This is a genomic window from Paenibacillus sp. FSL R7-277 (genome assembly GCF_000517965.1).
GTDB lineage: Bacteria > Bacillota > Bacilli > Paenibacillales > Paenibacillaceae > Paenibacillus_AQ > Paenibacillus_AQ silagei.
The window spans coordinates 57672-104437 of the sequence record NZ_ASPX01000119.1; the positions used below are offsets into that span (position 1 = coordinate 57672).

General features: G+C 55.4%; 42 protein-coding genes and 2 riboswitches (1 of these 44 only partly in view). Of the genes, 20 read left to right on the plus strand and 22 right to left on the minus strand.

The genetic code is table 11. The features are described 5' to 3' along the window. Together C173_RS31095 and C173_RS31100 are read right to left on the minus strand one after the other, a co-directional pair. On the minus strand, positions 1 to 1031 hold the 5' portion of the coding sequence (locus C173_RS31095; RefSeq protein WP_036732898.1) for a methyl-accepting chemotaxis protein. 964 nt of this gene lie to the left of the window's left edge; the window shows 1031 of its 1995 coding nt (coding positions 1-1031); the start codon lies at positions 1029 to 1031; the stop codon falls past the left edge of the window. 217 nt (positions 1032 to 1248) lie between these two features. Then, positions 1249 to 3576: a heavy metal translocating P-type ATPase gene (locus tag C173_RS31100; protein WP_155991694.1), complete on the minus strand. Its 2328-nt coding sequence runs from the start codon at positions 3574 to 3576 to the stop codon at positions 1249 to 1251. 270 nt (positions 3577 to 3846) lie between these two features. Here C173_RS31100 and C173_RS31105 point away from each other — a divergent pair, with 270 nt between their 5' ends. Continuing rightward, positions 3847 to 4827: a cation diffusion facilitator family transporter gene (locus C173_RS31105; protein WP_036732782.1), complete on the plus strand. Its 981-nt coding sequence runs from the start codon at positions 3847 to 3849 to the stop codon at positions 4825 to 4827. A gap of 371 nt (positions 4828 to 5198) precedes the next feature. Here C173_RS31105 and C173_RS31110 read toward each other — a convergent pair whose 3' ends face one another. The 8 genes from C173_RS31110 to C173_RS31145 all read right to left on the minus strand — a co-directional run bounded on the left by C173_RS31110 (position 5199) and on the right by C173_RS31145 (position 12130). Beyond that, positions 5199 to 5564: an ArsR/SmtB family transcription factor gene (locus C173_RS31110; protein ID WP_036732785.1), complete on the minus strand. Its 366-nt coding sequence runs from the start codon at positions 5562 to 5564 to the stop codon at positions 5199 to 5201. Positions 5565 to 5837: 273 nt separating this feature from the next. After that, positions 5838 to 6575: an ABC transporter permease gene (locus C173_RS31115; protein WP_036732788.1), complete on the minus strand. Its 738-nt coding sequence runs from the start codon at positions 6573 to 6575 to the stop codon at positions 5838 to 5840. Between the two features lie 2 nt (positions 6576 to 6577). Then, on the minus strand, positions 6578 to 7294 hold the full coding sequence (locus tag C173_RS31120) for an ABC transporter permease (protein ID WP_036732793.1): 717 nt from the start codon (positions 7292 to 7294) through the stop codon (positions 6578 to 6580). Further along, positions 7291 to 8202, minus strand: coding sequence for an ABC transporter ATP-binding protein (locus C173_RS31125; protein WP_036732796.1), 912 nt, complete (start codon positions 8200 to 8202; stop codon positions 7291 to 7293). Before C173_RS31125 ends, C173_RS31120 begins: the two co-directional genes overlap by 4 nt. 58 nt (positions 8203 to 8260) lie before the next feature. Further along, positions 8261 to 9700, minus strand: coding sequence for a sensor histidine kinase (locus C173_RS31130; RefSeq protein ID WP_036732798.1), 1440 nt, complete (start codon positions 9698 to 9700; stop codon positions 8261 to 8263). After that, positions 9697 to 10371: a response regulator transcription factor gene (locus C173_RS31135; protein ID WP_036732799.1), complete on the minus strand. Its 675-nt coding sequence runs from the start codon at positions 10369 to 10371 to the stop codon at positions 9697 to 9699. The genes C173_RS31130 and C173_RS31135 overlap by 4 nt, the downstream gene beginning before the upstream one ends. Before the next feature lie 100 nt (positions 10372 to 10471). Beyond that, a complete protein-coding gene (locus C173_RS31140; protein ID WP_036732801.1) occupies positions 10472 to 11503 on the minus strand; it encodes an EAL domain-containing protein in 1032 nt (343 codons plus the stop codon). Positions 11504 to 11710: 207 nt separating this feature from the next. Further along, complete coding sequence (locus C173_RS31145; protein WP_036732803.1) at positions 11711 to 12130, minus strand: pyridoxamine 5'-phosphate oxidase family protein; 420 nt, start codon at positions 12128 to 12130, stop codon at positions 11711 to 11713. Positions 12131 to 12289: 159 nt separating this feature from the next. Between C173_RS31145 and C173_RS31150 the strand changes: the two genes are divergently transcribed. The 6 genes from C173_RS31150 (at position 12290) to C173_RS31175 (ending at position 18382) form a co-directional block, all read left to right on the plus strand. Then, positions 12290 to 13468: an MFS transporter gene (locus C173_RS31150; protein ID WP_036732812.1), complete on the plus strand. Its 1179-nt coding sequence runs from the start codon at positions 12290 to 12292 to the stop codon at positions 13466 to 13468. A gap of 48 nt (positions 13469 to 13516) precedes the next feature. Further along, positions 13517 to 14968, plus strand: a complete 1452-nt coding sequence (locus C173_RS31155; protein ID WP_036732814.1) for a hypothetical protein — start codon at positions 13517 to 13519, stop codon at positions 14966 to 14968. Between the two features lie 72 nt (positions 14969 to 15040). Next, a riboswitch (TPP riboswitch) is annotated at positions 15041 to 15151 on the plus strand. A 149-nt stretch (positions 15152 to 15300) separates the two neighbouring features. After that, the gene (locus tag C173_RS31160; RefSeq protein WP_036732815.1) at positions 15301 to 16374 is read left to right on the plus strand and encodes an ABC transporter substrate-binding protein; all 1074 of its coding nucleotides are present in this window, start codon (positions 15301 to 15303) and stop codon (positions 16372 to 16374) included. A 52-nt stretch (positions 16375 to 16426) separates the two neighbouring features. Next, positions 16427 to 16720 carry a thiamine-binding protein gene (locus C173_RS31165; protein WP_036732817.1) on the plus strand — a complete coding sequence of 98 codons (294 nt, stop codon included), beginning with the start codon at positions 16427 to 16429 and terminating at the stop codon, positions 16718 to 16720. Then, positions 16717 to 17478, plus strand: a complete 762-nt coding sequence (locus C173_RS31170) for an ABC transporter permease (RefSeq protein WP_036732819.1) — start codon at positions 16717 to 16719, stop codon at positions 17476 to 17478. Before C173_RS31165 ends, C173_RS31170 begins: the two co-directional genes overlap by 4 nt. 79 nt (positions 17479 to 17557) lie before the next feature. After that, positions 17558 to 18382, plus strand: a complete 825-nt coding sequence (locus C173_RS31175; RefSeq protein WP_235192090.1) for an ABC transporter ATP-binding protein — start codon at positions 17558 to 17560, stop codon at positions 18380 to 18382. Between the two features lie 310 nt (positions 18383 to 18692). Here C173_RS31175 and C173_RS31180 read toward each other — a convergent pair whose 3' ends face one another. The 4 genes from C173_RS31180 to C173_RS31195 are packed head-to-tail and all read right to left on the minus strand — an operon-like array spanning position 18693 to position 22101. Beyond that, positions 18693 to 19295, minus strand: a complete 603-nt coding sequence (locus C173_RS31180; protein WP_036732821.1) for a response regulator transcription factor — start codon at positions 19293 to 19295, stop codon at positions 18693 to 18695. Next, the gene (locus C173_RS31185; protein WP_036732824.1) at positions 19292 to 20449 is read right to left on the minus strand and encodes a sensor histidine kinase; all 1158 of its coding nucleotides are present in this window, start codon (positions 20447 to 20449) and stop codon (positions 19292 to 19294) included. Before C173_RS31185 ends, C173_RS31180 begins: the two co-directional genes overlap by 4 nt. Before the next feature lie 3 nt (positions 20450 to 20452). Continuing rightward, positions 20453 to 21190 carry an ABC transporter permease gene (locus C173_RS31190; protein ID WP_036732903.1) on the minus strand — a complete coding sequence of 246 codons (738 nt, stop codon included), beginning with the start codon at positions 21188 to 21190 and terminating at the stop codon, positions 20453 to 20455. Next, positions 21190 to 22101, minus strand: a complete 912-nt coding sequence (locus tag C173_RS31195) for an ABC transporter ATP-binding protein (RefSeq protein ID WP_036732826.1) — start codon at positions 22099 to 22101, stop codon at positions 21190 to 21192. The genes C173_RS31190 and C173_RS31195 overlap by 1 nt, the downstream gene beginning before the upstream one ends. On the opposite strand from C173_RS31195, the gene C173_RS35260 reads away from it, so the two are divergent. After that, entirely contained in the window at positions 22088 to 22273 is a 186-nt protein-coding gene (locus C173_RS35260) for a hypothetical protein (RefSeq protein WP_235192089.1), read from the plus strand. The two genes, C173_RS31195 and C173_RS35260, sit on opposite strands and share 14 nt — an antisense overlap. Before the next feature lie 100 nt (positions 22274 to 22373). Here C173_RS35260 and C173_RS31200 read toward each other — a convergent pair whose 3' ends face one another. The 4 genes from C173_RS31200 to C173_RS31215 form a co-directional block, all read right to left on the minus strand. After that, positions 22374 to 22961: a TetR/AcrR family transcriptional regulator gene (locus tag C173_RS31200; protein ID WP_036732836.1), complete on the minus strand. Its 588-nt coding sequence runs from the start codon at positions 22959 to 22961 to the stop codon at positions 22374 to 22376. Between the two features lie 109 nt (positions 22962 to 23070). After that, complete coding sequence (locus C173_RS31205) at positions 23071 to 24333, minus strand: alpha/beta hydrolase family protein (protein WP_036732837.1); 1263 nt, start codon at positions 24331 to 24333, stop codon at positions 23071 to 23073. A 966-nt stretch (positions 24334 to 25299) separates the two neighbouring features. After that, on the minus strand, positions 25300 to 26052 hold the full coding sequence (gene nfsA / locus C173_RS31210) for an oxygen-insensitive NADPH nitroreductase (protein WP_036732839.1): 753 nt from the start codon (positions 26050 to 26052) through the stop codon (positions 25300 to 25302). Between the two features lie 186 nt (positions 26053 to 26238). Beyond that, a complete protein-coding gene (locus tag C173_RS31215; protein WP_036732841.1) occupies positions 26239 to 27582 on the minus strand; it encodes an aminotransferase-like domain-containing protein in 1344 nt (447 codons plus the stop codon). A 208-nt stretch (positions 27583 to 27790) separates the two neighbouring features. On the opposite strand from C173_RS31215, the gene C173_RS31220 reads away from it, so the two are divergent. Beyond that, a complete protein-coding gene (locus C173_RS31220; RefSeq protein ID WP_036732842.1) occupies positions 27791 to 28729 on the plus strand; it encodes a DMT family transporter in 939 nt (312 codons plus the stop codon). A gap of 240 nt (positions 28730 to 28969) precedes the next feature. On the opposite strand, the gene C173_RS31225 is transcribed toward C173_RS31220, so the two are convergent. The 3 genes from C173_RS31225 to C173_RS31240 all read right to left on the minus strand — a co-directional run bounded on the left by C173_RS31225 (position 28970) and on the right by C173_RS31240 (position 32450). Beyond that, positions 28970 to 31423 (minus strand): heavy metal translocating P-type ATPase, encoded by a 2454-nt coding sequence (locus C173_RS31225; protein ID WP_036732905.1) that lies wholly within the window; start codon positions 31421 to 31423, stop codon positions 28970 to 28972. 118 nt (positions 31424 to 31541) lie between these two features. Beyond that, the gene (locus C173_RS31230; protein ID WP_036732845.1) at positions 31542 to 31742 is read right to left on the minus strand and encodes a copper ion binding protein; all 201 of its coding nucleotides are present in this window, start codon (positions 31740 to 31742) and stop codon (positions 31542 to 31544) included. Between the two features lie 360 nt (positions 31743 to 32102). After that, a complete protein-coding gene (locus C173_RS31240; RefSeq protein WP_036732850.1) occupies positions 32103 to 32450 on the minus strand; it encodes a metal-sensitive transcriptional regulator in 348 nt (115 codons plus the stop codon). 268 nt (positions 32451 to 32718) lie between these two features. Between C173_RS31240 and C173_RS31245 the strand changes: the two genes are divergently transcribed. From C173_RS31245 to C173_RS31290, 9 genes are all read left to right on the plus strand, one after another. After that, positions 32719 to 34239: an MDR family MFS transporter gene (locus C173_RS31245; RefSeq protein ID WP_036732853.1), complete on the plus strand. Its 1521-nt coding sequence runs from the start codon at positions 32719 to 32721 to the stop codon at positions 34237 to 34239. Continuing rightward, a complete protein-coding gene (locus tag C173_RS31250) occupies positions 34217 to 34807 on the plus strand; it encodes a PadR family transcriptional regulator (RefSeq protein ID WP_327196509.1) in 591 nt (196 codons plus the stop codon). The genes C173_RS31245 and C173_RS31250 overlap by 23 nt, the downstream gene beginning before the upstream one ends. A gap of 263 nt (positions 34808 to 35070) precedes the next feature. Further along, the gene (locus C173_RS31255) at positions 35071 to 35283 is read left to right on the plus strand and encodes a hypothetical protein (protein WP_036732855.1); all 213 of its coding nucleotides are present in this window, start codon (positions 35071 to 35073) and stop codon (positions 35281 to 35283) included. A gap of 65 nt (positions 35284 to 35348) precedes the next feature. Further along, on the plus strand, positions 35349 to 36326 hold the full coding sequence (locus tag C173_RS31260; RefSeq protein WP_036732859.1) for an aldo/keto reductase: 978 nt from the start codon (positions 35349 to 35351) through the stop codon (positions 36324 to 36326). An 824-nt stretch (positions 36327 to 37150) separates the two neighbouring features. After that, positions 37151 to 38461 carry a hypothetical protein gene (locus C173_RS31270; protein WP_036732864.1) on the plus strand — a complete coding sequence of 437 codons (1311 nt, stop codon included), beginning with the start codon at positions 37151 to 37153 and terminating at the stop codon, positions 38459 to 38461. Position 38462: 1 nt separating this feature from the next. Continuing rightward, positions 38463 to 39065, plus strand: coding sequence for a signal peptidase I SipW (gene sipW / locus C173_RS31275; protein ID WP_036732868.1), 603 nt, complete (start codon positions 38463 to 38465; stop codon positions 39063 to 39065). Positions 39066 to 39164: 99 nt separating this feature from the next. Beyond that, positions 39165 to 39761, plus strand: coding sequence for a TasA family protein (locus C173_RS31280; RefSeq protein WP_036732870.1), 597 nt, complete (start codon positions 39165 to 39167; stop codon positions 39759 to 39761). A gap of 37 nt (positions 39762 to 39798) precedes the next feature. Then, complete coding sequence (locus C173_RS31285) at positions 39799 to 40389, plus strand: TasA family protein (protein ID WP_036732873.1); 591 nt, start codon at positions 39799 to 39801, stop codon at positions 40387 to 40389. Positions 40390 to 40709: 320 nt separating this feature from the next. Continuing rightward, positions 40710 to 41042, plus strand: coding sequence for a helix-turn-helix domain-containing protein (locus C173_RS31290; RefSeq protein ID WP_036732876.1), 333 nt, complete (start codon positions 40710 to 40712; stop codon positions 41040 to 41042). A 145-nt stretch (positions 41043 to 41187) separates the two neighbouring features. Here the strand turns inward: C173_RS31290 and C173_RS34065 are convergent, their stop codons facing one another. Further along, a complete protein-coding gene (locus C173_RS34065; RefSeq protein ID WP_143803895.1) occupies positions 41188 to 41331 on the minus strand; it encodes an anti-repressor SinI family protein in 144 nt (47 codons plus the stop codon). A gap of 34 nt (positions 41332 to 41365) precedes the next feature. Continuing rightward, positions 41366 to 41469: riboswitch (cyclic di-GMP riboswitch) on the minus strand. A 494-nt stretch (positions 41470 to 41963) separates the two neighbouring features. On the opposite strand from C173_RS34065, the gene C173_RS31295 reads away from it, so the two are divergent. Continuing rightward, on the plus strand, positions 41964 to 44831 hold the full coding sequence (locus C173_RS31295; RefSeq protein ID WP_036732879.1) for a 2-oxoglutarate dehydrogenase E1 component: 2868 nt from the start codon (positions 41964 to 41966) through the stop codon (positions 44829 to 44831). Positions 44832 to 44890: 59 nt separating this feature from the next. Beyond that, positions 44891 to 46207, plus strand: coding sequence for a 2-oxoglutarate dehydrogenase complex dihydrolipoyllysine-residue succinyltransferase (gene odhB, locus C173_RS31300; protein ID WP_036732882.1), 1317 nt, complete (start codon positions 44891 to 44893; stop codon positions 46205 to 46207). Positions 46208 to 46766: the final 559 nt, after the last annotated feature.

Consider the following 46766-nt stretch of genomic DNA (forward strand, 5'->3'; position numbering starts at 1 on the left):
ATCTGGCCGATCTCATCACCCGAGCGCACGGTCACCCGTTCGCTGAGATAGCCGTCCGCTACTTTCTTCATCACCCCGGAGATCGCCACAATCGGCTTCACAATCAGACGGGTCAGATACAAGGCCAAGGCAACGACCGCCAGAATGATGATTGCAATGAACAATGTGGATATCCGCTGGGCTGAGGTGACTTTGGCGGTAATCTCACTTTTGGGAACCGTAATCAGCAGCTTCCAGTCTGTGCCCGGGACGGTACGGAAATAGGTAATCACCTGCTTGCCGTCCTCTCCCTTATAAACTTCCGAGCCTGCTTCCTTGCCGAGAATATGCTCTACGGCCTGCTTCATCTCTGTGGTCTTCGCGTAATCCGCGATATTCTTGCCGATCCGCTCGGTCTCGGAGTAGGCGTAATAATCACCCTTGCCAGAGATCACATATCCGTAGCCGGTATCGCCCACGTGGATGTTTTTGCCCATCTCCATCAGAATGTCTGGTGTCACCGAGAAGGCGATACCGCCGCCAAACTGCTTGTCCTTGTCCACGACCGGAACGAATACCGGGATAATATATTTACTGAGCTGTTCCAGATAAGACATCTCCGCTACCGCCGGAGCAAGACTCTCCTTGGCCTGCAGGAAATATGCCGATTGGCCTACATCCGCCGTAAGCTTAAGGGAATTAGCCAGAATGCCCTGCTTGTTAATGACGCTGTAGCCTTCGGACTGAGTATCGCTCTCTTCGAGTACCTTGACCACAGGAAAAATAGTATCCGGTCTTGAGGTATCGAATTCAGGATGCTGCGCAATCAGCTCCTGGACCGCAGATGTCCGCGTATTCAGCCACTCTACGATGCGTGTAGTGTTCATCTCCAGAATATTCTGGGCGAGCTCCTCGCTATCGTCTCTGGTGACACCCCCAAAGTACTGCATGAAAAAAATCGTGACGCCGAGCAGAGGTACAATAGCAATTGCCAAAATAACAAGCGAATACTTGCTTTGCAGCGATAATGATTTTCCGTTCTTTGCATTCATTTTCAATTTTGACCGTACACTTCCCTCATTCACCGCAAAATCCCCCTAGAAACCCATTCTGGTCTTCCATATGCTGTAAATATATATATTGATATATCGGCATAAATAGACAAAAAGCATAATACATACAATAAAAATAAGCCTTAAGACCCAAAAATTAGGATCATTAAGGCTTATACTTTTCATAATTATTTCATTATCGATTCATCTTACACGATTATACCGATTTCGGAGGCTGTAAGGCGCGCATGCTGTTCAGTACAGCGAGTACAGTAACTCCGACATCTGAGAATACGGCCTCCCACATAGTGGCAATTCCGAACGCTCCCAGCAGCAGGAAGACCGCTTTGACTCCCAGCGCAAAAGCAATGTTCTGCCAGACAATGGTCCGCGTCCGTTTGGCGATCCCGATGGCGGAAGCGATTTTGGAAGGCTCATCCGTCATGATTACAATATCCGCAGCCTCAATGGCTGCATCCGAGCCCAGTCCGCCCATGGCAATCCCGACATCCGCTCTGGCCAGCACCGGAGTATCATTAATCCCGTCCCCGACAAAAATGATCTTCTCCTTCGGTCCCTTTTCCCGCTCCAGCTGTTCAATCGCTGCGACCTTATCTCCCGGCAGCAGCTCAGCATGAATCTCCTGAATGCCCAGCTGTCTGCCGACAGACTCGGCTACCGGAGCGGCGTCACCCGTCAGCATAACCGTCTTGCGGATTCCCAATGCATTCAGAGCCTGAATCGCCTTAAGAGAATCATCCTTCACTTCATCTGCAATGACGAGATAGCCTGCGTAGCGCTTATCTACAGCAATATGAACGATCGTCCCGTACTCCTGCGGAGTTACGCTGGCAATCCCTTCACGCTCCATCAGCCGCGCATTCCCGGCCAGCACTGCCTTCCCCTCCACGGTAACTGAGATGCCGTGGCCGGAAATTTCGTTATAGCCGGTAATGGCTTCACCCGGAATAGCTTCGCCATAGGCTGCACGGATGGATTCCGCAATCGGATGGCCGGAGTGGCTCTCCGCATAAGCCGCTACCCGCAGCAGCTCCTGCTCTGTGAAGCCTTCCGCCGGAACATTGCCGGTTACCGTGAACTGGCCTTTGGTCAAGGTTCCTGTCTTATCGAACACAACGATCTTCACATCATTCAAGGCTTCCAGATAGTTGCTGCCCTTCACCAGAATCCCGTTCTTCGATGCGGCACCGATCCCGCCGAAGAACCCGAGGGGAATCGACACGACAAGCGCACAAGGGCAAGAGATAACGAGGAAGACCAGTGCACGGTAGATCCAGTCGGAGAAGGTGGCTCCGCTCAGAATCAGCGGCGGAACCACGGCCAGCAGCAGCGCTGTTATGACTACGACCGGCGTATAGGCACGGGCAAATTTGGTAATGAAATTCTCTGTCTTTGCTTTGTTATTCGTAGCATTCTGGACCAGCTCCAGAATCTGCGAGACTGCCGATTCACCGAAGTCCTTGGTCACTTCAATGGTAATCACACCATTGCGGTTAATAAATCCGCTGAGTACCTGGCTGCCCGGCTGAGTAGAACGGGGAACGGATTCTCCGGTCAGTGCCGAGGTATCCATCATCGCGCTGCCCTCCAGAATAATCCCGTCCAGCGGAACCTTCTCACCGGGCTTAACTACGATGCTGTCTCCTACTCTAACCTCTTCGGGGGACACCTTCCGCAGATTACTGCCTTCCTTCAGATAGGCGAACTCCGGCCGGATATCCATCAGCGCTGTGATCGAACGGCGTGAACGGTTCACTGCCATTCCCTGGAATAGCTCACCTACCTGATAGAAGAGCATAACCGCAACGCCTTCGGGATATTCGCCGATGGCGAAGGCGCCGATGGTCGCAAGGGCCATCAGGAAGTTCTCATCGAACACCTGGCCCCTTATAATATTCCGGGCAGCGGCGAGGACGACTTCTCCGCCGACAATCAGATAAGCTGCCAGGAAGATCAGCAGCTCGGTGATCCCGCTGACCGGCAGGAACATCCCGGCCGCAGCCAGAATGGCACCGCCGCCCAGCCGCATCAGGATGCGGCGCGTATCGCCCTCCCCATGCTCATGGCTGTGTCCGTGGCCATGTGAATCGGCATCACTGTGGCTGTGCTCAGCGGCATGTGAATGCTGATGCCCGTCTTCATGGGAATGCCCCTCTCCGTGGGCATGCTCATGACCGTGCGCTTCACTGTGGGTATGAACATGGCCCTGTCCTTGAACCGCTGCGCCGCGCACCTGAGCTACACCTTCGGCAGACAAAGGCTTCTTAGCAGCCCGCGAAGCTTGAACCGCCCGCGGCTTCACATGCGGCTCCAGCTTGGTTACCGTATGCTCAGCCTGCTTCGCGATCTCATCTGCAGCAGCAGCTGTTGTCTCCAGTGTCATGGTCTTCGTCGCGAAGTTGACGGAGCAGGAGGACACGCCTTCAATCTTCTTGACCTTATTCTCGATTTTCATAGCGCAGTTCGCGCAGTCCAGCCCATCCAGGACCCACTTGCGCTTCACATTGTCTTCTACCGTACTCAAATGACTCATCTCCCTTGATCGTCCCTATATATGAGTATTTGTTCATATGTTAACTTACACCTATTATATTCCCCTAAATCATGCAGTGTCAATGCATTCAGCACACAGATTGTGGCTAATTATGTACTGTGAAGAATCTGGATGCCGATGGAGTTATTTTGGACAAACTATTCTTCATCTACATAAAAAAGCTTGTAATTTGTCTGAGCTGGCCATAATATTAACATATGAGCAATCATTCATATGTTAACTGAAAAGAGGTCCTATCTAATGAACAATTTTAAAACCGATTCACACACTCACTCACATGCTGGAACACACACTCATTCGCACGCTGGCGGGCATTCGCATTCCCATTCACATGCACATTCACATTCCCACGCACCGGATAATAAGAAAGGCCTGCTGATCGCCTTAATTATCACCGGCGGTATTATGTTCCTTGAATTCTTCGGTGGCCTGTTCACCGGGAGCCTGGCTCTCTTGTCCGACTCGGGGCATATGCTCAGCGATACCGCCTCCCTTGCCCTTAGCCTTGTGGCCATGATTATCGCGGTGAAACCGGCATCCTCCAAGAACTCCTACGGCTTCCACCGGTTTGAGATTATGGCGGCTTTGTTCAACGGGGTGACCCTGTTTGTAATCTCCGGATTCATTATGTATGAAGCTTTCCAGCGCTTCTCCGCCCCTCCGGTGGTAGCCAGCGGAACGATGATGCTGATTGCCAGTGTCGGACTGCTGGCCAATCTCGTCAGCGCCTGGTCACTGATGCGCAAAAGCGGGGCTAAAGACAATATCAATATCCGCAGCGCTTACCTGCATGTAATCAGCGATGCTCTCGGCTCCGTCGGCGCGCTGGCGGCTGGACTGATTATGAACCTGTTCTCCTGGTATGTGGCAGACCCTATCATCAGTGTGCTGGTCGCCCTGCTCATCCTGCGCAGCGCCTGGGGCGTCATCAAGCAGGCCTTCCATATCCTTATGGAAGGAACTCCGCTTAGCGTGAATGCCGAAGAGGTCGAAAAGGCGCTACTTCAAATTGAAGGGGTTCAGGATGTGCATGACCTGCATATCTGGACCATCACCTCCGGCCTGGATGCTCTCAGCGGTCATCTGCTGATCAAAGACGGGGTGAATACGGAGCAGGTGCTGCAGCAGGCACTTAAATTAGTGGAAGAGAATTTCGGCATCCAGCACTCCACACTGCAAATTGAGAATTCTGCTGTGAAGCACGGTCACCTTCCGGTCTGAGGAAGAGGTGGTAAGCGGGTAAGGGAGAATGAGGGAGTCCGAGGAAAATCTAACGATTCTGTATGCCTGCCGAATGTATGCTGTTTTCCACATACATTCGGCCACTTGCCCTCACAACGACCGATTGTATGCTGTTTTCCACATATATTCGAACCACTTGTCCTCACAACGACCAATTGTATGCTGTTTTCCACATATATTCGAACCACTTGCCCTTACAACGACCGATTGTATGCTGTTTTCCACATATATTTCGAACACATACCCTCGCGCTGGAACATGTATTCGGTTTATCACACATCATAATTTATAAAAGGGCTGCCCCAAGCCATTACCTGGCGTTGGGACAGCCCTTTTGCTGTCAGGACAATCTATTCATGCCGGATATGCTCATGGGTCTGCAGGAAAATCTGCTCCACATGTGCATCATTCAGCGAATAATATACGGTCTTACCTTCCTTGCGGCGCTTCACAATCCGCAGATTGCGCAGATAGCGGAGCTGATGGGAGACTGCCGATTGTCCCATATCCAGTATAGAGGACAAGTCATGCACACACAGCTCCTGCTGGGATAATGCGTAGATCAGCCGAACTCTTGTCGGATCACCCAGTGCCTTGAACATTTCTGCCATCTTATCTGTGATCTCACGGTCCGGCAGAATCAAGGCCATCGATTCCGGTTCCAGTTCGGAACCATTACAGGTGTTGTCGCATTCTTCAAGTGCCGCTGGTTCCATGCTCCCGCCCTCCTCCATATGCTCATCCGGTTTCACCGGCGCTTAATAGTATCTTCTACGATTAATTATAGAAAAAATGGCGTCCAATGTCCATTGAGAAGAAAATACGGGAGGGAATTCACTTAAACATGCGGCGATGTATAGCCTATCCATCAGCGAGATCAGCTAGTATGATCAGTTTCATTCGGGTACGCTTCGAACATTCAGTGTTAGTTGTAGTCATGTGATTAGTTTTAACATTTCCCGCCAGCCGCATTCCGATACCTGCTAACCTTATACCGCCTTACGCCAAAAGGCTATCAAGCCAGCACCCAGGAACAGAAGCAGGCTACCCGCCACGACAATCATCAGGCTCTCCAGCGGCAGGTTGAAGGCGCCGAACCGTTCTTCGCCGAAAGGGGACATGGCCAGCACCGGCTGCACCCATGGATAATAAGGACCGTAGGTGGAGGAATTGGCTATCAGTATATTGGGAATGGTGAAGCAGACATTCAGCGCAAGCGGGGCGCCGAAGCTGCTCCAGCCTTGAGATATCGCCAGTTGCAGTGCAGCCAGCGGCAGGCAGGCAAACCAGCCCCCGAACAGGCTGCTCAGCAGCAGCCCCCAAGGAACTCCCCCTTCTGCACCCCGATACCATCCCACTCCCAGAACCCCTGCAAGAAACAGCAGCTGAACCGCACCCAGCAGCGCTACAATTAATGCATATTTGGCAAAATATACGGAGGTTCGTGTAACCGGAAGCGCCAGGAGCTGCTTCCAGCCGCCGTCACTATGCTCATTGCGGCAGATTAAAGAGGCGAAGAGTCCAGAGAGTACCGGAAGAAACAGCAGCGCATGTACCGCTGACATTGTGCTCAGCAGAACCTGCCAGGTTATCACCCTATCCTCTTGCATGTCCGAAAGCGCGCCTATCGGCAGGGAGATCAGCGGACTGAGCAGTATTAACAGCCAGGTGCGGAATCCGGCTATCTTCATGCACTCCGCAGACATTATTCGCAGAAAAATCCGCATATTCAGTCCACATCCTTTCGCGCGAAATGTATGGCTCCAGGCAGGATTACCAGGAGTCCAAGCAACAGGCCAGCTCCGCTGAACAGCCAAGGACGCGGATCACTCCAGGCTAAGACCGGCCAGGAGAGCGGGAACCATTCCGTGAAGTACACACCGAACGGGCTGACCAGCGACAAGGTCAATCCCACCGATACCGGAAGGGTCTGGTTCCGGCTGGATAGAGAGAGCCACAGCTGGAGTGCAATGACAGGCATGGCCGCAGCATAAGCGGCGAAGCCTATCCGCAGGATGTCTGCAAGCGGTATCGGCTGAGCGCCGAATCCGAGCAGCAGCCCGAGGACGACAGTTCCTGCCGACAGCAGCAGGCAGGACACGATAAGCAACAGCAGGCAGAGCAGCAGCTTCGCCATGAACACAGCCGTACGGGAGACAGGCAGCGCCAGAAGCTGCTTCCAGGCGCTGGTCTGATGCTCGACATTCGCAATCAGAGAGCAGATCAGTGTGCCTCCAAGATACAGGGCAATCGGTACGAAGGGTACGACCTCACTGAGCAGGCCACCCCACAGGTCCTCCCGGTACTGCCCGCGAAGATAGTCATAACGGAGGCCGAAATTCAGCCCCTGCATGGCGATAAGACCCAGCGGGCCGAGGAAGGCGAGGAACCAAATGCCTTTGCCGCGGATCTTAAGCCAGTCCGCCGACAGCGCACGCCACATCATAGCTCCCCTCCCCCAACCACCTGCAGGAAGAATTCCTCCAGAGATTGCCTGTGCTCCTCCACCCTGTAGATTGCGTGACCCTCCTCGACCAGCTCTTTGACCAGCAGCGATACTCTCGCATCACTCATCCGGGGCAGGACCAGCCGGCCCTCCTGCAGCTCGCCGCCGCAGCCGCGCCGCACCGCCGTCATCAGCGCAGTCTCCGGCTCGGATAACGCCAGACGCAGATGGCCGGCCGCCTGCTGCTGGAGATGTGCAATGGTATCCTGATAGACCATCTGCCCCTCGCGGATAATGCCGACCGTACCGGCCATTTGCTCAATCTCGCTCAGCAGATGGCTGGATACCAGAACCGTAATGCCCTGCTCTCCAGGCAGCCGCTTAATCAGGGAGCGGATCTCCTGTATGCCTGACGGGTCCAGTCCGTTGGTCGGCTCATCGAGAATCAGCAGCTCAGGGCTGCCCAGCAGGGCTGCCGCAATCCCCAGCCGCTGCTTCATGCCCAGCGAGAAGCCCTTGACTGGCCGCGTCTCCTCCCCGGTAAGCGATACGATCTCCAGCACCTCGGCAATTCGCACCTTGGGCACACCCAGAATGCGGCGGATCGCCTCCAGGTTGTCCCATGCACTCAGATGCCCGTAGTAGGACGGCGATTCCACCAGCGAGCCTACCTTGCGCAGAATCTGCATCCGGTTCGCACGCAGCTCCTTGCCGAAGATTTCAATGCTGCCGGAGGTCGGCTTGATTAGGCCGAGCAGCATGCGGATGGTTGTTGTCTTGCCGGCACCGTTCGGTCCGAGGAAGCCGTAGATTTCCCCTTTTGTAATATTGAGATTCAGGTTCTTCACAGCCGCACGGCCGCGGTATTCCTTAAGCAGATTTCTTGTCTCTATCACTGTATCCTTCATTCTATTCACCTCGGTAACAGCATAACGCCCCAAGGTTAAAAGCACGGAAGCAGCAAGTTTAAATTTTGTTTAAATTGTTCGGGGCGTCCCGCTTCCAGATCACAACCTCGGTCCCCTTCGCCGTGCTCTCCATGCTCCATTCCAGGTCCATCCGTTTCAGCAGCAGATCGACAATCGACAGGCCCAGGCCGGCTCCTGCGGAGTCCGTGCTCTGCGCAAGGCCGCCGCCGTGATCGGAGATGATAATCACCCGGTTGCCCTCACGGATCTCCGTAAGTATTCCAACATATAATCCGCTGCGCGCATGACGCAGAATGTTCTGGAACAGATTATCCAGCACTCTGCGGAACCAGCTGTCATCGATCTCCCAGTACAGCGGCGCTCCCTCCAGATCAATATCGATCTGGTATCCCTCCTTCTCCCACACCGGATACCAGGCGGCGGCGCTCTCCCGCACCAGTCTCAGCACATCCCGGCGTTCCGGGTGCAGCGCAATGCGTCCGCTGTTCAGCAGATTGTAGGACAGCAGGTTCTCAATTAGGATGCCAAGGCTCTCAATCCGCTGATCCATCAGCTCAAGGGAGGACTGGCCATGCGGTGACAACGGCTCCTTGCCCAGTACATGGAGGTGGCTGCGAATGACGGTCAGCGGAGTCCGCAGATCATGCGACAGATCGGCCACCAGCCGCTTGCGCAGCGCCTCTTCTTCCGCCTCTCGGGCACGGCCTGCCTTAAGCTCCGTCACCATGGTATTGAATGCTTCCTCCAGACGCCCGATCTCATCCGGCTTCCCCGGCGGAACAATCTGCGGCAAGCCCTCCTGCCCGGTGAACACCATAGCGGTCTGCAGCCGCAGCAGTCTTCTGCGGATCATGATGAAGAAGAACCAGGAGCTGGTGATGAACAGCAGGAAGAACACCAGCATGGCAATCGTATACCATTTATCCAGTCCTGCCGCGTATTTGGTCTCCGTAATATCCTCAGGAATCTGCATGACCATGAAGCCCTCTGCGGCCTCTGCCCGGTCTCCTATAAAAGCGACAATCGCCAGCGGCTTCAGCGCCGCACTGTCCTTCATGAAGGATACCGCTTCAGCGGCGCTCCACTGGGCGGGAACAGCCGGAGCCTCTCCCGTCAAGAGCAGCGGCGGTCCTGAAGGCTCTGTCACCAGCTGTGTTGTGCCCGCAGGATCGACCCAGAATATTCTCGACAGCGGATAGGCTTCGCCTAAGGCCGACAGCCGCTTGGTAATATCCGCCGGGGGTTCACCAAGAAGCTTGCGCGCTTCCTCATGCCACAGAATCTCCAGCTTATCTATACTTGAATACTGTTCATACTCCTTGGGTGGACTTGTATGAGTAGCCCCCGCGAAGATGCTGTATACGGCAATCGTCAGCGGAATAACAACCGGCACGAACAGCAGGGCAGCTACAATAATCAGCAGATAACGAAAAAGCAGCGAACGGTGCAGCAGCTGGAAACGCCCTGCCCCCTTCACCCTCTCACCCGGTAGCCGATCCCCCGGACCGTCTCAATAATCTCCGGCGCGGCCGGATCAAGCTCCAGCTTCTCGCGCAGATAACGGATATGTACCATCAGCGTCTTGTCGCCTTCGATATAGCTCTCCCCCCAGACCGCCTCATAGATCTGCTCCTTGGTCAGAATCTGGCCCAGATGCCGCAGCAGATAAGAGAAGATCTGAAACTGCTTACCGGTAAGCATAATCTCCCGTCCGGTCGCAGCTTCCGTGACCACACTGCTCCCCGGTATGACAACCAGATGCTTAAGGGTCAACTGAGCGGGCGCGGCAGCGCCGCTTCTTCTCAGCAGAACCTCGATTCTCGCCGCCAGCTCATCGGGATGAAACGGCTTGGTCAGATAATCATCCGCGAAGTCCAGCCCCTGAAGCTTATCGTCAATGGAGGTGCGCGCCGAGAGCATCAGAACCGGCAGCTCCGGATAAGCCCGCTTCAGCCGCTGGCCGACGGTGAAGCCGTCCAGCCCCGGCAGCATCACATCCAGAATCGCAAGCTGGCAGCCCTCTGCAGCTTCAAGCGCCCCGTCTCCGCTCTCCAGCCAGCGCACAGCATATTCCCGTTCCCGCAGATCTGCAGCTACGACACTGCCGATCTCCCGGTCGTCTTCTACGTACAATAGGGTTACACTCACGTTGTTAACCGTCCTTTCTTCCTTCCAAGTGACATCACAAATCCCCGGATACCGGCAGTCTTGAGGTCTGCCGGTATCCGGGGAGAATGATCCTTGCTGTTCAGGCCGTAATTCCGAACCGTCCCGGCGGCTTATCCTCCGGCAGCCCGAACAGATAGCCTTGTCCCAAGTCCATACCGAGATCACGGCAGATCAGGAATTCCTCACGGCGTTCAATGCCTTCGGCCAGCAGGCTTGCACCGAATTCTCCGGCCCTGGAGATAATCTCCCTAAGCATCCGCTGCTTCCCCTCATCCCGGTCACAGAAGCTGATCAGACTACGGTCAACCTTGACATAATCCGGCTGAAGGAGGGACATCAGCTCTAGCGTGGAGTAGCCCGCGCCGACATCATCCAGCGCAACCCGCATCCCCTGCTGGCGGTATTCGGCGAAGATGGCGCGCAGATGGGCAATATCGCTGATCTGCTCCGTCTCCACTACTTCAAATACATAGTCCTCCGGGTTCTGGTCCAGCCTCCGGATCGCCTCGAAGGTATGCGTAAGACAATACTTGGGATTATAAATAGAAGAGGGCAGGAAGTTAATGAACCGCTTAATGCCCTTAGGCAGCAGCTTACTGCTGGTCTCTATTGCCGAGATCCGGGCGGCCCGGTCAAGGAAGGAGTGAAACCCTGTCCGCCGGGCAATCTCAAACAACTCATAGGGCTGAAAATAACTGCCCTGGGGCAGCGGGCGCAACAGAAATTCAAAGCCGACAATCTCCTCGCTGAAATTCACAATCGGCTGCATGTGGCTGCAGAAATCATGGCTCATAATGATGGACACCAGATTCTCGTTAGCGAAGCGGACCTTCAGCTGATCGAAGGTCAGCCACCGTTCCGGAGCCACAGGGGCATCTTTGCTCTTAACGCACACGGATAAGGAGTCCGCAATGTCCTTAGTCACCAGCATTTCTATAAGCTTCAACAGCTCTTCCTTACGATGATATGGAATGATACAGGTCTTGCTTGTCTCAAATACTTCATAACCGGCATTCCGGATGGCAGCAGCCAGCGGATCAGAGCAGGGGCGGAGCTTCAGCTCCCCTTGATCCTCTATCGGGTCGATGTCAGCACAATCAACACAGTTCATGGCAATCCCCTCCGCCTCATGATGTCGATAACCTGAGGTCATTATATCATGATTCCTCCGGCACAATCCGAAAAGCAGCAGAAGAAAGGGCCCCCTATGAACCATGAAGGTTCCTAAGAGGCCCGGATTGCCGGACTATATAGTACTTAGGCTTAGGCGGAACTTATCCGTTACGGCCATTGCCATCCTTTTACCGGAGACAACCGCTTAAGGCTGCCATACCCCGTGCTCACCGTTCTTTCCCATATATTCAATCCGCGAAGGGGACAGCTCAAGAATGACATAATCGGGATCATCCGGTCCCTTGAACCATTTCTCCAGGGACTCATTCCATACCTTAGAGCGCAAGCTATCATCCTTCGTCACAGCAACTGTAGCTTCAATCTCCAGTACATCCTTGCCGCCGCCCTGTTCATAGCCAAGCAAGAGACTAGCATTCGGATTATCCTGAAGCTCTTCTACCTTATGAGTCTTGCGGTTAGTTGCCAGATAGATGGACAGTCCGTCATGAAATATTGCCATGTAACGCACCTTAGGCTTGTTACCGGCCTCAATCGTGCCGAAGGAACCGAACCTGTTATCGTCCAGCACCTGTATGATTGTTTTCTCCAGCTCTTTGTTATCCATTGACGTCACAGCTCCCTTCAAATTCATGTGAATATAAGTTTATATATTCACGTCCACGGTTTGGATTTATGATTAACCTGTGCCTAATATAGTGTACCCTTCCCGTTCATTCTGAATCCCGCCATCTGTTCATAAATTGATTCATAAGGAGTCTTATTCTTGAAAAAACTAATCTGGATCGGCTGTCTCTCCTATTTCGTAATCGGCCTCGCCCATGTCGTCCTGGGCTCCATTCTTCCGGTGCTGCTCCAGCATTATGACCGCAGCTACAGTGCAGGGGGCGAGCTGATCTTCAGCCAGTTCGCGGGCTTCCTGGCCGGCGTACTGGTCTCGCCGCTGCTGAACCGGCGGTTCGGCAAGCGCGGCGGCATTCTGATTGCCACCGGCCTGCTGCTCTGTGCCGAGATTGCCTACGCCTTCCTCCCGCCCTGGGGCTGGATGTACGTAATTGCCGTAGCCGCAGGGTTCGGCTTCGGGATGATCGAAGCCGTCATCGGCACGATTATTATTGCCGCAGTCACCGAAGGAACGGCGGTTGCCATGAGCCGGCTTGAGGTGCTGTTCGGTGTCGGGGCGCTGCTCATGCCGCTGGCGGCCAGTCCGCTGATTGCCGCAGGGCAGTGGAGGCTGGCCTTCCTGATCGTTGCCGCCTTCTCCCTCCTCTCGCTGCTCTTCTGGGCGAAGAGCAGATTCGGCCCGCTGGACAGCACGCTGAATGAGCGGTCTGCCCGCCCTGACCGCGCTGCGGCAGCGGGTACCACCAGAAAATTGTCCCTGCCTTACAAGGGCAAGCAATGGGTTGTCCTTGGCTTGTTCATTCTGTTCTTCTTTCTCTATGTAGGCACTGAGATGAGCCTGGTGAATTTCATGCCGGCGATCTTCATCGCGAAGCTGGGCATGAGCGAGGCCGCGGCTGCGCTCACGGTGACCTTCTTCTGGCTTGCCATGTCGGCAGGTAGACTGTTCGCCGGTGTCATCGCCGAGAAGATTTCCTACCGCATCTATGTGCTCGTCAGCTGCTTTGCCGCTTTGCTGCTGCTTATTATTTTCCCGTTCGCCAGTCACCGGCTTGCCGCCTTTGCCATCATCCTGCTGCTTGGCCTGTTCATGTCCGGCATCTTCTCCATCGCGCTGGTCTTCTCCAGCAAGCTGCTGCCCGGCGCGGAAGAATCCACGCCGAGCATTATGATCGCCTCCGGCGGAATCGGCGGCGCGGTGCTGCCGCTGCTGACCGGCTGGTCCATGGATCATCTGCAGATCGCCCAGACCTCGGGACTTTTGGCCGCTTTTGCCGCGCTGTTATTCGTGCTGAGCGTAACCGCCTGGAGAATCGGGTAATTGTATACAACAAGGTCCATATTCTGTGAATAAGGATGGAACCCACACATGGCTGAACTGCATTCTGAGCCCACTCTGCATACCGCCTTGCTGCAATTCATTTTCCCCTTCTCCATCAAGGCCGAGGTCGATGAAGAGCTGATTGAGAGTTTACAGAAGGATGGATTTACGCGTTTTTTTCTTGAGAACAAGGAACTGGAGCATGCCTATTACGGAGAGAACCACTGTGTATCCCATGAGAAAATGGAGCGCAGCTATCTTCCGTTTGCCGCCCATGTCTTGTTTCCGCATGAGAAGGACAGGGATTCCTTCCGCCGCTTTTCCCGGGTGAGTGATCTGCTGTGCGGGCTGCAAATGCCCTTTCAGACGGTTCCCTTCCGCGTGCTGTCGACCGATGTGTTCCTCTGCCCGTTCGAGCTGGGCTTCCTGACGGTAAGAGTGGCTATTGAGGAAGAGAATCTCCCCTTCAGCATGGTGCTCGAATTCGCCGACCGGTTCCGCAACCTGGAGGATGTAAGCGTTCAGGATGAGCATACCTTCATCCATTGTCATAAGAAGTCTTTTGCCCGGGTGGAGGACTTCGTGTTCAGGCATCTGGCAGCCGGGCTGGAGCCGTATCTCGATCCTGCGGAGACGAATGGCAATTATTTCGAGACCCTGCCCTTCTTCGTCGATGAACGAATGCTGGTGCAGGCCTTCTACGGCGTTAATCTCCCTGAGGACGAGGAAGAGATCAGTGTCGAAATGCTCTACCGTGCCTCTCAGGTGGATGGTCTGACCATCGACGGCAGCCCGTACATGAGTGCAAGTGATCCGGATTATATCAAGCAGTACACCCGGGAGCATTGCTATAGCCGCTGGGGGCCGGACACCTACTATATGACCAATGAGCAGACCTTCTGCTGCGTGAGCCGGGCGAAGCCGGAGATTGCCGCAGGCCTGATCAGCCAGATGTACGGCGAATATTATTACGGAATGCTGCTGAGTATTTTTCATAAAATCGTGCTGCTGAAGCTCGCCAACCTCCACTCCCGGCTGCGCATCAACCACGATAACGACGAGATCGAGAATCTGATCTTCCTGATCAACAAATTCTCGGCCAAATTCTACTTCCTGGAGCTGATTTCGCAGTCGCAGGGGCGGGAGATTTTTTTTCAGCTGCGTAAGGTGTATGGCAATGATGCCCTGTTTGATGAGGTGAAAATGACCCTCAATGACCTGTTCCAGTATCAGGACAAATTCCAGGCCAAACGGCGGGATACGCTCCTGATGGTGCTCACCGTATTTACGGTCATCAGCGGAATATACGGGATGAATCAGGTCATCGAGGATCTGAAGGGCCAGATTGACTGGAGCAAAATGCTGGAGTACTCCGTGTTCGAGTATCTGGCTCTGTTCCTGACCTTCTCGGGGATCACCGTCAGTGTCGGCTTAACGCTGAGAGAGATCTGGAACGGCATCCGCAGCCGCCGCAAGAAGCGGCATTATACGAGGGATTAAGACACAGAGGGTGGACAATGTCGAAGCTGCCGTCTATAATACACCGTAAGAACATAGCAATACCCGTGAACTTTATAGAACCAGGGGTGCTGGAATTGGCCGGCTGAGATTGTATCCCACAAGATACTGACCCTTATACCTGATCTGGATAATGCCAGCGTAGGAATCTTCATTCGGCACAGTGCCTTAAGCGGTACTGAAGCTGAATTCCCCTCACGCAAGTAACTGGCGTCCCGATCTTCGGGACGCTTTTTTGATTCTAAGGATGTACAGGAATAGGGTTTCTGTAAGCTCTGAAGACCAGGGGTTGCTGGAAGGAGAGAGAAAGAGAAATGGGAGTCAAAAAAACAGTAATGCTGCTGCTCAGTTCCATGCTGGTTCTCACGGTCGCGGGATGTGGCGGCGGGAACAACAGCGGCAATGCGGGGGCCAGTGCACCTGCTGCCGGGAACAGTACGGCTGCACCTGATGCAACCGCAGCTGCACCCACGGATGCACCTAAGGCGCTGACCCCGGTCAAGATTGCCCTGGACTGGACGCCGAACACGAATCATACCGGCCTGTATGCAGCCAAGGAGCTGGGCTATTACGCGGAGGAAGGTCTTGACGTACAGATTGTACAGCCAGGCGCTGCCGGGTCGGATACAATGGTCACTTCCGGCGAAGCCCAGTTCGGCATCAGCGCCCAGGAGGCGCTGACCCTGGCCCGCCTGCAGGATGTGCCGCTGGTGTCGATTGCTGCAATCATTCAGCATAATACCTCGGGCTTTGCGGCTCCGAAGGACCGCAATATTAAGACGCCGAAGGATTTTGAAGGCAAAACGTACGGAGGCTGGGGCTCCCCTGCAGAGCAGGCTGCCATGAAAGCCATTATGGACCCCGAAGGCGGGGATGTCTCCAAGGTGAAGCTGGTGAATATCGGCGAAGCGGACTTTTTCACAGCCGTGAAGCGGGATATTGACTTCGCCTGGATCTTCTATGCCTGGACCGGGGTGGAAGCCGAGCTGCGCGGGGAGCCGCTGGATATGCTCTATCTTAAGGATTATGCGCCGCAGCTGGATTACTACACACCGGTGCTGACCACCAGCGAGAAGGAGATCGCCGAGCACCCTGAAGTGGTGAAGGCCTTCCTTAAGGCTACGTCCAAGGGGTATCAGTACGCTATCGATAACCCGGAAGAAGCCGCGACGGTCTTGTCCGATGCTGTACCTGATCTGGACCCCAAGCTGGTGCTGGCCAGCCAGAAATGGCTTAGCCCGAAATACAAGGACGACGCCCCGCGCTGGGGTGAGCAGAAGCTTGAGATCTGGAAGAATTACGCCGACTGGATGTACGGCCTGAAGCTGCTGGATAAGCCGCTGGATGCGGAGAGTACGTTTACGAATGAATTTTTGCCGGAATCATAATGAACCCGCATGGCGGGAATCTTATACTTAACTTGGAGAGGAAGGATTCATCATGGCTAATACACTGCTCAGCATTCAGGTAATTCCGAAGACACCGAACAACGAGGATTCCATCCCTTACGTGGACAAGGCTATAGAGGTGATTCAAAAGTCAGGCGTGAAGCATCAGGTGAATCCGCTGGAGACCACGATGGAAGGCGAGCTGTCCGAGCTGCTGGATATTGTGCGTGATATGCATGAGGCGCTGATCGCTTCCGGCAGTCCTAGTGTCATCTCACAGATCAAGATCGCCCATAATCCGGGCGGCATCAGCATGGAGAAGCTGACGGAGAAATACCGGCCGTGAGAAGCACCTGGAAGCTAGTGTGGCCGCCCTTTGTGGCGGTCCTCTTTTTTGTCGGGATATGGCAGCTATCGGTCATGCTGTTCGACATCCCGGCTTACCAGCTGCCCAGCCCCGCGGATATCGCGCGTGAGACGAAGAATAACGCCTCCGGGATCTGGGAGCACACCGCCGCCACGCTGCGGTTGACCCTGATCGGCTTCCCGGTCGGCACTGGCATCGGCCTGCTCACCGCCTTGCTGCTGCATCTGCTGCCCTGGATCAAGCGAGCGCTCTATCCGCTGCTGATCCTCAGCCAGAATGTGCCCTCCATTGCGCTTGCCCCGCTGCTGATTATCTGGTTCGGTTTCGGCCTGCTGCCCAAAATCATCCTGATCACCCTCGTCTGCTTCTTCCCTGTGGCTGTTGCGACTATGGGCGGGCTGACGCAAAGCGACCGGGTAATGCTGAATTATATGAAGATGGCCGGTGCAGGCAAGTGGCAGATCTTCACCAAGCTGGAGCTTCCCGGCTCGCTGCCCTCCCTGTTCTCCGGGCTCAAAATCTCCGCCACTTATGCGGTGATGGGCGCAGTGGTGGCCGAGTGGATCGGCGCCGACAAAGGGATCGGCTACTATATGCTGCTGCAGAAGTCCTCTTACCGTGCGGACCGGATGTTCGTGGCCATCGCTATTATCGTGCTGCTGAGTCTCGTATTATTCGCGCTCATTGCCCTCCTGGAGAGATGGCTGGTGCGCTGGAAGCCGCGCAAGGAAGCTTAATGCCACGGGAGGATATCCCAACACGGAAGTACTTATAATCAACTGAAGGAGGTTACGCGAAGTGTCTGAGCTTACGAGGATTGAACTGGAGAAGGCGGACGGAGACGGACGCCTGGGTACACGGAGTGTGCCGCCTGCGCTCGAAGTCAGCGGCATCAGCAAGTCGTTCAAGCACCGCCGCCGGGAGACACAGGTGCTGAATCAGGTGTCCCTGACCGTGGAGCCGCAGGAATTCGTCTCCATTGTCGGCCCGTCCGGCTGCGGCAAAAGCACGCTGTTCCACATTATCGGCGGCCTTACGCTGCCGGATACCGGAACCGTCCGCATGAACGGCATCCCTGTGACCGGGCAGCGCGGCAAGATCAGCTATATGCCGCAGCAGCCCGCGCTGTTCCCGTGGCGCAGCACGCTGGACAACGTCCTGCTTGGCGGCGAGCTGCAAGGCGCCCCGCAGCGGGAGGCGCGTGAGGCTGCGCGCCACTGGCTGGCGAAGATCGGCCTCGGCGGCTTCGAGCGGGCCTACCCGCACATGCTGTCCGGCGGCATGCAGCAGCGGGCCGCCTTCCTGCGGGCCATGCTCGCGCCGCAGGAGCTGATGCTGCTCGACGAGCCGTTCAGCGCGCTCGATGCGCTGACCCGCGAGCAGATGCAGCGCTGGCTGCTGGAGCTGTGGGAGGAGAACCGCCGTTCCGTGCTGTTCATCACCCATAACATTGAAGAGGCGCTGCTGCTCTCCACCCGCATCTATGTTTTCTCCGGACGTCCCGGCTCCGTCCTCCACACCGTGGAGGTCCCGTTCCCGCGCCCGCGCCGCGAAGAAATCGCCGATTCGCCGGAGTTCCTCCGGATGCGGCGCCAGCTCTCAGAGTGGATGCGCGAGGAGCAGGCGAAGAGCCAGAGCTAAGTAACCACTCCGGCGGTATAACCTCCCCGTGTAGGGAGGTTATTTGCTATGTGCCCGCCAGCCTAATGTGGTCGGTTTTTCGATTATATTTGGACCACGAGCTGCCTCCAGTCCCATTATGGTCGGTTTTTCGATTATATTCGGACCACGAGCTGCACCCAGTCCCATTATGGTCGGTTTTTCGATTACATTTGGCCTACGCGCTACCCACGGTCCCATTGTGATCAGTTTTTCGCTTACATTTGGCCTTCGCGCTACCCACGGTCCCATTGTGATCGGTTTTTCGCTTACATTCCGCACACGCCCCGCCCTACATCCAGCCCTTGTCCTCCGCCAGCCGCACGGCTTCGATCCGGGTCTTGACCGCAAGCTTGCTGAGTATCTCCGAGATGTAGTTGCGGACCGTGCCATAGGAGAGGTGGAGCGCCGCGGCGATCTCTCCGGCGCTGCGGCCTGCGGCAGCCAGCTTCAGAATCTCCCGCTCCCGGTCCGAGAGCGGGTTCTCTTCGCGCAGGCTGCCGAACACCAGCTCGGGGGAGACCTCGCGGCCCCCGCCCATCACGCGGCGGATGGCATCCGCCAGCTTATCCACCGGCTCATCCTTCAGCAGATACCCCTGAATCCCGGCCTTCACCCCGCGCTCGAAATAACCGGGACGGGCGAAGGTGGTCAGGATAATGATTTTGGTGCGGCAGCCCCGCGACTTCAGCAGCTCGGCCACCTCCAGACCGCTCATCAGCGGCATCTCAATATCCATCAGACACACATCCGGCTGGACACGCTCGATCAGAGCCAACGCCTCCGCCCCGTCTCCCGCTTCGCCCGCTACCTCAATATCCTCCTCCAGATCGAGCAGCGATGCCATCGCGCCGCGCAGCAGCCGCTGATCTTCGGCAATTATGATGCTGATCATGCCGTTTCCCCATCCTTTCCATCCTTAACTACTCTTGGTGTGACCACCGTCAGCCGGGTTCCCCCTCCGGGTCTCTGGGCAAGCGTCAGTGAACCGTCAATCAGGGCCAGCCGCTCGCCCATTCCCTTCATGCCATTGCCGTCCCGGCGATCCGTGCTCTCCGAGCCGCAGGCATCTACCCCTATGCCGTTATCCTCCAGCGTAATCTGTACCTCGCCGGGTGTCATTACGATGCTGATCCGGCACTGGTCCGCACGGCTGTGCTTGACGATGTTGGTCACGCCCTCCTTGATGCAGAGGCTGAGAATACTCTGCGTCAGAGCGGATACGCCTAGCAGTGCTGCATCCCCTTCAACTTCAAGCGCGATCTCCGCACTGCGCAGCATCTCCGCTGCCTCAACCAGCTCTTCGGCAACTGAGACTGCACGCATCTCTGAGACCAGCTCCCGCACCTGGCGCAACGCGGCCCGCGAGGTCCGCTGGATCTCACGGGCTTCCGCCTGCGCCCGCTCGGGGTTCTTCACCACCATTTTCTCAATAAGCTGGCTCTTCAAGGTAATCAGTGACAGCGTGTGTCCCATCGTGTCATGCAGATCGCGGGCGATGCGCATCCGTTCCTCGCGCTTGATCATCTCTCTAATCACCTCATTGGCCTGATCCAGCTCCTTCTCCAGCATCCTCCGCCGGTTCATGGAGCGGATACCGAAGGGACTAATCAGCATCATCAGCGCAAAGGGCACCATGAACAGCAATCCCCCCGTGCTATACATTTGATCCAGGGACAGCAGAGCCAACGCGATCAGCATAGCTGTGAATATGGCCAAGGCCCGTCTGAACCGGCGCAAGTCGGTATACCAGCCGATAAAGTTGCTGGTGAAGAAGCCCATATACATGTTGTAGGGGCTATAGACTACGGTTAGCACGACAATAATCAGCATCTGCAGCCCCAGCCAGGCCGTATACGTTCTCTCTTCCGCCCAGTAGAGCTGGCGGTAAATCACCAGGAACAGCAGGAGCAGCGCCACTCCCCACACCAGCTTATAGCCGCTGTAGCCATCGAGATTCAGCACCGGGAACACCAGATAGAACAGCCAGATATAGGGGAAGAAGCCGAATCTTTTCGGAAATATCCGGAACTGCTTACGTGCCACCATGGATTACACCGCTTCCTGTTTTCGCCTTATATAGACCGATAATAACATAAATACAGCCAGGTAACCGAGCAGCAGCAGTACGGCCTTCCACGACGGGGAATCTCCCGCTACAATCGCCCAGGCTCCATCTCCATAATTGTAGGACGGCAGCCAGTGTCCGATCTTCTGCATCAGCTTAGGCATAATCTCCAGAGGCATCCACATGCCCCCGGCCACCGCCAGCCCCATATAGAGCACATTGCTCACCCCGCTGGCCGTATCCACCCGCTTCATGGACCCGATAATCGTACCCAGCGCCAGAAAAGGCAGAGAGCCCGCAAGCAGCCACAGTCCGCTAAGCAGCCACTGCGCTGCTGTCAGCGATACCCCGTTAATCAGGTACCCGGCTGCGAAAATACACAGAACCGAGAACAGATGCATGATGCTCTGACCGAACATTTTGCCGGAAAAATATACCGAAGACGGCAGCGGAGTAATGCGGATAAACCTATTCCAGCCCTGCGTCTGCTCCTGCACCAGCCGGACGCCGAGGGTCATAATCGCCGAGCCCATCACGCTGAAGGCCGCCATCGACATCAGATAATGCGCCTGCCACTGCTTCGTATCGTCCGTCCCCGTATTCACCACCCGGGTGAAGATGAAGTAGAACATAATCGGCATGAGCAGCGACCAGAATACATAATAGGGATTGCGGATAATCCGCAGCAGCTCTGCCTTGCACTGGGCTATCATAGGGTTCATCATACTGCCGCCTCCGCTTGATTCAGGGTCAATTGCTCGAACGCTTCATCCAGCTTCCCCTGGTCGATCCGTACATCCTGCACGGCCAGCCCGTTCACGAAAATAGCCCGCAGCGCCTCATCCGTATTCCCTGTCGACACATGCAGCCGTCCATCCTTCTCGTAGCAGCCTTCCACGGCTGGCAGCTCCAGCAATTGACTGCGCAGCAGCGCCGGGTCGCCGGACGCCAGGAAGGACAGCGACTTCTTGACCAGTCTCGCCTTAATCTCATCCGGGCTTCCGTCCGCCGCCAGCACTCCCCGGTTGAACAGCAGAATCCGGTCCGCGATATCCTCCGCCTCCTGCAGATAATGGGTGCTGAACAGAATCGTCTTGCCCTGATCGGCCAGTCCCCGCACCCTCTCCCAGAAAAGCCGCCGCGCTGTCGTATCCAACCCCACCGTCGGCTCGTCAAAAAACAGCAGATCCGGGTTGCCCGCCAGCGCCAGCGCGAAGCTGAGACTGCGCTTTTGCCCGCCGGAGAGCTTCTCCGCATAGCGGTTCAGATCCGCCTCCCCCAGCCCCGTCGCCTGAAGCAGCACCTCCATCTCCATGGGCTGCAGATAATAGCTGCGGATCAGGGCCAGAAGCTCCCGGACCTTGAGCCGGTCCATGACACTGACCTCCTGGAGCATGGCTCCGGTCCGCTGCTTCACCCTGACGTCTGCCGGCTTAAGACCGAACACCTTCACGCTGCCCTCCGAGGGCTCGAGCAAGCCCAGAAGCATCGCCAGTGTAGTGGTTTTGCCGGCTCCATTAGGGCCAAGCACCGCTGTGATCGAGCCGCGGCTAATCGTAAAGCTCACCTGCTTTACCGCCTGCTTCTCCTGGAAGCTGCGGCTGACATTATTCATTTCAATGACATGTTCCATCGTGTATCCCTCCGTGTCCTTCTGCCCTCTTGGCTATATTGCTATAGTACCGGAGACCGGAGAGGAGCATCAGTATGGACTGTCACCGATTCAAAGTGACAACTGTCACCCGGGCAACAAGTGGAAACGGTACCGTTCTTTTAAAGGACGGTACCGTTTCAGCGAGAAATAGAAGGATAATTTATCATGTGAAACATATAAATTCTTATATTTAAATAAAGCGCTCCTGTCCACGATTCCGTTATCGTAGCAGGAGCGCCTCCGTGTGCATATTACTCAAACCTCAATTGCCCAATCGCCTGTTCCAGCATGCCGTTCAGCGTCTCCCCTCCGGGAGGGGCGCTTACCCAATGGAAAACCGCTGTGCGTATCGCTGCCATAAGCAGCGCGGCCAATAAATCCGGGTACAGGTCGAGCTTCACATCCTTGTGTGTACGTTCCGATATCACCTTGGCGAGCTCCCGCTCAATCTCGATCTCCACCTTCCGTGTCGCGCCGAACAATGCAGGATCATCGCGGAGGAGGACGATGCGTGCATACCACTGCCGGTCTGTAGTCTCAGCGAATCCGTCAAGCACAGCGGCGCGGATGGAGTCCTGAAGCGGTTCACCTGAAGGACGGCTGGCAAGGGTAGCCGCTATCCGCTCGGAACGCTGATAGGCATTGCCGACAATAGCAGCCTCTTTGGACGTAAAATAGTTATTGAACGTCCGCATGGAGACATTCGCAGCTGCGGCAATATCCTCCACCCGAACCTGACTGGCCCCTTTCTCCATGGCAAGTCTGCAGGCTACATCACTTAGCGTCCGCCTGGTCTCTTCCTTCTTGCGTTCTCTCAAGCCCGGTTTCTCAGTCGTCATGTCCGTCTATGTCTCCATTCCTGTATGTAGTCAATTCTATATGTATTCAAAGGCCTGCGGTGCTGAAAATTTCAGCACTACAGACCCTGGCATCATTCTGCGGAATGGTTTACTGCGCCACTGGAAGCTGAATGTTATAATCCAGCACCTCGTCCAGCCAGTCAAACATCACCTGATAGCTGAGCGGCAGATTGTTCAGTTGGCAATGCAGGTCGGCACCATCCACTTCCGTCCCCTTGAATATCGCGTTCTTCTCATTCGGAGCCTTCTCGTAAGTGTCTATCGCTTGCCGCTGCATCTCAGGATGCTCTGCTTCCGAATACATGGAGAGCAGGGGACATTTGACGTCCTTCGGGTCCACTTCGATAGCTTCCCTGGCTACATGATACCACTCGGCAATACTGTCGAAGCCGTGCGACCAAGCCGATCCGGCGAATAGAACCTGGCCGGTATAGGGCATCTTCTTGCTCTGCTCCGCCGCTTCTTCCGCGGTGCCCCGCAGGAATGAAGGCATCCCGCGTTCAATGAAGGACGCCATAGAGTACACCGGCGAGTTTGGCACTGCCGCAGCGAAGCGGTCGTCACAGCTGGCATGCACCATCGTCTTGGCCCCGCCATAGCTCATGCCGCTGACCACCAGCCGCTCAGGGTCCACATCCGGACGGGCCAGCACGAAATCCGTGGTGGCTCTGTAGACATTATGCAGCTCCTCGCGCGGGAAGTTCCGTGCTGTCGCCTCAGGCTCATAGAATCTGACACATACATCATAAGGAAGGTCTACGATCAGCGCGTTGTATCCCCGGTCAATAGCCGCTTGCCCTCCGAGAAAATAGGTATCTTCCTTGTGCGTCTCCCCGCCGTTATGGAAAATAATCGTTGGCTTAGGTGCATTCCCGTGCTCCGCCTTCAGGAAGCAGCCCGGGAACTTATACCCCTTGTATTCCACCTCGACCCACTCATGGGGGATCTGCTCAGACTTCGCATCAAGCGCCTTGCGGAAGCATTCCACACTTTTGCCGTGGTACCGAACGAAATCCGGTTCGCCGGGAAAAGCTCCATAGAAGGCTGCCCTGTAATACGAATGGGCACGAATGAATGCCTCACCGGCGCTGATCAGATGCCCTTTCTTCAGGCAGCGCTCTGCTGTTGCCTCGATTTTAACGGCTTCCTTCTCGAATTCAGTCTTCCAGCTGGTCAAAGAGCCGGGATCGATGTTCCTTGCAAGCTTGAATACTTCCCCCTGCGACACACCGCCGCAATGCACGAACGACAGCAGCCACTGGAATGTGAACTCAATGTCATCCCGCTCAAAGAATACCTTGTGTGTCAACCGTGCAGCCACCTTTGTCTCTTGCCCATCTACCTGTACCATACCATTCTCCTCCTTCTCCAATCTATCCTTTCAAGATCATCCACAGCAGACACAGCCGCGAAGCGGAAGAGGGAATCAGGCTACGGCGCGATTCCGGGCCCGGGTGTTGGCGTCCAGCGAAATCCAACCTCTAACCAGATTTTAGCACTTTCCATATTTTTGCGCAACACGCAATATTTCTTTTAATGCAATTTTGCAATACGTGCAAAATAATCAAATGGGGGAATAGTATTCCGCTCGCTTCGGCTCCCTCACCTCCACTCGAACCCACTGCATTCGGTTTTCCGCACACATTCGCCCCGCTCACCCCCGCAGTTGCACATTGTATGTTGTTTTCGGCATACATTCACCCCGCTCACCCTTGCAGTTGCACATTGTATGTTGTTTTCCACATACATTCGCCCCGCTAACCCTTGAAGTTGCACATTGTATGTTGTTTTCCATATACATTCGCCCCGATCACACGCAGTAGCACATCTTGGCGACGTTCTGCCTATCTCTGGCCAATTTTGATGGTTTTCACTCTCACCAACCGCTTGTATGGAGCAACATTGTTGCAGTTTTTGCAGGATTTCTCCAGACATGTTACTGGCTGCGGTGCAATGTTGCATCATTTGCAGGAATTTTGGTGTTTTGAGCAGGTTAGCTCTGACATTGTTGCATTTGGCGCAGGATTTCTGCATAGGCCGCTTATATTGGGCAGCATTGTTGCATTTCTTGCAGGAAATTTCAATATTTGTTACTGGCTGCGGCGTATTGAGCCTGCGTACCTTCGCGCCAGACCACTATGTTCGGTTTAATACGAAAATAAAAGTCGGGATGCGACTGATGCACCCGACTTATTTTCATTCCTGGGGGTGACAAGGCCTCTGTCTTGTCATGCCTGTTTTTCGCATACATTCGCCCCGCGCCCCTCCAATCCAAAAAAAGCCTCCCCCGCGACCACGGGGAAGGCTCACCAAATCTCTACCTCTGCATGAATCCCTTGCTAAGCAGGAATTCCTTCATGTGCAGCCGGGCAGGCTGAGCCAGCCGGCCGGCCATCATCTCCGACCAGGAGGCTGCGCTCTGACCGCCGGTACGCTCGCGCATATAGTCGCTGGAGATGGTGTCGTACACGCGGGCCTGTTCCACTGCGGCTTCGGCATTGTAGCCGTTATGATGCAGCACCGCTGCCTGCGGCAGGCGCGGGCGGATGCCGTTCACGGCGGCCGGATACCCGAGGCACATGCCGAAGACCGGATAGACCAGCTCTGGCAGGCCGAGCAGCTCAGATACAGCGGCGATCTCATTGCGGATGCCGCCGATGTAGACAATGCCAAGGCCGAACGATTCTGCGGCAACGGCAGCATTCTGCGCGGCTAGCGCCACATCGACAGTCGCTACAATCAGATTCTCGGCCGTGTCCTCATAGGACGGCTTCCCCTCCAAATGCGGAGCAGACGCTTCCCGCAGCCGGTACAGATCCGCACACCAGACCAGAAAGACCGGGCACTGCTCGATGTACGCCTGATTGCCGGATAAGGCAGATAACTGGGATTTCAGTGCTGGCTCCGTTACAGCAATTACTGTGTACGCCTGGACATTGCTGGAGGTCGAAGCCATCTGCCCCGCTCCAATCACTGCTGCCAGCAGTTCGTCACTGACCGGCTTGTCCTGGTACTGGCGGACAGAGGTATGACGGTTCAACAGCTCAATGGTTTCATTCGTGGGTTTCATTATCGTTCCGCCTTTCTTCACTCCTATATAAGCCTATTATGATCCCATTTCGCGGCTCAGACAACAAGGGGGGGGCTTACTTCCAGCCTATTCCAGCCTATTCCAGCCTCTTCCAGCCTCTTCCAGCCTCTTCCAGCCTCTTCCTCCCTCTTCCGCCTCTTCCTCCCTCTTTCGCCTCTACGGCCTCTACCACCCGCTCCCCCGCTTCACCTCCTGGACAATCGCCCGGATTCCCTCATCAATCTGCGTAAGCCCCGCCCGGGAAATACTGATGCGCAGGAATTTGTCCCGGGTCTGGTAACCCGGCAGATAGAAGCCGTTCCCCGGCACCACGTGGATCTTCCGCCCGGCCAGGCGCTTGACCAGACGCTCCAGGTTGACGGTGAGCGGCAGCTTGAACTGGATATAGATGCCGGAGCTGTCCGCAGAGGCTTCGATGAAGCCGTCTGTATTATGCCGCCCAAGCGCTTCGTATACCGCGCGGATTTTTTTGGCGTACATAGCTTTGATCTTGTGCCTGTGATGCCCGTACATCCCGTTCTTGATGTATACCTCAAGCGCAGCCTGCGACAGCAGCGAGGTATCGGTGTAGCCTTTATAGGAGCGGAAGGTCTCCAGCAGCGGCTGCGGCACCACCACCGCACCGAGCCGGAGGCCCGGGAAGATGATTTTGGAGAAGCTTTTGAGATAAATGACATGGGAAGTCTGGTCATACGCATAGATCGGGTCATAACGCCGTCCGATCCCCAGATCCGCCATATAATCATCCTCGGCGATATAGACATTGTACCTTGCTGCCAGTCCGGCAATGGCCTTGCGTTCCTCGGTGCTGTACGTTGTCCCAAGCGGATTGTGATATCTGGGCATAGTGTAAAAGAATTTGAATCTGCCACTTGCGAACCGCTCCTCCAGCTCCTGCAGGTTAATGCCCGCCGCCGAACGCCCAATTCCGCTCACCGGCAGCCCCTCAGCCTCCAAATACCGCAGATAGATATCATACCCAGGCTGTTCCACCAGAATCTCCGTCCTGCCGCTGGGAAAAGGCATTCTGGCCAGTATCTCCAGCGCCTGCTGTATCCCGGAGGTAATCAGGATCGACTCCGCCTTGGCGAACACCTGATATTCTGCAAGATGCGACACCAGGGTGCGGCGCAGTGTCTCCAGCCCCAGCGCATCGCCATAGGTGAACAGATGGTATTTGTACTGGTCAATCGCTTTATTGAGGCAATGCTGGAAGTCCAGGTACGGAAACACGTTCAGATCCGGCGAAGCCGAAGCAAAATCAACCGTCCCTTCGCTCCCCGACGCTGCCGAATCGTCACTCTTGTCCACCATGTAATAGCCGCTCTGCGGAATAGAGTAGATCGTATGCGTCCGCTCCAGCTCCCCGTAAGCCTTCAGAATGGTACTGACGCTGCAGCCGTAGATTTCTGAAGCACTGCGCACAGACGGTAGCTTATCCCCGGGGCGGTACTGCCCTTCCTTCATCTGCCGCTCAAGCTCTGTAATCACCTGATGATACTTGTTCATCGCCCGCCTCCGTTCGCCATCATTACCATGCTATGCCTTGTATTCTATCCTATTATTCTTCCCTTATTATATAGGGATCGCTGCAAACTGTACCGGTACAGTTAAGGAAACCTTGTATTGTTGGTGTACGCCTTTTCCTTTAATTTTAAAGTAATAGATCGAATGTTTACAGCATCCAATCTTCACTAACCTACAAGGAGATGTACCCATGCACAAACAAGGACTCAAGCTGGCCTACAGCTTCGCCGTACTCAATGCGGTCATTATCGGCTTTTCCTTCCTGTTCACCAAAGTGGCTCTCGTTCATGCCGGACCGCTCGACACGCTGACCTTCCGGTTCGCTGCCTCTTTTGCCGTGATGTCGGTTCCGGTCGCCCTCGGCTGGGTCAAGGTTTCCTACCGGGGCAAGCCGATTGGCCGGGCCCTGCTGCTCGCCGCGATGTATCCGCTCGGCTTCTTCACCCTGCAGGTCTTCGGACTTCAGCGTGCCACCTCAGCCGAGGGAGGCATCCTCTATTCGTTCACTCCAGTGGTGACGATGATCATCGCCGGGGTTGTCCTGAAGGAGAAGACCACCCTGCTGCAAAAGCTGTGCATCTTCCTCTCGGTATTCGGCGTGGTATTCATCTTCGTCATGAAGGGAAGCGGCATTCAGCTGTCTAATATGACCGGGATTGTGCTGCTGTTTATGACTTGTCTCGCTTTTGCCGGGTACAGTGTGCTGGCCCGCTCCCTCTCCAGCCACTTCAGCCCCGCTGAGCTCAGCTACCTGATGATGGGGGTCGGCTTCGCCACCTTCCTGATCATCTCGCTTACCGGACATACAGTCAGCGGGACGCTTGGGGATTTCCTGAATCCGCTGGGAAGCGCAACGTTTGTCCTGTCCGCCGTATATCTTGGGGTCGTCGCCTCGCTGGTCACAACCCTGACTTCAACCTATATTTTATCCAAAATCGAGGCCTCACTCATGAGCGTCTTCACTAATCTGTCCACCATCGTATCCATTGCCGCCGGAGCAATCTTCCTGGGTGAGCAGATCACGGTCTATCACTGGATCGGATCCTTCCTGATCATCGCCGGGGTCATTGGCACGAACCTGCTGGGCCGGAAAAAGACCGCTGCGGCTTCCGCAGCAGCCAGCGAATAGAGCAGCTTAGACTTCATTCGCCTATCCATTCAGCTTCTTCGATAACAAGTGGAAACGGCTTTGCCGTCCTTTTAAAGGACGGTACCGTTTCAGCGAGAAATAGAAGGATAATTTATAGAGTAAAACATATAAATTCTTATATTTAAATAAAGAATCGCCGGCAGATGCTCGCCGGCGATTCTTTGAGTTGCGGCCTTCCGCCCCCCCGGATGATTCCGGCTGCGGCAGACCGCATGATTCTTACAGCTTGACGCGCTGTAAACGCAGCGCGTTCAGTACAACCGACACCGAGCTGAAGGCCATCGCAGCTCCGGCCAGCCAGGGTGCCAGGAAGCCCAGTGCCGCAATCGGGATTCCGACCGTATTGTAGGCCAGCGCCCAGAACAGATTCTGCCTGATGTTGCGCATAGTCTTGCGGCTCATCAGGATCGCATCCGGGATGCTCATCAGATCACCGCGCATAAGCGTAATATCCGCCGCCTCCATCGCCACATCCGTGCCGGTGCCGATCGCCATGCCTGTATCCGCGGTCGCCAGCGCCGGAGCATCGTTGATGCCGTCGCCGACCATAGCCACCTTGACCCCGCCGCTCTGGAGCCTGCGGATCTCTTCCGCCTTGCCCTCAGGCAGCACCTCCGCCAGAACCGTGCGGATGCCCGCCTGATCCGCAATCGCCTGGGCCGTAATCTTGTTGTCTCCAGTAATCATGACAACGTCGATGCCCATGGCATGCAGCCGGGATACCGCCTCACGGGAGGTCTCCTTGATGGTGTCAGCCACGGCAATCACTCCCGCTACCGCATCATCGACGGCTACCAGCATCGCTGTTTTGCCTTCCTGCTCCAGCTTGGTCATGATCCCTGTCCACGGCCCGATATCCAGCCCGTTCTCCACCATCATCCGCCGTGTGCCTACGCTTACCTTCTGGCCGTCCACTACCGCCGACACCCCGCGCCCCGGTACCGCCTCGAACTGGCCCGCAGGCGGCAGGTCGATTCCTCTGCCCTGTGCTCCGGCCACAATGGCCTCCGCCAGCGGATGCTCCGAGAGCTTCTCCGCAGCCGCTGTAATGGCCAGCAGCCGGTTCTCGCCAAGCACCCGGCCTTGTGCAGCTATTGCTGTAGTCGCTACAATATCGGTCAGCACCGGCTTGCCGTTGGTCACGGTCCCGGTCTTATCCACAACCACTACCTTCACGCCCTGCGCAGCTTCCAGATGCTCCCCGCCCTTGAACAGAATGCCGAACTCGGCAGCCCGCCCGGACCCGGCCATAATCGAGGTTGGCGTCGCCAGTCCCAGTGCGCATGGACAGGCGATGACAAGCACCGCAATGGCTTTTTCCAAGGCCTCCGCGAACTGACCGGGCGCTCCCCAGATATACCAGACACCAAACGTTACGGCAGCAATACCGACCACAATCGGCACGAAGATCCCAGAGATGACATCGGCAACCCGCTGAATGGGCGCCTTCGAGCCCTGCGCTTCCTCCACGACTCTGATGATCTGTGCCAGCGCCGTATCGCGGCCGACCTTGCGGGCTTTGACCCGCAGCATTCCGTTCTTGTTGAGCGTGGCTCCGATAACGGAATCCCCCGGCTTTTTCTCTACCGGCATACTCTCGCCCGTGAGCATAGATTCATCGACGGAGGATAGCCCCTCTACGACTTCACCGTCTACAGGCACCTTCGTGCCGGGCTTCACCAGCACAATATCGCCGATCACTACATCCTCGACGGGAATACTCAGCTCTGCACCGTCCCGCAGCACCAGCGCAGTCTTGGCCTGCAGCCCCATCAGGCTGCGGATCGCATCTGATGAACGCCCTTTGGCCAGCGCCTCAAACCATTTGCCCACCAGAATCAGCGTGATCAGCACCGCGCTGGTCTCGAAGTACAGCTCCACGGTATGGTTCATCCCGCTCATTTTCAGGGAATCGATCGTCAGGTATAGGCTGTAAAAATAAGCCGCAGAGGTGCCCAGCACCACCAGCACATCCATGTTGGCACTGCCGTTCTTCAGCGCCTTATAGGCGCTGATATAGAACTGCCAGCCGATCACGAACTGAACCGGGGTCGCCAGCACAAGCTGGAACCAGGGATTCATGAATAGCTCAGGCGTCCAGATCCAGGTTGTGAACGAGAAGTGACCTGCCATTGCCCAGAGCAGCGGTAGGGACAACAACGCGGAGAGCATCCACTTATTCCGCTTGCGTGTAATCTCTTCGCTGCGCTGCTCCGCGATATCCTTCCGGTCCTGCTTAAGTGCGGCCTTATAGCCGATGCTGCTCACCTTATCCATAATCTCGGCTGTGCTGACATTGCCCGGCGAATATTCCACATGCGCAGTCTCCAGCGCCAGGTTCACATTGACGGCCGCGATCCCCGGCATCCGTCCCAGCACCTTCTCAATGCGCGCCGAGCAGGCGGCACAGGTCATCCCGGTAATATCGAAATCCGCCGACTCTTTCAGCGTATCGTAGCCAAGGGAGCGGATCTTCTCCTCGATCTGCGGCACATCCGCAACGGCCGGATCGAAGCCCACCGTAGCCTGCTCCAGCGCCAGATTGACATTCGCCCGGGATACCCCCTCCATGCGAGACAAGCCCTTCTCGATCCGCGCCGCACAGGCGGAGCAGGTCATGCCGGTAATCTGCAGGGTAGCCTGCTGTTCCGGGGCTTCAGCACTCTTTTCCATCATCATGCACCTCCGCATACCCCCAAGGGGTATATTTATTTTGAAAAGAAAAGGCATTGGCGCCCGGCCCTGTACCCCAGGGTTCCCTGCTCCAAGCCCTTATACTACAACCCTTAGCTTACACTACGTCGTAGCCCTGATCTTCAATAGCAGCCTTGATCTTATCCAGGCTTACCGTATTCTCATCGAATTCAACCGCCACCGTCTTCGCCGGCAGATCCACCTTCGCCGCAGCGCCTACGCCGCTAACAGCCTTCTCTACAGCACTTACACAATGACCGCAGGACATTCCTTCAACATTCAGTGTTACATTCGACATTTGAATAACCTCCTAATTGTTGTTGATATACACATAATTTGTGTTCATATTCGACAGCCAGCTATATAGATTTTGATACGCGAGGAAGGGATGGCTGTGCTTGATTGCACTTTGTACAACAGATACCGGATAAATCAGCCTCCAAATCGAATCTATTGTATTTTGTACATTAGATTTTCAACTTTTAGGCACTTTAACCTTATTTCCCTGACTTCAATTGTACGGAATACAATAGAATAGGTGTTTGGATTGTTTAGCAGGAATTCTATTGCACTAAGTACAATCAGACCTTTGAGAACTTGAACTATTAAATCCCCTACAAAGATGATCTTCACAGTTCCATTTCTCCAGGCCCCACCTTTATTTCATCAGCTTGTTCACCGTAACCAACAGCTCGTCAATCACCTCATGCTCACCGGCTTCGATCCGTTCGATAATGCAGCTCTTCATATGGCCTTCAAGCAGCAGCTTGCCGACACTGTTCAGGGCCGCCTGCACCGCCGCCAGCTGATTCAGCACATCATCACAGTAGGTATCGCGTTCAATCATGCCTTTCACACCGCGGATCTGCCCTTCAATCCGGTTCAGCCGGGTCGTCAGCCCATTCTTGAATTCCGGGGAATGATGACTCTTGCGGTCGCCGGAAGCAGAAGAATGGCAGGCTTCGGCGCAATCTTGTCCGGCAGGGTCCTTCTCATTTGTAGACACAGGAATCAGCCTCCTTATGTACCAATATAATATACCCCCCATGGGTATGTCAAGACCTTAGCGGACAAGTGCCCTCCGCCCCTCCTTCAGATATTTTGCCCTATTGCAGCTGGAATAAAGGACCGGCCGATAAGGAATACCAAGTACATGCATGCAAGTTCCCAAGCAGATCCCAACCCGTCTGTCATCCTGAAAAAAACAATTGCCACCCTATTCAAATTTGAATATAATAAAATTCCATTGAATTTTAAACATAAAGGAGCTTAACATGCACACCAAAGAAAGTAATCTCAAGCTCGTCATTGTCGGACTGCTGCTGGGCATTCTGATGTCGGCCATGGATAATACCATTGTTGCCGCAGCTATGGGCACGATTGTGTCCGATCTTGGAGGACTGGATAAAATCGTCTGGGTCACCTCTGCTTATATGGTCATGGTTATGGCCGGCACCCCGATCTTCGGCAAATTGTCCGATATGTACGGGCGCAAGCGGTTTTTCATCTTCGGGCTTATCGTGTTCCTGATTGGCTCCGCCCTGTGCGGAACGTCGGCGAGCATTACCCAGCTCAGTATTTACCGTGCGATTCAAGGGATTGGCGGCGGTGCACTGATGCCGATTGCCTTCACGATTGTCTTCGACATCTTCCCGCCTGAGAAAAGAGGCAAGCTCACCGGACTCTTCGGCGCTGTCTTCGGGATCTCCAGTGTGATTGGGCCTCTGCTTGGTGCTTATATCACCGAATATATGAGCTGGCACTGGATTTTCTATATTAACCTGCCCATCGGGATTGTCTCGTTCTTCCTTATTATGACCTCCTACAAGGAATCCATATCACATTCCAAGCAGCGGATTGACTGGGGCGGCGCCTTCACCCTGGTGGCGGGGATTATCTGCCTGATGTTCGCCCTGGAGCTTGGCGGTAATCAGTATGCCTGGGACTCTGCGGTCATTCTCGGACTGTTCGCTGCGTTCGCCGTGCTTCTGATCGCCTTCATTGTCATTGAAAAATTCGCGGCAGAGCCGGTCATCTCCTTCGCCATGTTCCGGGGGCGCCTGTTCGCAACCAGCAGTATCCTGGGGCTGTTCTATGGTTCGGCATTCATCGTAGCAACGGTATATATCCCGATCTACGTCCAGGGGGTATACGGGGGCTCGGCCACCAACTCCGGCCTGATTCTGATGCCGATGATGATCGGTACCGTAATCGGCAGCCAGTCCGGCGGCCTGCTTACCACCAAAACGAGCTTCCGCAACATCATGCTGCTGTCAGCAGTCTGCTTCGTAGGCGGGATCTACTCCCTCAGCACATTGACCCCGGAGACCTCCCGGATGGCGCTTAATGCCTTCATGGCCCTGACCGGCTTCGGAGTCGGCTTCTCCTTCTCCGTGCTCAGCCTGTCTTCGATCCAGCATTTCGACATGCGCCAGCGCGGCTCGGCAACGTCCACCAGTACCTTCATGCGCTCGCTCGGGATGACGCTGGGGATAACGATCTTCGGCATCATCCAGCGTAACCGCTTCGCCTCCGAGCTTAGTACAGCCTTCGGAGACAGCGGCCAGGCCGCTTCCTTCGGCGACCCGCGTTCCGCGTTGACGCCCGAGGCCAGAGCGCAGATTCCGCCGCCTGTCCTGGAGAAGATTACGAATTCACTGTCTTCGTCGATCTCGCATACCTTCTTGTGGGCCATCGTTCCGGCGGTGCTTACGGTGGTCTTCGTCCTGCTGATGCCGAAGGACCGTCTGCTGCCGCAGGGCAGCCAGCACGGTGCAAATCAAGGTCAGCGGTAAGCCCATGCCGATGAAGCTGCTGATTCTGGGACTCCTGCTGGAGCGGGATATGCATCCCTACGAGATTACCCTGGTCATGAAGGAACGCTCCATGGATCAAGTCATCAAGCTGCAGACCGGTTCCTTATATTATGCCGTTGACAAGCTGGCTGCAGGCGGCCATATCGAGGCGGTGGAGATCATTCACAGCCCGGACCGGCCGGATAAGACCATCTATCGCATTACGGATAAAGGCAAAGAATTGATGGAGCAGCTCATTCTCCAGCAGATTAAAAAAAGTGATCCGCCGTATCATCCGCTGTACATGGCCCTGGCCCTTGCGCGTCATATCGACCAGGGCAAGGTGGCGAAGCTGCTGGAGGAACGCATCCGGGAGGCGGAGCATCAGGTGAATTATGCCTATCAAGTATACGAGGAGCATATCTCCATCGTGCCCCGCTCGGTGCTGCATATGATGTACGGCAGATATGAGCATAGCCAGACCGAGCTGAAATGGCTGAAGCGCCTGTATGAGGATGTAGCCGTCCGCAAAATGAATGATATCGGCAGACCGATTATCGCAGACTAAAAGAAGTAGATAGCCGATGTGATTGTTTAGCGAAGACCGTATGTGTTTATTAGCAAGTGGAAACGGCTTTGCCGACCTTTTAAAGGGCGGTACCGTTTCAGCGAGAAATAGAAGGATAAGTTATCGTGTGCAACATATAAATTCTTATATTTGGAGCAAACCGCTGGCGAGCGGCTTGGGCATCCGGCTGTACTACAGTTTGTATTCGTGCGGTGTGCCGGCCCCGCCCTGGCGGATACTCTGGAAAGGGAAGTGAAGCCGCTATGAACGATGACAAAAAGCCGATCAGAGACGAGCGTGACCACCCGGAGCAATACCCTACAGACAAGCCCAGCCTGTTCGATGTAGATGAGAGCGAGCAGCATGTGGACCCGATACCGGTAGAGGACCTGACACTTGAGAAAGAGGAAGAGAAGGATAAAGAGACCACAAAACACCGCTCCTCCAGTGACAAGAGATACCACACCGGGTTCTAAAGATGTATGCTTTTCCGGTAGTATCATCGGAGCATTTACAAGCTTAATCGTATGGAGGGATCACATTGCTGAGAGCGTTACCCCTTAACCGGCGCGGCATACCTGCCAGCCGTATCGCCCTGGGCTGCATGGGGCTGGGCGGCGGCTGGGACCGTGAACCGGTCACCGCTGAGAATGTGAAGCAGGGACACGAGGCGCTGGATGCGGCGCTGTCTATAGGTATTAATTTTTTTGACCATGCGGATATCTATACCCGGGGCAAGGCGGAGAAGGTGTTCGGGCAGATCTTCAAGGAGCGGCCGGGGCTGCGCGGGGACATCCTGCTCCAGTCGAAATGCGGCATCAAGCTGATGGAGCCAGGCGATATCTCCAATAGCTTCGACCTCTCCAGGGAGCACATTCTGTCCAGCTTCGATGGAACTCTCGCACGGCTGGGCACAGAGTATATTGATATTCTGCTGCTACACCGCCCCGACCCGTTAATGGACCCTGAAGAGGTGGCGGAAGCACTCCATCAGCTCAAGGCCTCCGGCAAGGTGCGCCACTTCGGCGTCTCCAACATGAGCGCCGCCCAGATCCAGCTGTTACAGACTTATTGCGACGAGCCGTTCATTGTCAACCAGCTGCATATGAGCCTGTCCCGGATCAGCTGGGTCGACGCCGTACTCAGCGTGAACCGCGACCCGTGGAAGGACATTACATTCCCGGAGGGCACCATGGAGTATTGCCGCGCCGGGAACATCCAGCTCCAGGCCTGGGGCCCCCTGGCCCAGGGACTCTTCAGCGGACGGCCGCTTGAAGGCCAGCCGGAGAATGTTGTGAATACAGCAGCCATGGTACAGAGACTTGCTAACGAGAAGGGCACAACGTCCGAGGCTATCGTGCTGGCTTGGCTAATGACGCATCCCGCAGCCATCCAGCCCATCATTGGCACCGTGAATCCACAGCGGATCGCCGCCTGTGCAGGCGCAGACCAGCTGGAGCTGTCACGCAAGGAATGGTATGAGCTGTACGTCACCTCGCGCGGGGAGAAGCTTCCCTAAGCTTGGATTTTACTGGAAATTACATGATTGAACAGGTTCAGATTCAGCGAAACCGGACATTTTTATAAAATAGCGGAGAGGTACTGTCCTTGTATGGACAGTACCTTCTTTGTGGCGAAATACGCTAACCCTGTCGTTTAGCCAACTGGTGCAGCATCCGAATTGTGATCGGTTTTTCGCACACATTGGGCCCACACGCCTCCCGCTGACCGATTGTGTTCGGTTTTTCACCTACATTGGGCCCACGCGCCTCCCGCTGACCGATTGTGTTCGGTTTTTCGCATACATTGAGTCCAATTACTTTCCTCATTCCCGTTCGCCGCCCACTTTCGCCCCATTCAGGGGCACTAATGCCCCTCATTCCCGCTCGCCGCCTACTTTCGCCCCATTCAGGGGCACTAATGCCCCTCATTCCCGTTCGCCGCCTACTTTCGCCCCATTCAGGGGCACTAATGCCCCTCATTCCCGTTCGCCGCCCACTTTTGCCCCATTCAGGGGCACTTATGCCCCTCATTTCCACCTCCCGCCCACTATCAGCGGATAACTCCTATGCACTTTACCTCCCCCTCGTCTCCCCCTCACCTTTCTCCGCTCCCACCAGCCACGCCCGCCTACCGTTCTTTATAAAGAACATTTGTGAAAAACAGCGAGATCGTCAGATAAATCGAGATATCTCATACATTTCGTACTTTATTGCGAACATTCCGCTGAAAATAACATTTTTCTTTTCTGAGCAGCACAGTGTATGATTTGCTTACGATATCGTTCTTTATTAAGAACGAATATAACGAATTTTTCATTAGTAACTCGAGAGGGGCTTAGCTATGTACCCCAGATCTGCCAAGCGGCGCAAACGGAAAACCAGGAAGCTCGGCCTGCGGATTCTGCAATCGGGTATGGCCGTATCTGTGCTCCTGATGTACACCTCAGGCCAGATCGGCAGCACCTATGGAGAGTTCAACACCTCCCAGGAACAGATCAGCTCCATCGGGCTGTGTTCAGTTTTCCCGGGTCAGATTGAGCAGTTGTTGTCGGAATTCAGCGGGCATCTAAACACCGTCATAGAGCTGAAAGCTTCCCTTGGCAGCCACAGCATCAGCGGAGTGTATAACACCTCAGTCGCTGCCGGAGAGCTGTCGCTTGCAGAGCTGGATCAGGCTGCGGACGAACTCTCGTCCGAGCTCACTCAAGCTGGCAGCGAGATCGACCTGCTGGAGAAGCAGCTGAGCTTCAATGGGATGGTCTGGCAACACATTCTGCAGGAAATTGGCAATGCAGCGGCCATTCTGCACAAGCTTGGAGGATATATGGAGAACCTCGATCCTAACTGTCTGGAAATCCGTGATGCCCAGTTCTTCGACCAGATTCAAGAGAGCCTTCATCAAAGCGGGATTCTGTCGGAATCGCTGGCAGAGACGTTAAGCGGAATTGTGCAGTATCTTGGCTCGATTCATGATATCGGCGGATCCTTGCCCACCGGCAATCCGGACCGCGTCTTGCTCCGGCAGGATGACTACAGCTTCCCTGCTGAAGAGCCTATCCTCTCATTCGTAACCAGCGCCTACCAAGCAGATTCGCAGGTATCCCCCGCGCTGCTGGCCACGTATGAGCAGTTGAATACCGAATTAACGGCGTCCAAGGATACCCTGTTCTCCACAATCCATACCTTACAGGAGCGGCTCACAGAAATCGCTGAAGCCAAAACAACCCTTGAGGACAAAGCGAAGGCACAGCAAGAGGAAGAGGAACGCCTGGCGCTTGAAAAGGCCGATAAAGCCAGAGCGGAGGAAGCCCAGCGGCTCGCCATAGAGAAGCAGAAGGCTGCTGACGAAGCGCTGAAGCTGGAGCATGAACAAGCACAGAACCAGCCGGCCGCAACCAGTCTTCCTGACAAAAGCCAGCCGGGAGAGGAGCCTGCTCCCGCAGCGCCTGTAGAGGACAATCCAGTCCCCACAGCTTCAGCAGCAGCAGAGGTTATTCCCACTGCCACTCCGGCGACTGAGATTGTTTTACCGGAAGCAACTCCAGATCCATTACCCGGCAGCGTAATTCCAGGCACTGTAATGGACGGCGCGCAGCCTGCTCCTACAGCTACACCGGCTCCACAATCTGAACCCAGCAAAGGCGGCGAATAAGATGCGCATCCGAAAAATAGTCAATACGATAATTTCCACTCTGATTCTTATAGTGTTCCTGGTGCTAATCACAGCCGTTGTCATCTCCAAAGCCTCCGGCGGCGAGCCCTCCTTCTTCGGCTACCAGATCAAGACGGTATTATCCGGCTCCATGGAGCCCGGCATCCAGACCGGTTCCATTGTGGCCATTAAGCCGGGCGGGGACATGACCCGGTTCCAGAAGGGCGATGTGATCACTTTTCTGAATCCCGATAATATCCTGATTACCCACCGCGTGGTCGCTGCCGAGCTGAACAGTGCTCTGGGGGAAGCCAGCTACACCACCAAGGGCGACAATAATGATTCAGCCGACACCGCAGCCGTCAGTTCCACGAATGTGGTAGGTGAGTACACCGGCGTGACCGTCCCCTATGTGGGCTATGCCATGAGCTTCGCAGTCTCCAAAGCCGGAAGCGTAGTGCTGATGATTATTCCCGGACTGCTCCTGCTTCTCTACGCGCTGTATTCTTCCTGGAAGGCCGTTGCGGCACTGGAAAAGAAGAATGCCCCGTCATCCGCAGCCAGCAGCGGCGGGCCGGATACTCTGACTGATCTCGTACAATGATCAATTGTCCTCTCCCGTTTACGAAACGCGGAGCCACAATACAGCTTGCCGGAAGCACCGGCTATGCACAAAGCAGACTCATAAGAGAGGGATGAACAAATGAACGTCAAAAAAACATTAGGTCTCGGCGTTGTATCGGCAGCATTAGGCTTAACCCTGGTCGGCGGAGGCACCTTCGCTTACTTCAGCAGCACTTCTACTTCCTCAGCTTCTTTTAACAACGGAACCCTATCATTACAATCTGATCCCTCCGTCATTGTTAATCTCAGCAATCTCAAGCCGGGCGATACCGTCTTACGGGACTTCAAGCTCAAAAATGACGGGACGCTCAATATTCCCAAAGTGGTACTGCGCACCTCATCGGCCATTACAGACGCCCAGGGAGACAACGGCTCCCATAATTTCAAGGATGATATTATTGTGACCTTCCTCGTGAACAAGGATAAGAAGGAATCGCCGCTCCTGGTCATCTCGCTGGCCGATCTGGAGCAGGAGAGTCCCGATCTGGTGGCCCGGGGAATTCTCGGAGCGATCTTAGGCGGAGAGAAGTCCGGCATCAAAGCCGGCACCTCGGATAACCTGACCATCCAGTTCGCCTTCAAGGAGACCCTCCAGCCGCAGAACTATTATCAGGGCGACACGCTTGCACTGACTCTGAATTTTGAAGCCAACCAGGAAAAAGGCACGCTCAAATAATTCCACAAAAACAAACCATTCGAGGAGGAAATAAATAATGGGTATCAAAAAAACATTGGGTCTTGGCGTAGCATCGGCAGCACTGGGCTTGTCTTTAATCGGCGGGGGCACCTTCGCTTACTTCAGCTCCACAGCTACCAGCACGGCAACCTTCGCAGCGGGTACGCTGAAGCTCGGCTCTTCCTTCAATACTCCGGTAGCGCTGACGAATCTGAAGCCGGGAGACTACACCGTCCGCACCTTCACCTTGTCCAATGACGGCACACTGGATATCAAATTCCTCAAGCTTGCCACCACTTACACCGTGACCGATGCCAAGGGCGATAACGCGGGCCAGGATCTCGGAGACCACTTCAAGGTCAAGCTCCTGGATAATACGTACACCGGCGGTTCACTAAGCGGTCATGTGCTGTCCGAGATCTCCCTGAAGGATCTAAAAAACACCCCCAGCTACGATCTCGTAGCAGCAGGTGTACTGCCAGGAGGGATTGCCGCCGCCGGGTCCAAGACCTTCAAGATCGCCTTCGAATTCGTAGACAACACGCTCGATCAGAACATTTTCCAGGGTGACGGCTTAGCTCTGAACTGGACCTTCGATGCTCTTCAAGGAGTGGGAGAAGCCAAGTAGATCAGGGGCCAGCCTATACAAGTGAAAATGGCTTTGCCGTCCTTTTATTAGGAAGGCAGCTTTCAGCAATCCATCAAGACGGCATATCCTCCCCCATCCGGGCCGGGTATGCCGTTTCTTTTTCCCCGCTGCCGGGTTCAAGGATTTTTGTCCGTTTTGCGGATTTTTGTTATACTGACAAGAGAAAACGGCTTTGCCGGCCTTTGAACGGGCGGTACCGTTTCAACGAGAAAGATAAGGAGAATGTATAGCGCGAAGCATATCACTTCTTATTTTTCACCAAAAAAAGTACGGAGGGCGTTGTAATCGTGTCAGATACTATGGGAAGCCGCATCCACAAACTCCGGCTGGAGAAGGGCTATTCGTTATCCGAGCTTGCCGATAAGGCTGATGTGGCGAAATCATACCTCAGTAATGTGGAACGGAACATTCAATCCAACCCCTCCATTCAATTCATCGAAAAAATCGCTGACGCGCTTCAGGTATCCATTCATGCACTGTTGTATGGCGGACTGGCAGAGACGGAAGAACAGGCTCTGGACGGGGAATGGTTCCGGCTTGTTCAGGAGGCCATGGCCTCCGGTATAAGCAAACGCGAATTCAAGGAATTCCTCGATTACCAGAAATGGCGCATGGAACAAAAGGACAACTAGACGAGCATTATATGCCACAGGGAAGACTCCGCACGGCAGGGAGGCCGCCTTCGGCGAAGGCAGCCTTTCAAGCGGCATACAGAAAAGGCACAGCGTACCGGACGCTGTGCCTTTTCTGTATGTATCCGAACAATGATGACCGCCCTTACATCGCCTGGAGCGCCTTCTCACTTAGAAACCGGCGGATATCCTCCGCCGCGATCCCCGCCTGCTTGGCAGACATCAGCAAGTGCACCCATTCTAAATCCAGATCTACTGCCTGCAGCTCGTCATTCCCCTGGTTGGACATATCCAAGAAATCTCCTCCTAGAATTTTCGCGTCCCCAGGCAGTCCGGCCATCATAGTAGTATTGCTACTTTGTAGTATTTCTACTTTAGATCCGAGACTTTGTGCCCCTGTCTTTCGGCAGGTTTACCTTTTACTGGACCCTTTCCATCATGAAAGGATCTGGCAAGAATCGATGAAACCGTTCTCCGCAATAACATTATACAAGATCATGTGCGATTAGTGTGTCGTTTTCTGGAATTTTTTTATTAAAAAATGTGAGGAAACTTAGCTGAAATTGCCAGCGGCTTGTATAAATATTTCCAGTTCCAAGTTCAAACACTAGCTAATAGTTTAAATATACTAAAGGGAACCCCATCCGCCCCGCCTTACCGCACCACGCAACATCGTATAGAGACAATTACCCATTTGTATGGATGACGGACTGTTATATGAGTTTTTCTATTTATGATAGTTCCGTATGAATACTGTAATGAATCATGCCAAATTGCGAACGGATTGACCGAAAGTATGAATTGATTACCCCGCCGGAAAGTAGCACAATAGGATGAGAATGAAACCGCAAACATTTGCAGCTCCGCCAAGTGGCACACTGGATGCCTCGCGTGGAGTTTATCCGTTAGGAGGACCTATTCATGGCAGTCAAAGAGCCCTATAACGACACAGTATGGAGCAAATACTACGGCCCCAACCTGGGCTACATCCAAGAAAGATATGAGCAATTTGTCAAGGACCCCTCTTCTGTTGAACAGCATTACCGCGATCTCTTCACCGTATCCGGCCCCCCTCCACTGGCACCCGATGCCGAGAGGGCTCCAAGGCCTGCCGTATCAGCAGATGCCGAGTGGCTCAAGAAGGCTGTCAAGGCCTCGAAGCTGATCGCCAATATTCGAATATATGGCCATATGGCCGCAGACATTGACCCGCTGGAACGCAGCACGAACCCGATGGCCAAATGGCTGGAGCTGGAGACCTACGAGCTTACCCGCGAGGATCTTAATGCCCTGCCCGCTTCGCTGATCTGGGATAATGCCCCTGCGGATGTGCATACCGCGATGGATGCCGTCCACAGAATGCGCCAGGCCTATACACAGACCATTGCTTATGAATTCGGGCATGTGCATGATGAACGCGAGCTGCGCTGGCTCAACAGCCAGGCGGAATCGATGACCTCCCCTGCCCCGCTGAATAATACAGAACGCAAAGAGCTGCTGAAGCGGCTGGTTCAGGTGGAGCATTTCGAGACCTTCCTGCACAAGACCTTCGTCGGCCAAAAGCGCTTCAGCCTGGAGGGCAATGATGCCCTTGTGCCGATGCTGGATGAGATTGTGCGGGCTGCCGCGCATGACGGCGCTGAGCATATCCTGATGGGTATGGCCCACCGCGGAAGACTTAATGTGCTGGCTCATATTCTGGGCAAGCCTTATGATATTATTTTCTCAGAGTTCCATCATTCGCCGAACAAAGAGCTGTTCCCTTCGGAAGGCTCCATGGGTGTGACCTACGGCTGGAGCGGTGATGTGAAGTACCATCTCGGGGCTGACCGTGCCGTCCGCGAAGGCGAGACCGTACGTACCCGGATCACGCTGGCCAATAACCCGAGCCATCTTGAATTCGTCAATCCTGTCGTCGAGGGCTTCACACGCGCCGCACAGGAAGAACGCAACGCTCCGGGACTGCCTAAGCTGAACACAAGCAAGGCTATGGCTGTGCTGATGCACGGCGATGCAGCCTTCCCTGGCGAAGGTATTGTCGCTGAGACGCTTAATATCGGCAAATTGCAGGGTTATCAGAATGGCGGTACCGTGCATATTATCGTCAATAACCGGATCGGCTTCACCACCGAGAGCGAGGATTCCCGCTCCACCCATTATGCCAGCGACCTGGCCAAAGGGTATGAGATTCCAATCGTGCATGTCAATGCCGATGACCCGGAAGCCTGCATTGCCGCAGTCCGTCTGGCCAGCGCTTACCGCCATATGTTCAAGAAGGACTTCCTGATTGATCTGATCGGCTACCGCCGCCACGGACATAATGAAATGGATGATCCCGAGACGACCCAGCCGATTGTGTACGGCAAAGTGCGGAACCACCCTACTGTGTACCGTGCTTATGCAGAACGCCTGGAGCGCGAGAAGGTAATCACAGCCGATGATCTTAAGAACATGATTGCCGAGGCGGAGAGCGTCCTCCAGCAGGCCTTCGATCAGATGAAGGAAGGCAAGCAGAAGAATGCGGAGTCCAAAACCGCCGTCGCGCTGGATAACAGCAGTCCCCAGCAGCGTCCGACAGCCTTCCCTCTGGCCGGTCTGCAGGAAATTAACCGCGAGCTGCTGCGCGTACCGGCGGGCTTCAAGGTCTATCCGAAGCTGGAACGGATTCTGCAGCGCCGCAAGGATGCGCTGAATGACGGAGAGCGGGTAGACTGGGCACTGGCAGAGACACTGGCCTTCGCTACCATCCTGAAGGATGGCACGCCGATCCGCCTCAGCGGACAGGATTCACAGCGCGGCACCTTCGCCCACCGCCATCTGGTGCTGCATGACAGCGAGAACGGCGAACTCTATTCTCCGCTGCATCAGCTGAGTGATTCCAGCGCTTCATTCGGCGTCTACAACAGTCCGCTGTCCGAGGCCTCTGTCCTCGGCTTCGAATATGGTTATAACGTGTTCGCACCGGAGACCTTCGTCATCTGGGAGGCTCAATATGGCGACTTCGCCAATGCCGCTCAGGTCATTATCGACCAGTTCATTTCCGCCGGCCGTGCCAAGTGGACGCAGCGCAGCAATCTGACGATCCTGCTGCCTCATGGCTATGAAGGCCAAGGACCAGAGCACTCCAGCGGCCGAATGGAACGGTTCCTCCAGCTCTCCGCCGAGGAGAACTGGACTGTAGCCAACCTGACCAGCGCTGCGCAGTATTTCCATCTGCTCCGCCGTCAGGCCGCGCTCTGCGGACAACCGGATGCCCGGCCGCTGGTGATCATGGCGCCGAAGAGCCTGATCCGTAACACGCGCAGCACCTCAGCCGGAGCGGATCTCGCTTCGGGCACCTTCCAGCCGGTTCTTCCCGAGCCGCTGCTCGGCAGTAAGCCGGAAGCCGTGAAGCGCCTCGTGGTATGCAGCGGCAAGGTGGCCATCGACCTGCAGACGGAGCTGGAGGCAACGCGCGGACAGGACTTCTCCTGGCTGCACATTTTGCGCATGGAACAGCTCTATCCTTTCCCGGAACGCGAGCTTGGCGCTCACCTTAGCAGCTTCAGCTCTCTGGAGGAGATCGTCTGGGTGCAGGAAGAACCGAAGAATATGGGCGGGTGGACGTATGCCGAATCCCGACTGCGCGCCATCGCACCGCAGAAGGTCACTGTCCAGTATATCGGCCGTCCGGACCGTTCCAGTCCGGCCAGCGGCTACGCAGATGTCCACAGCTTCGAGCAGCGGCGCATTGTCCGGGAAGCCCTGAAATTGAATGCTGCAGTGCAAGCAACTGTACCGTCTTCCTGAGCACAGCAAGGCGGTCATCCGATATCACGCACACCACTATATTTGGGGAGGTACGGCCTGTGTCCGAGATAAAAGTACCCGATTTGGGCGAATCGATTTCCGAAGGAACGATCTACAAATGGCTGGTTAAAGAAGGCGACACTGTCGGCCAGGGAGATGTGCTTGCCGAGCTTGAGACCGACAAGGTCAATCTCGAGATCAGTGCGGAGGAGGACGGCGTCATCTCCTCCATCCTGCGCCAGGCGGGCGAGAACGTTGCCGTAGGCGAAGCCATCGGCATCATCGGCAGCGCCGCCGGGGCAGGTGCTGCCAGCGGGGGCAAGCCTGCAGCAGATAATGCTCCCCAGAGCGGCAGCGCGCCCGCTGCTGCCGCAAGTGCCGCAGCGGCTGAACCGGCCGCTGCGGTAACGGCTCCAGCCGCCGCCGAAGGTGCGGCGGCAGGCACTGCGGCCCTGGCTTCGCCGGGGGCGCGCAAGCTGGCGCGGGAGCGGGGCATCGACCTCGGCGAGGTCAGTGCCCGCGACCCTATCGGCCGGATCGGTCAGGCCGATGTGGATGGTCATGGCGCAGCCGGGCCGCAGGCCGCTGCGCCAGCAGCTCCGGCGGCCGTGCGGCCGGAGCCGGCGAAGCCCGCGCCGCAGGCAGCGGGCAAGGCGCCGCATGCCGAGGACGGCAAAGCCACCGAGCGCAAGCGCATGTCGCGGCGGCGGCTGACGATTGCCAGCCGCCTGGTCGAAGCGCAGCAGACGGCCGCGATGCTGACCACCTTCAACGAGGTGGACATGACGGCCATTCTCGACATCCGCAAGCGCCGCAAGGATGCCTTCAAGGAGAAGCACGAGGTCGGACTCGGCTTCATGTCCTTCTTCACCAAGGCCGTCATCGGCGCGCTCAAGGCTTACCCGATGCTGAACGCCGAGATCGACGGGGAAGATCTCCTGCTGAAAAAATATTACGACATCGGCATTGCCGTAGCTGCCAAGGAAGGCCTGGTCGTACCCGTCGTCCGCGATGCCGACCGGCTTAGCTTCCCAGAGATCGAGCGGCGTATCGGCGAGCTGGCCTCCAAGGCGCGCGCCAATACGCTCAGCCTGCCGGAGCTTCAGGGCGGCACCTTCACCATCACGAACGGCGGAGTGTTCGGCTCCCTGCTGTCCACACCGATCCTCAATACCCCGCAGGTCGGCATTCTCGGCATGCACAAGATCCAGCTGCGCCCAATCGCGCTGGATGAGGAGCGTACGGTCAACCGTCCGATGATGTACATCGCTTTGTCCTACGATCACCGGATCGTGGACGGATCAGAAGCGGTCAGCTTCCTGGTCAGAGTCAAGGAATTGCTGGAGGACCCGGAATCCCTGCTGCTGGAAGGCTAAGCCCCCGGCCCATCGCTTCTCCAACCATTTAATTAACATAAAGGCACCCGTTAGAGCGTAACCCTACGCCCTCCCGGATGCCTTTTTGCTATATCCGCTGACTCTGACTCAGCCATACCCGCTCATACCACCATGCGCCTGTTCTCGGCAGCCCACGCACCTCCACCGCGCTAAATGTGGTCGGTTTTTCGACCACATTTAGCCGACGAAGCGCGTCCGGGCCAATTGTGATCGGTTTTTCGATTACATTTGGCCGACGCGACGCACCCAGTCCAATTGTGATCAGTTTTTCGATTACATTTGGCCGACGCGGCGCACCCTGTCCAATTGTAGTCGGTTTTTCGATTACATTTGGCCGACGCGGCGCACCCTGTCCAATTGTAGTCGGTTTTTCGATTACATTTGGCCGACGCGGCGCACCCAGTCCAATTGTGGTCGGTTTTTCGATTACATTTGGCCGACGCGGCGCACCCAGTCCAATTGTCTCCACAGCCCCCTAAAGAAGTTGGAGTCCTCCCCCACAAAAATGTAGACTAGATATAGGAGGAGGATGAACGGT

Bases quoted from the DNA above. Each gene is read 5' to 3' on its own strand.
- C173_RS31105 (WP_036732782.1), top strand. From the start codon at position 3,847: ATGAACAATTTTAAAACCGATTCACACACTCACTCACATGCTGGAACA.
- C173_RS31110 (WP_036732785.1), bottom strand. From the start codon at position 5,564: ATGGAACCAGCGGCACTTGAAGAATGCGACAACACCTGTAATGGTTCC.
- C173_RS31115 (WP_036732788.1), bottom strand. From the start codon at position 6,575: ATGCGGATTTTTCTGCGAATAATGTCTGCGGAGTGCATGAAGATAGCC.
- C173_RS31120 (WP_036732793.1), bottom strand. From the start codon at position 7,294: ATGATGTGGCGTGCGCTGTCGGCGGACTGGCTTAAGATCCGCGGCAAA.
- C173_RS31125 (WP_036732796.1), bottom strand. From the start codon at position 8,202: ATGAAGGATACAGTGATAGAGACAAGAAATCTGCTTAAGGAATACCGC.
- C173_RS31140 (WP_036732801.1), bottom strand. From the start codon at position 11,503: ATGAACTGTGTTGATTGTGCTGACATCGACCCGATAGAGGATCAAGGG.
- C173_RS31145 (WP_036732803.1), bottom strand. From the start codon at position 12,130: ATGGATAACAAAGAGCTGGAGAAAACAATCATACAGGTGCTGGACGAT.
- C173_RS31155 (WP_036732814.1), top strand. From the start codon at position 13,517: ATGGCTGAACTGCATTCTGAGCCCACTCTGCATACCGCCTTGCTGCAA.
- C173_RS31160 (WP_036732815.1), top strand. From the start codon at position 15,301: ATGGGAGTCAAAAAAACAGTAATGCTGCTGCTCAGTTCCATGCTGGTT.
- C173_RS31165 (WP_036732817.1), top strand. From the start codon at position 16,427: ATGGCTAATACACTGCTCAGCATTCAGGTAATTCCGAAGACACCGAAC.
- C173_RS31180 (WP_036732821.1), bottom strand. From the start codon at position 19,295: ATGATCAGCATCATAATTGCCGAAGATCAGCGGCTGCTGCGCGGCGCG.
- C173_RS31185 (WP_036732824.1), bottom strand. From the start codon at position 20,449: ATGGTGGCACGTAAGCAGTTCCGGATATTTCCGAAAAGATTCGGCTTC.
- C173_RS31190 (WP_036732903.1), bottom strand. From the start codon at position 21,190: ATGAACCCTATGATAGCCCAGTGCAAGGCAGAGCTGCTGCGGATTATC.
- C173_RS35260 (WP_235192089.1), top strand. From the start codon at position 22,088: ATGACATGTTCCATCGTGTATCCCTCCGTGTCCTTCTGCCCTCTTGGC.
- C173_RS31195 (WP_036732826.1), bottom strand. From the start codon at position 22,101: ATGGAACATGTCATTGAAATGAATAATGTCAGCCGCAGCTTCCAGGAG.
- C173_RS31200 (WP_036732836.1), bottom strand. From the start codon at position 22,961: ATGACGACTGAGAAACCGGGCTTGAGAGAACGCAAGAAGGAAGAGACC.
- C173_RS31205 (WP_036732837.1), bottom strand. From the start codon at position 24,333: ATGGTACAGGTAGATGGGCAAGAGACAAAGGTGGCTGCACGGTTGACA.
- nfsA (WP_036732839.1), bottom strand. From the start codon at position 26,052: ATGAAACCCACGAATGAAACCATTGAGCTGTTGAACCGTCATACCTCT.
- C173_RS31215 (WP_036732841.1), bottom strand. From the start codon at position 27,582: ATGAACAAGTATCATCAGGTGATTACAGAGCTTGAGCGGCAGATGAAG.
- C173_RS31220 (WP_036732842.1), top strand. From the start codon at position 27,791: ATGCACAAACAAGGACTCAAGCTGGCCTACAGCTTCGCCGTACTCAAT.
- C173_RS31225 (WP_036732905.1), bottom strand. From the start codon at position 31,423: ATGGAAAAGAGTGCTGAAGCCCCGGAACAGCAGGCTACCCTGCAGATT.
- C173_RS31230 (WP_036732845.1), bottom strand. From the start codon at position 31,742: ATGTCGAATGTAACACTGAATGTTGAAGGAATGTCCTGCGGTCATTGT.
- C173_RS31245 (WP_036732853.1), top strand. From the start codon at position 32,719: ATGCACACCAAAGAAAGTAATCTCAAGCTCGTCATTGTCGGACTGCTG.
- C173_RS31255 (WP_036732855.1), top strand. From the start codon at position 35,071: ATGAACGATGACAAAAAGCCGATCAGAGACGAGCGTGACCACCCGGAG.
- C173_RS31270 (WP_036732864.1), top strand. From the start codon at position 37,151: ATGTACCCCAGATCTGCCAAGCGGCGCAAACGGAAAACCAGGAAGCTC.
- sipW (WP_036732868.1), top strand. From the start codon at position 38,463: ATGCGCATCCGAAAAATAGTCAATACGATAATTTCCACTCTGATTCTT.
- C173_RS31280 (WP_036732870.1), top strand. From the start codon at position 39,165: ATGAACGTCAAAAAAACATTAGGTCTCGGCGTTGTATCGGCAGCATTA.
- C173_RS31285 (WP_036732873.1), top strand. From the start codon at position 39,799: ATGGGTATCAAAAAAACATTGGGTCTTGGCGTAGCATCGGCAGCACTG.
- C173_RS31290 (WP_036732876.1), top strand. From the start codon at position 40,710: ATGGGAAGCCGCATCCACAAACTCCGGCTGGAGAAGGGCTATTCGTTA.
- C173_RS34065 (WP_143803895.1), bottom strand. From the start codon at position 41,331: ATGTCCAACCAGGGGAATGACGAGCTGCAGGCAGTAGATCTGGATTTA.
- C173_RS31295 (WP_036732879.1), top strand. From the start codon at position 41,964: ATGGCAGTCAAAGAGCCCTATAACGACACAGTATGGAGCAAATACTAC.